This window comes from Stenotrophomonas maltophilia group sp. LNF247 (assembly GCF_054083135.1).
Genome location: NZ_JBSRQL010000020.1, coordinates 1 through 54,304, shown reverse-complemented (window position 1 = coordinate 54,304; position 54,304 = coordinate 1). Strand labels below are relative to the sequence as shown.

The 54,304-nt window shown below is 67.0% G+C and carries 57 protein-coding genes and 1 tRNA gene (1 of these 58 cut by a window edge); 32 read left to right on the top strand and 26 right to left on the bottom strand.

The annotated features are described in order from the left end of the window. From ACTXG9_RS17185 to ACTXG9_RS17165, 5 genes are all read left to right on the top strand, one after another. Positions 1–587, top strand: the 3' portion of a protein-coding gene (locus ACTXG9_RS17185) for a DUF6338 family protein (protein WP_456115772.1). 76 nt of this gene lie to the left of the window's left edge; the window shows 587 of its 663 coding nt (coding positions 77–663); the start codon falls outside the window, past its left edge; it ends in the stop codon at positions 585–587. A gap of 206 nt (positions 588–793) precedes the next feature. Further along, complete coding sequence (gene dusA / locus ACTXG9_RS17180; RefSeq protein WP_456115768.1) at positions 794–1,825, top strand: tRNA dihydrouridine(20/20a) synthase DusA; 1,032 nt, start codon at positions 794–796, stop codon at positions 1,823–1,825. A gap of 212 nt (positions 1,826–2,037) precedes the next feature. Beyond that, positions 2,038–2,412: a hypothetical protein gene (locus ACTXG9_RS17175; protein WP_021203829.1), complete on the top strand. Its 375-nt coding sequence runs from the start codon at positions 2,038–2,040 to the stop codon at positions 2,410–2,412. 73 nt (positions 2,413–2,485) lie between these two features. Beyond that, positions 2,486–3,169, top strand: coding sequence for a response regulator transcription factor (locus ACTXG9_RS17170; protein WP_053520384.1), 684 nt, complete (start codon positions 2,486–2,488; stop codon positions 3,167–3,169). 25 nt (positions 3,170–3,194) lie between these two features. Next, positions 3,195–4,619, top strand: coding sequence for an ATP-binding protein (locus tag ACTXG9_RS17165; protein ID WP_032953760.1), 1,425 nt, complete (start codon positions 3,195–3,197; stop codon positions 4,617–4,619). Between the two features lie 127 nt (positions 4,620–4,746). Here the strand turns inward: ACTXG9_RS17165 and ACTXG9_RS17160 are convergent, their stop codons facing one another. Together ACTXG9_RS17160 and ACTXG9_RS17155 are read right to left on the bottom strand one after the other, a co-directional pair. Continuing rightward, on the bottom strand, positions 4,747–5,538 hold the full coding sequence (locus ACTXG9_RS17160; RefSeq protein ID WP_181451812.1) for a M90 family metallopeptidase: 792 nt from the start codon (positions 5,536–5,538) through the stop codon (positions 4,747–4,749). After that, on the bottom strand, positions 5,505–5,783 hold the full coding sequence (locus ACTXG9_RS17155) for a hypothetical protein (protein ID WP_005411956.1): 279 nt from the start codon (positions 5,781–5,783) through the stop codon (positions 5,505–5,507). The genes ACTXG9_RS17160 and ACTXG9_RS17155 overlap by 34 nt, the downstream gene beginning before the upstream one ends. Before the next feature lie 144 nt (positions 5,784–5,927). Here ACTXG9_RS17155 and birA point away from each other — a divergent pair, with 144 nt between their 5' ends. The 6 genes from birA (at position 5,928) to ACTXG9_RS17125 (ending at position 9,459) form a co-directional block, all read left to right on the top strand. Beyond that, positions 5,928–6,896, top strand: a complete 969-nt coding sequence (gene birA / locus ACTXG9_RS17150) for a bifunctional biotin--[acetyl-CoA-carboxylase] ligase/biotin operon repressor BirA (RefSeq protein ID WP_019661841.1) — start codon at positions 5,928–5,930, stop codon at positions 6,894–6,896. Then, on the top strand, positions 6,893–7,624 hold the full coding sequence (locus tag ACTXG9_RS17145) for a type III pantothenate kinase (RefSeq protein WP_019661840.1): 732 nt from the start codon (positions 6,893–6,895) through the stop codon (positions 7,622–7,624). Before birA ends, ACTXG9_RS17145 begins: the two co-directional genes overlap by 4 nt. Before the next feature lie 9 nt (positions 7,625–7,633). Beyond that, positions 7,634–8,488, top strand: coding sequence for an SPOR domain-containing protein (locus ACTXG9_RS17140; protein WP_188250543.1), 855 nt, complete (start codon positions 7,634–7,636; stop codon positions 8,486–8,488). Between the two features lie 40 nt (positions 8,489–8,528). Further along, positions 8,529–8,604, top strand: a tRNA-Thr gene (locus tag ACTXG9_RS17135). Between the two features lie 206 nt (positions 8,605–8,810). Beyond that, positions 8,811–9,098 (top strand): type II toxin-antitoxin system RelE/ParE family toxin, encoded by a 288-nt coding sequence (locus ACTXG9_RS17130; RefSeq protein ID WP_111097688.1) that lies wholly within the window; start codon positions 8,811–8,813, stop codon positions 9,096–9,098. A gap of 58 nt (positions 9,099–9,156) precedes the next feature. Beyond that, entirely contained in the window at positions 9,157–9,459 is a 303-nt protein-coding gene (locus tag ACTXG9_RS17125) for an addiction module antidote protein (RefSeq protein ID WP_058979789.1), read from the top strand. Positions 9,460–9,919: 460 nt separating this feature from the next. On the opposite strand, the gene ACTXG9_RS17120 is transcribed toward ACTXG9_RS17125, so the two are convergent. Next, entirely contained in the window at positions 9,920–10,327 is a 408-nt protein-coding gene (locus ACTXG9_RS17120; RefSeq protein WP_111097687.1) for a hypothetical protein, read from the bottom strand. Positions 10,328–10,923: 596 nt separating this feature from the next. Between ACTXG9_RS17120 and ACTXG9_RS17115 the strand changes: the two genes are divergently transcribed. Next, positions 10,924–11,694, top strand: a complete 771-nt coding sequence (locus ACTXG9_RS17115; RefSeq protein WP_188250544.1) for a DUF3011 domain-containing protein — start codon at positions 10,924–10,926, stop codon at positions 11,692–11,694. A gap of 24 nt (positions 11,695–11,718) precedes the next feature. Here ACTXG9_RS17115 and ACTXG9_RS17110 read toward each other — a convergent pair whose 3' ends face one another. Then, complete coding sequence (locus tag ACTXG9_RS17110) at positions 11,719–12,066, bottom strand: hypothetical protein (RefSeq protein ID WP_057503835.1); 348 nt, start codon at positions 12,064–12,066, stop codon at positions 11,719–11,721. A 131-nt stretch (positions 12,067–12,197) separates the two neighbouring features. On the opposite strand from ACTXG9_RS17110, the gene rocF reads away from it, so the two are divergent. The 3 genes from rocF to ACTXG9_RS17095 all read left to right on the top strand — a co-directional run bounded on the left by rocF (position 12,198) and on the right by ACTXG9_RS17095 (position 13,841). Continuing rightward, positions 12,198–13,118 carry an arginase gene (rocF, locus tag ACTXG9_RS17105; protein WP_456115767.1) on the top strand — a complete coding sequence of 307 codons (921 nt, stop codon included), beginning with the start codon at positions 12,198–12,200 and terminating at the stop codon, positions 13,116–13,118. A 162-nt stretch (positions 13,119–13,280) separates the two neighbouring features. After that, positions 13,281–13,418: an entericidin A/B family lipoprotein gene (locus ACTXG9_RS17100; protein ID WP_019661832.1), complete on the top strand. Its 138-nt coding sequence runs from the start codon at positions 13,281–13,283 to the stop codon at positions 13,416–13,418. A gap of 201 nt (positions 13,419–13,619) precedes the next feature. Continuing rightward, positions 13,620–13,841, top strand: coding sequence for a CsbD family protein (locus ACTXG9_RS17095; RefSeq protein ID WP_019661831.1), 222 nt, complete (start codon positions 13,620–13,622; stop codon positions 13,839–13,841). A 72-nt stretch (positions 13,842–13,913) separates the two neighbouring features. Here ACTXG9_RS17095 and ACTXG9_RS17090 read toward each other — a convergent pair whose 3' ends face one another. Continuing rightward, a complete protein-coding gene (locus ACTXG9_RS17090; protein ID WP_019661830.1) occupies positions 13,914–14,714 on the bottom strand; it encodes a hypothetical protein in 801 nt (266 codons plus the stop codon). Between the two features lie 108 nt (positions 14,715–14,822). Here ACTXG9_RS17090 and ACTXG9_RS17085 point away from each other — a divergent pair, with 108 nt between their 5' ends. The 4 genes from ACTXG9_RS17085 (at position 14,823) to ACTXG9_RS17070 (ending at position 19,471) form a co-directional block, all read left to right on the top strand. Beyond that, positions 14,823–16,115, top strand: a complete 1,293-nt coding sequence (locus tag ACTXG9_RS17085; RefSeq protein WP_197575444.1) for a tryptophan--tRNA ligase — start codon at positions 14,823–14,825, stop codon at positions 16,113–16,115. 166 nt (positions 16,116–16,281) lie between these two features. Then, positions 16,282–16,578, top strand: a complete 297-nt coding sequence (locus ACTXG9_RS17080; protein WP_111097680.1) for a hypothetical protein — start codon at positions 16,282–16,284, stop codon at positions 16,576–16,578. Between the two features lie 202 nt (positions 16,579–16,780). After that, the gene (locus ACTXG9_RS17075; protein WP_019661827.1) at positions 16,781–17,713 is read left to right on the top strand and encodes an MBL fold metallo-hydrolase; all 933 of its coding nucleotides are present in this window, start codon (positions 16,781–16,783) and stop codon (positions 17,711–17,713) included. Positions 17,714–17,818: 105 nt separating this feature from the next. After that, positions 17,819–19,471 (top strand): M28 family metallopeptidase, encoded by a 1,653-nt coding sequence (locus tag ACTXG9_RS17070; protein ID WP_111097678.1) that lies wholly within the window; start codon positions 17,819–17,821, stop codon positions 19,469–19,471. A gap of 170 nt (positions 19,472–19,641) precedes the next feature. Here the strand turns inward: ACTXG9_RS17070 and ACTXG9_RS17065 are convergent, their stop codons facing one another. Together ACTXG9_RS17065 and ACTXG9_RS17060 are read right to left on the bottom strand one after the other, a co-directional pair. Next, positions 19,642–19,941, bottom strand: a complete 300-nt coding sequence (locus ACTXG9_RS17065) for a hypothetical protein (protein ID WP_031270448.1) — start codon at positions 19,939–19,941, stop codon at positions 19,642–19,644. A gap of 67 nt (positions 19,942–20,008) precedes the next feature. Next, positions 20,009–21,343 carry an MFS transporter gene (locus ACTXG9_RS17060; protein ID WP_111097677.1) on the bottom strand — a complete coding sequence of 445 codons (1,335 nt, stop codon included), beginning with the start codon at positions 21,341–21,343 and terminating at the stop codon, positions 20,009–20,011. Between the two features lie 223 nt (positions 21,344–21,566). Here ACTXG9_RS17060 and yedA point away from each other — a divergent pair, with 223 nt between their 5' ends. Next, positions 21,567–22,472, top strand: a complete 906-nt coding sequence (yedA, locus tag ACTXG9_RS17055; RefSeq protein WP_019661823.1) for a drug/metabolite exporter YedA — start codon at positions 21,567–21,569, stop codon at positions 22,470–22,472. Further along, entirely contained in the window at positions 22,469–23,365 is an 897-nt protein-coding gene (gene rarD, locus ACTXG9_RS17050) for an EamA family transporter RarD (protein WP_111097676.1), read from the top strand. Before yedA ends, rarD begins: the two co-directional genes overlap by 4 nt. A gap of 116 nt (positions 23,366–23,481) precedes the next feature. On the opposite strand, the gene ACTXG9_RS17045 is transcribed toward rarD, so the two are convergent. After that, positions 23,482–26,307, bottom strand: coding sequence for a TonB-dependent receptor plug domain-containing protein (locus ACTXG9_RS17045; RefSeq protein WP_111097675.1), 2,826 nt, complete (start codon positions 26,305–26,307; stop codon positions 23,482–23,484). 319 nt (positions 26,308–26,626) lie between these two features. On the opposite strand from ACTXG9_RS17045, the gene ACTXG9_RS17040 reads away from it, so the two are divergent. Further along, positions 26,627–26,944, top strand: a complete 318-nt coding sequence (locus tag ACTXG9_RS17040) for a YrhB family protein (protein ID WP_258391426.1) — start codon at positions 26,627–26,629, stop codon at positions 26,942–26,944. A gap of 94 nt (positions 26,945–27,038) precedes the next feature. Here the strand turns inward: ACTXG9_RS17040 and ACTXG9_RS17035 are convergent, their stop codons facing one another. From ACTXG9_RS17035 to ACTXG9_RS17020, 4 genes are all read right to left on the bottom strand, one after another. Continuing rightward, positions 27,039–28,355 carry an ABC transporter permease gene (locus ACTXG9_RS17035; RefSeq protein ID WP_111097673.1) on the bottom strand — a complete coding sequence of 439 codons (1,317 nt, stop codon included), beginning with the start codon at positions 28,353–28,355 and terminating at the stop codon, positions 27,039–27,041. Between the two features lie 12 nt (positions 28,356–28,367). Next, entirely contained in the window at positions 28,368–29,525 is a 1,158-nt protein-coding gene (locus ACTXG9_RS17030; protein ID WP_111097672.1) for an ABC transporter permease, read from the bottom strand. A 14-nt stretch (positions 29,526–29,539) separates the two neighbouring features. Then, entirely contained in the window at positions 29,540–30,229 is a 690-nt protein-coding gene (locus tag ACTXG9_RS17025; protein WP_004137569.1) for an ABC transporter ATP-binding protein, read from the bottom strand. A 103-nt stretch (positions 30,230–30,332) separates the two neighbouring features. Next, positions 30,333–31,586, bottom strand: a complete 1,254-nt coding sequence (locus tag ACTXG9_RS17020) for an efflux RND transporter periplasmic adaptor subunit (protein WP_111097671.1) — start codon at positions 31,584–31,586, stop codon at positions 30,333–30,335. A gap of 327 nt (positions 31,587–31,913) precedes the next feature. Between ACTXG9_RS17020 and ACTXG9_RS17015 the strand changes: the two genes are divergently transcribed. Next, a complete protein-coding gene (locus ACTXG9_RS17015) occupies positions 31,914–33,137 on the top strand; it encodes a sensor histidine kinase (RefSeq protein ID WP_021203849.1) in 1,224 nt (407 codons plus the stop codon). Then, a complete protein-coding gene (locus tag ACTXG9_RS17010) occupies positions 33,134–33,736 on the top strand; it encodes a response regulator transcription factor (protein WP_058979816.1) in 603 nt (200 codons plus the stop codon). The genes ACTXG9_RS17015 and ACTXG9_RS17010 overlap by 4 nt, the downstream gene beginning before the upstream one ends. Before the next feature lie 581 nt (positions 33,737–34,317). On the opposite strand, the gene ACTXG9_RS17005 is transcribed toward ACTXG9_RS17010, so the two are convergent. The 9 genes from ACTXG9_RS17005 to ACTXG9_RS16965 form a co-directional block, all read right to left on the bottom strand. After that, complete coding sequence (locus tag ACTXG9_RS17005) at positions 34,318–34,854, bottom strand: cytochrome b (protein WP_019661813.1); 537 nt, start codon at positions 34,852–34,854, stop codon at positions 34,318–34,320. Next, positions 34,851–35,954, bottom strand: a complete 1,104-nt coding sequence (locus ACTXG9_RS17000) for a catalase family peroxidase (RefSeq protein ID WP_111097670.1) — start codon at positions 35,952–35,954, stop codon at positions 34,851–34,853. Before ACTXG9_RS17000 ends, ACTXG9_RS17005 begins: the two co-directional genes overlap by 4 nt. A gap of 135 nt (positions 35,955–36,089) precedes the next feature. Then, the gene (locus tag ACTXG9_RS16995) at positions 36,090–37,457 is read right to left on the bottom strand and encodes a leucyl aminopeptidase family protein (protein WP_021204734.1); all 1,368 of its coding nucleotides are present in this window, start codon (positions 37,455–37,457) and stop codon (positions 36,090–36,092) included. 3 nt (positions 37,458–37,460) lie between these two features. Next, on the bottom strand, positions 37,461–38,180 hold the full coding sequence (locus ACTXG9_RS16990; RefSeq protein WP_021204735.1) for an HAD family hydrolase: 720 nt from the start codon (positions 38,178–38,180) through the stop codon (positions 37,461–37,463). Between the two features lie 31 nt (positions 38,181–38,211). Further along, positions 38,212–39,321, bottom strand: coding sequence for an AI-2E family transporter (locus ACTXG9_RS16985; RefSeq protein WP_019661808.1), 1,110 nt, complete (start codon positions 39,319–39,321; stop codon positions 38,212–38,214). 67 nt (positions 39,322–39,388) lie between these two features. Then, entirely contained in the window at positions 39,389–39,856 is a 468-nt protein-coding gene (locus tag ACTXG9_RS16980; protein ID WP_021204736.1) for a hypothetical protein, read from the bottom strand. Next, the gene (locus tag ACTXG9_RS16975) at positions 39,853–40,323 is read right to left on the bottom strand and encodes a phage holin family protein (RefSeq protein ID WP_111097669.1); all 471 of its coding nucleotides are present in this window, start codon (positions 40,321–40,323) and stop codon (positions 39,853–39,855) included. Before ACTXG9_RS16975 ends, ACTXG9_RS16980 begins: the two co-directional genes overlap by 4 nt. 8 nt (positions 40,324–40,331) lie before the next feature. After that, entirely contained in the window at positions 40,332–40,697 is a 366-nt protein-coding gene (locus tag ACTXG9_RS16970) for a hypothetical protein (protein WP_010486932.1), read from the bottom strand. Between the two features lie 100 nt (positions 40,698–40,797). Next, positions 40,798–42,231: a Do family serine endopeptidase gene (locus tag ACTXG9_RS16965; RefSeq protein WP_019661805.1), complete on the bottom strand. Its 1,434-nt coding sequence runs from the start codon at positions 42,229–42,231 to the stop codon at positions 40,798–40,800. Positions 42,232–42,721: 490 nt separating this feature from the next. On the opposite strand from ACTXG9_RS16965, the gene ACTXG9_RS16960 reads away from it, so the two are divergent. Together ACTXG9_RS16960 and ACTXG9_RS16955 are read left to right on the top strand one after the other, a co-directional pair. Then, complete coding sequence (locus ACTXG9_RS16960; RefSeq protein WP_111097668.1) at positions 42,722–43,615, top strand: histone; 894 nt, start codon at positions 42,722–42,724, stop codon at positions 43,613–43,615. Between the two features lie 106 nt (positions 43,616–43,721). Next, positions 43,722–44,414, top strand: coding sequence for a hypothetical protein (locus tag ACTXG9_RS16955; protein WP_021204738.1), 693 nt, complete (start codon positions 43,722–43,724; stop codon positions 44,412–44,414). 15 nt (positions 44,415–44,429) lie between these two features. Here ACTXG9_RS16955 and ACTXG9_RS16950 read toward each other — a convergent pair whose 3' ends face one another. Both ACTXG9_RS16950 and ACTXG9_RS16945 read right to left on the bottom strand, forming a co-directional pair. Next, positions 44,430–44,789, bottom strand: a complete 360-nt coding sequence (locus tag ACTXG9_RS16950) for a DUF1428 domain-containing protein (RefSeq protein WP_456115759.1) — start codon at positions 44,787–44,789, stop codon at positions 44,430–44,432. 91 nt (positions 44,790–44,880) lie between these two features. Further along, the gene (locus ACTXG9_RS16945) at positions 44,881–47,283 is read right to left on the bottom strand and encodes a S9 family peptidase (protein ID WP_111097666.1); all 2,403 of its coding nucleotides are present in this window, start codon (positions 47,281–47,283) and stop codon (positions 44,881–44,883) included. A gap of 210 nt (positions 47,284–47,493) precedes the next feature. Between ACTXG9_RS16945 and ACTXG9_RS16940 the strand changes: the two genes are divergently transcribed. Together ACTXG9_RS16940 and ACTXG9_RS16935 are read left to right on the top strand one after the other, a co-directional pair. Then, positions 47,494–48,066: an OmpO family porin gene (locus tag ACTXG9_RS16940; RefSeq protein WP_456115758.1), complete on the top strand. Its 573-nt coding sequence runs from the start codon at positions 47,494–47,496 to the stop codon at positions 48,064–48,066. 190 nt (positions 48,067–48,256) lie between these two features. Continuing rightward, positions 48,257–48,934, top strand: a complete 678-nt coding sequence (locus ACTXG9_RS16935) for a response regulator transcription factor (protein WP_021204740.1) — start codon at positions 48,257–48,259, stop codon at positions 48,932–48,934. Positions 48,935–48,940: 6 nt separating this feature from the next. Here ACTXG9_RS16935 and ACTXG9_RS16930 read toward each other — a convergent pair whose 3' ends face one another. Beyond that, entirely contained in the window at positions 48,941–49,330 is a 390-nt protein-coding gene (locus tag ACTXG9_RS16930; RefSeq protein ID WP_031270855.1) for a DUF6165 family protein, read from the bottom strand. A gap of 179 nt (positions 49,331–49,509) precedes the next feature. Here ACTXG9_RS16930 and ACTXG9_RS16925 point away from each other — a divergent pair, with 179 nt between their 5' ends. Then, on the top strand, positions 49,510–50,208 hold the full coding sequence (locus ACTXG9_RS16925) for a TorF family putative porin (protein WP_021204742.1): 699 nt from the start codon (positions 49,510–49,512) through the stop codon (positions 50,206–50,208). Here ACTXG9_RS16925 and ACTXG9_RS16920 read toward each other — a convergent pair. Next, positions 50,205–51,353 (bottom strand): MFS transporter, encoded by a 1,149-nt coding sequence (locus ACTXG9_RS16920; protein WP_329842601.1) that lies wholly within the window; start codon positions 51,351–51,353, stop codon positions 50,205–50,207. The genes ACTXG9_RS16925 and ACTXG9_RS16920 overlap by 4 nt on opposite strands. Positions 51,354–51,496: 143 nt before the next feature. Here ACTXG9_RS16920 and ACTXG9_RS16915 point away from each other — a divergent pair, with 143 nt between their 5' ends. After that, positions 51,497–52,384: a LysR substrate-binding domain-containing protein gene (locus tag ACTXG9_RS16915; RefSeq protein WP_021204744.1), complete on the top strand. Its 888-nt coding sequence runs from the start codon at positions 51,497–51,499 to the stop codon at positions 52,382–52,384. Here the strand turns inward: ACTXG9_RS16915 and ACTXG9_RS16910 are convergent. Further along, positions 52,353–52,820 carry a YehS family protein gene (locus ACTXG9_RS16910; RefSeq protein WP_019661796.1) on the bottom strand — a complete coding sequence of 156 codons (468 nt, stop codon included), beginning with the start codon at positions 52,818–52,820 and terminating at the stop codon, positions 52,353–52,355. The genes ACTXG9_RS16915 and ACTXG9_RS16910 overlap by 32 nt on opposite strands. An 84-nt stretch (positions 52,821–52,904) precedes the next feature. On the opposite strand from ACTXG9_RS16910, the gene ACTXG9_RS16905 reads away from it, so the two are divergent. Beyond that, positions 52,905–53,399 carry a hypothetical protein gene (locus ACTXG9_RS16905; protein WP_021204745.1) on the top strand — a complete coding sequence of 165 codons (495 nt, stop codon included), beginning with the start codon at positions 52,905–52,907 and terminating at the stop codon, positions 53,397–53,399. A 99-nt stretch (positions 53,400–53,498) separates the two neighbouring features. Next, the gene (locus ACTXG9_RS16900) at positions 53,499–54,251 is read left to right on the top strand and encodes an SDR family NAD(P)-dependent oxidoreductase (protein ID WP_021204746.1); all 753 of its coding nucleotides are present in this window, start codon (positions 53,499–53,501) and stop codon (positions 54,249–54,251) included. Positions 54,252–54,304: the final 53 nt, after the last annotated feature.

Genomic DNA, 54,304 nt, shown 5'->3' with positions numbered 1-54,304 from the left:
GCTTCCTGGCAGCCTGGGTGTTCTACGGGCTGACTTCACGCCCCAAGCCACCGCAGTTCGAAAGGACCGTGGAAGCGCTGGTATTTACCTTCGTAGTCCAGGCGCTGGTCAAGTTCATCGAACTGATGCTCCTGCTGGCGGGTCGCTGCTTTGTGCTGGGGATCTGGACCGAGACCAGCAGCCTGCTCTGGGGGTTTGTCCTCGCCGGACTGCTGGGGACAGGATTGGCCCTCGCTGCGAACAAGGACTTTCTCCACGCGGGTCTCCGCCGCGCAGGCTTCACCACGCGGACGTCCCACCCCAGCGAGTGGTACTGCGTGCTCGGTACGCGTCCTGCTTTCGTGGTGCTGCAACTGAAGGATGGCCGTCGACTGACCGGCTACCCCAAGGAGTGGCCGATCAGCCCGGCTGCGGGACAGTTCTACATGCAGATGCCGGCCTGGCTCGTGGATGCGGATCCGCCAGATGAAGGTGCGGATCCGCTGGCAAACCCCGCCGTGGTGGAGCTTCCGCAGCTCGATGGCATACTGATTCACGCGGTGGATGTGCAATGGGTCGAGATTCTCCAGGAGACAGACAATGGCTAAGTTGAGGAAGGGTTCCAACCCACCACTGGACCAGCTGGTCGTATCCATGGAGAACCCAAACCCCAAGCTCCCCGAGGGCAGGAAGCGTCCGCTGCCACCGCCCAGCCCACCCCGGCCGCCAGCCGGAAGCGGGCCCAACCGGCGCTTGCCGCGCGACTGACCGGGCGCATTCAGCCGGGCGGTGTAAACTATTGATCTCACTGGCAATGCCAGTCTCCACGATCAACGCCCCGATGACGCCCGCCACCGCCCGTTACGCCGATTCCCTGCGCCTGTCCGTTGCCCCCATGATGGACTGGACGGATCGCCATTGCCGCGTGTTCCATCGCGTGCTGGCGCCGGGTGCGCGCCTGTACACGGAAATGGTGCACGCCAACGCGGTCATCCACGGCGACCGCGAGCGCCTGCTCGGCTTCGACCGCAGCGAACAGCCGCTGGCGCTGCAGCTGGGTGGCAGCGATCCGGCCCTGCTGGCGCAGGCTGCGCGCATTGCCGCCGAGTGGGGATACGACGAGGTCAACCTCAACTGCGGCTGCCCGTCCGACCGCGTGCAGGCCGGGCGTTTCGGCGCTTGCCTGATGCGCGAGCCGGTGCTGGTGGCCGAGTGCGTGGCGGCGATGGTCGATGCGGTCGACATCCCGGTGACGGTGAAATGCCGCCTGGGCGTGGACGAGGACAACGATTACGACGTGTTCGCCGCCTTCGTCGACCGCCAGGTCGCCGCCGGTGCCGCAATGGTGGTGGTGCATGCGCGCAACGCGTGGCTGAAGGGCCTGTCGCCGAAGGAGAACCGCGAGGTTCCGCCGCTGAAGTACGACTGGGCCTACCGCCTCAAGCAGGAGCGCCCGGCACTGCCGGTGGTGATCAACGGCGGCCTGGCCAGCATCGAGGCGGTGCAGGCGCAGGCCGCGCACGTCGATGGTGTGATGCTGGGCCGCGCGGCCTACCACGACCCCTACCTGCTGCATCAGCTGGAGGCGCTGCACACCGGCGCCCCGCTGCAGGCCCGTGGTGACCTGTTGCGCGCGCTGCGCCCCTACGTCGAGGCGCGTCTGGGCGAAGGCCTGGCGCTGAAGCACATCACCCGCCACCTGCTCGGCCTGTTCCACGGCCAACCCGGCGGCCGCGCATTCCGTCAGGTGCTGAGCGAGGGCGCACACCGCCCGGGCGCCGACTGGAGCCTGGTCGAACAGGCCTTGGCGGTCACCGAACGCGAAGCTGATCGCGCCGCAGCGTGACGTCGGTCACAGTCCTGACTTGACAAGGGGCGGCGATTCGTCCCGAATGTTCACCTAGATGAACAACTCGCGGCATCGCCCGGAAAAGTTCAGATCGGATTCACTGCCCCAAACCAAGAATTTGCAAAGGAATTGTAAAGGCCGGGTCCCGTACCCGGCTTCCGGATTTACGACTTTTGAACGAATCGCCGTGCTCGGCTAGGATCGCATCGATGTCTCCCGCTCCCTTCCATCGCCGCATTGCCCTGGCCACCTGCGTGGCGCTGTCGGCTGTGCCGTTGTCGTCGGCGCTTGCGCAGCAGCCGCCGCGTGGCGACCAGGGGCGGGCGGAGATGATGGAGCGGGGCGAGCGCGGTGGCCGTGGCGACGAGCGCTCGCTGTCCGATGCCGTGCGCCGCGTGCAGCGCACCACCGGCGGCCACATCCTCGGCGCCGAGCGTGTGCCGTTCGATGGGCGTGACATCAACCGGGTGAAGTACATGGACGACCGGGGCCGTGTCCGCTACATGGACGACCCCGCCCCGTCGCGTTCACAGCCGCGCACGCCGCGGTCGGATATGTCATCACTACGCGGCGATAACCCCTGAACAGGGATAGTTGTCGCTATCAACCCGTACCCCACAGGCCTCCGGGCCACACCCAGGACACTAGGGAGAGTTCATGCGTATCCTTCTGGTCGAAGACGAAGCCCCGCTGCGTGAGACCCTGGCAGCCCGGCTCAAGCGCGAAGGCTTTGCCGTCGATGCTGCGCAGGACGGCGAGGAAGGCCTCTACATGGGGCGCGAAGTTCCGTTCGATGTCGGCATCATCGACCTCGGCCTGCCCAAGATGTCGGGCATGGAGCTGATCAAAGCCCTGCGTGACGAAGGCAAGAAGTTCCCGGTGCTGATCCTGACCGCGCGTTCGAGCTGGCAGGACAAGGTCGAGGGCCTGAAGCAGGGCGCCGACGATTACCTGGTCAAGCCGTTCCACGTCGAAGAGCTGCTTGCCCGCGTCAACGCGTTGCTGCGCCGCGCCGCCGGCTGGAGCAAGCCGACCCTGGAATGCGGTCCCGTTGCACTGGATCTCGCCGCCCAGACCGTCAGCGTCTCTGGCAGCAATGTGGACCTGACCAGCTACGAGTACAAGGTGCTGGAGTACCTGATGATGCACGCCGGTGAACTGGTCTCCAAGGCCGACCTCACCGAGCACATCTACCAGCAGGACTTCGACCGCGATTCGAACGTGCTGGAAGTGTTCATCGGCCGCCTGCGCAAGAAGCTGGACCCGGATGGCGAACTGAAGCCGATCGAGACCGTGCGCGGCCGCGGCTACCGTTTCGCGATTCCGCGCAACGAGGGCTGAGCCGGCTCAGCCTGGCGAAACCATGATGTCCGGCCGTCTGTGGTTCTTCCGACGCTGGCGGCCGCGCTCGCTGCAGGCGCGCCAGATGCTTGCCGCGTCCGTGGGCCTGGTCGCGTTCCTGGCCCTGGCCGGTTACGCACTCGACGCCGCCTTCGCCGATACGGCGAAGGCGAACCTGCGTGAGCGCCTGAAGAACTACGCCACCGCCTACGCGGCCGGCATCGACTTCACCCGCGACCGCTCGCTGTACATCCGCGAGCAGCCGCCGGATTCGCGCTTTGACGTGCCGGGCAGTGGCCTGTACCTGCAAGTGGTGATGCCGCACGGCAAGGGCAATTCGATGTCCGCCGAAGGCCCGATGCTGCCCACCGTCGGCGGCGGCCTGCTGGCACCGCGCCAGGAAGTGTTCGAAGGCCCGCTGCCGATGATCCAGATCGACGGCAGCCAGGGCTCGGTGTACCGCTATGGCCTGGGCCTGGTGTGGGACGCCGACGCCGACCCGGCCACCGAATTCCCCTACACCATCTACGTGATGGAAGACTCGCGCGCGCTGGGCGCGCAGCTGCGCGTGTTCCGTGGCCGGGTCTGGTTCTACCTGGGTGGCATCGGCCTGATCCTGCTGCTGCTGCAGACCGTCATCCTGCAGTGGAGCCTGCGGCCGCTGCGTCGCGTGATCACCGAGCTGACCAAGGTGCAGCGCGGCGAGACCGAGCGCATGAGCGAGCGCCATCCGCGTGAGCTGGAGCCGCTGACCGACAGCATCAACGCCTTCATTGAAAGCGAGCGCGAGAACCTCGAGCGCCAGCGCAATACCCTGGCCGACCTGGCGCACAGCCTGAAGACGCCCATCGCCGTGCTGCGCACGCAGATGGACAGCGGTGCCGGCGATGGCGCCCTGCGCGAGGAGCTGGACGTGCAGCTGCAGCGCATGAACAACCTGGTCTCCTACCAGCTGGCACGTGCTGCATCGTCGGGCCACAAGCTGTTCTCCGCGCCGCTGCCGATTGAATCCAACGCCGAGGAGATCGTGCGCGGCCTGGAAAAGGTCTATGCCTCCAAGGGCGTGCTGTGCGAATTCGACATCGACCCGGCCGCGCGCTTCCACGGCGAACCGGGCGACCTGCAGGAACTGCTCGGCAACCTGCTGGAAAATGCCTTCAAGTGGGCCAACCGCCGCGTGTTGCTGACCGCGCAGCCGCTGCCGGCACCGAACGCGCGCCGCGCCGGCCTGCTGCTGGCGGTGGACGACGATGGCCCGGGCATTGCCCCGGACGACATCGGCAAGGTGCTGCAGCGTGGCGTGCGTGGCGACGAGCGCGTGCAGGGCCACGGCATCGGCCTGTCGATCGTGCAGGACCTGATCAAGGACTACCGCGGCGAACTGGCCGTCGGCCGTTCAAGCGAACTGGGCGGCGCCCGTTTCGAAGTGCGCTTGCCGCCGGGGCCGTAAGCCGCACGTTCCTGTCCGCCGGGCATCGCCTGGCGCAACAACGCGTGGTGTTCCGGTAGTGCCGGCCGCTGGCCGGCAACCTCATGATCCTCGGTGGCATTGCCAAGGTGCCGGCCAGCGGCCGGCACTACCGTGTTTCGATCGTCGGCGGCTCGCCATAGAACCGCCGCAGCTGCGCGGCCACCTCCGGCAACGCCTGCTGCAGCAGATCCGGTGCCGAGAAGTGATACTCGCTGGTCACCGCGAAGAATTCTTCCGGCGCTTCGCCCGCATACGGATCGATCAGCGTTTCTTCGCCCGCATCCACCTGCGCGCAGAACGCATCGTAGGCGCGCTGGAAGATGGCCGCCCACTCACGCTGCCATTCGCGCGGCAGCGGCGGCGTGCCGTCCATCGCGCCATCCAGTGCATCCAGCTTGTGCACCATCTCGTGCACCGCCACGCAGTAGCCCTCGTGCGGCGCGGCCAGGTCGGCCTGCACATCGGCCCAGGACAGGATCAGCGGACCGCTGTCCCACGATTCGCCAATCAGTTCGTCATCCCACTCATGCAGTACGCCGGCCGCATCCATGTGGCTGCGATGTACGCGGAATGCATCGGGGTAGACGATCAGCTGCGACCAGCCTTCCAGACCCACCTCGCCGAACTCCAGCAGCGGCAGGCAGCACAGCGCCGCCAGCAGCACGCCATCGCCGGCCTGCAGCTGCAGCTCGCCGATCGGCGTGATGGTCTTCTCGTGCAGGAAGCGCGTGGCCAGCACGCGCAGGCGTGCGCGGCGTTCGTCGTCCAGACCGCGCAGCCAGGCCGCACGGCGGCAGGCCTCATTCCACAGTACATCGTCGATCGGCCGCGGCGCAGGTCGCAGCCACTGCAGCAACGACTTGATCAGCGGAACATTCCCGGCAGGTAGCTGTGCCACTTCGGTGCGCGGATGCGCTGCAGCACGTCGTCGTCGCTGCCACCGCCGCCCGTGCTGGTGTTGGCTGCCGGGCGGACCGGTGCCGGCTTGGTGGTGGCGGCCGAAGCGGTCGCGGTCGGTGCACGCTGCGAGGCGGCATCGCCGTTGGAGGACACGCAGGCGCCGCGGCTGTCGTCCAGCGCTGCCGTCGCAGACGCCGCGAAGGGCATCGTCAGCAGGATCAGGCAATGGGCATAGCGGCGCATTGACGACATCCACGTTAAGGGAAGGTGAGTTCCCGATTCTAGCCCGAACCCGGCGCCCCGTTGGAAGCCCCCGCAGAACCCAGCGTGGCGGGCGCCGCTGGCGGCTTTCCCGCATAATTCCTTCCTGACTTCGTGGAAGCTGCCGTGGACGACCGCCAATTGCTGGCCAAACTCGCTGCCGGTCGCCTCTCCGGCGACGCCCTGGCCCGTGAGCTGGGCCAGACCCGGGCGGCCATTTGGAAGCGTATTCAAGGACTTAGAGCCGCCGGTGTGGACATCGAAGGCCGCGCTGGCGAGGGCTATGGCCTGACCCGCCCGGTCGACCTGCTGGACCCGGATGCGATCCGTGCCGGCCTGCCCGCCGAGGTGCTGCCGCTGCTGCACGACCTGCAGGTGGCTTGGACGGTGGACTCGACCAATGCCGAATTGCTGCGTTGCAGCGCGCCCCAGCGCGGGGTGAGCGTCCTGCTGGCCGAACGCCAGACCGGCGGCCGCGGCCGTCGCGGCCGTACGTGGGCGTCGCCGCTGGCCGCGCATGTGTACCTGTCGGTGCTGCGGCTGTTCTCCGGTGGCCTCGGCCGCCTGGCCGGGCTGAGCCTGGTGGCCGGCATCGCCGTGGCCGAAGCGCTGCACGACCTGGGCTATACCCAGGCGCAGCTGAAGTGGCCGAATGACCTGATCGTCGATGGCAAGCGCAAGCTGGTCGGCCTGCTGGCCGAGGGCGGTGGCGAATATGCCGGCCCGGCGCGCGCGGTGATCGGCATCGGCATCAACACGCACATGCCGCCATCCTTCGCCGAGCAGATCACCCAGCCGTGGGTGGACCTGGACACGCTGGCCGGCAAGCCGGTGGACCGCAACGTGGTGGTTGCTGCCGTGCTGGCGCGCCTGCTGCCGGCACTGGAAGAATTCGATCGCGAAGGCCTCGCTCCCTTTCTGCCGCGCTACGCCGCGTTCGACATGCTGGCCGGTCGCGAAGTACGGGTGGAACTGGAAGGGCAGTGGCAGCATGGCACCGCGCTCGGCCTGGCCGATGACGGCGCCTTGCGCGTGCGCATCGATGGCCGTGAGCGCCTGCTGCACGCCGGCGAAGTCAGCGTGAGGGCGGCATGAGCGATTGGTTGTTCGACCTCGGCAACTCGCGCTTCAAGTTCGCGCCGTTGCAGGGCGACCGTGCCGGTGACGTGCAGGCCTGGGCGCATGGCGCCGAAGGCATGGCCGGACAGCCGCCGCACAGCCTGCCCAGCGGCACCACCGCGTTCGTGGCCAGCGTGGCCGCACCGTCGCTGACCAGCGCGATGCTGGACCAGCTGCAGCGTCGCTTCGAGCACGTGCACGTGGTGCGTACCAGCGCCGAATGCGCCGGTGTCCGCATTGCCTATGCCAAGCCCGAAAAATTCGGTGTGGACCGCTTCCTGGCCCTGCTGGCCGCGGCCAAGGCGCAGCGCCCGGTGCTGGTGGTCGGGGTGGGCACCGCACTGACGATTGATCTGCTCGACGCGGACGGCCAGCACCACGGTGGCCGCATTTCCGCATCGCCCACCACCATGCGCGAAGCACTGCATGCCCGTGCGGTGCAGCTGCCGGCTACCGGCGGTGACTACAGCGAATTCGCCAACGACACCGCCGACGCGCTCGCCTCCGGCTGCGATGGTGCGGCCGTGGCGCTGATCGAACGCAGCGCCCAGCAGGGGCACGCGCTGCTGGGCGTTGCACCGTCGCTGCTGGTGCACGGGGGCGGCGCACCGGCGCTGATGCCGTTGCTGCCCGGCGCCGACTACCACCCCTCGCTGGTGCTGGATGGTCTCGCCCGCTGGGCGGTGCACCAGCCCGCAGGCTAGTATCCGCGCATGCTGACCCGTGCCCTGATCGTCGTACTGGCCATCCTCAACCTTGGCGTCGCCTGCTGGTGGCTGCTGCGCGATGCACCACAGAAGCCTGCGCCGCCACCGCAACCCACGGGCGTGGCCGAGCTGCGCTGGGTGCCCGGTGGCGTGGATGCCGCTGCGGCCGCCGAAGCCACGGCTGCCGCGCCGACCGCGCCGTTGATGGAGCGCGAACCGGCGGAGAAGACGGCCGTGGCTGTAACGCCGGCGCCCGCCGCCCCGGCCAAGCCGGAGAGTGCCAAGCCGCAGGCGGCCGAAGCTGCGCCTGCCGCCACATCGGTTGCTGGCGCCGACAAGCCGGTCGCAGCGCCCGTGCCAGCACCGGGAAAACCCGCAACCCCGCCCGAGGCTGCCGAACCGCCGCGCTGCGTCGCGCTGGGCCCGTTCGCCGACCGCGCCGCCGCGAGCAGCGCGCAGGGCAAGGCCGGCACGCTGCTCAGCCAGGTGCGCCTGCGCGAACAGCCCGCTGCCAGCGGCAGTGCCCGTTACCGGGTGATGCTGCCGGCCGCCGCCAACCGCGACGAAGCGCAGGCCACCGTGAAGCGCATCGTCGCCGCCGGCCTGAGCGACTACTACATCATCAGCCAGGGCGAGGACGCCAACGCCGTGGCGCTGGGCCAGTACCGTAATCGCGAGGGCGCCGAGCGCCGCATGGCAGCGGTGCAGGCCGCCGGCTTCCAGCCGCGCCTGGTCGCCAGCGGCGACGCCGGCCAGTGGTGGCTGGAAGCGCAACTGGCGGCGGGCACGCAGCCGGCCCAGGCCCAGCAGCGCAGCGGGGCGGCACAGAGCCGGTCGCTGGAATGCACGCGGTTGCGCTAGAATCCCCTGACTGCGGCGCTGCCGCCGGTGATCCACCCATGCCGCTTTAGCTCAGTTGGTAGAGCAACTGTCTTGTAAACAGTAGGTCATCCGTTCGATTCGGATAAGCGGCACCACCACACTCCAGTTGTGCAGCTCGACATGGCGGCGCAGTAATCGGTCGAGCACTGCTCCCTGCTGCGTCTCTCCCGTTCTTTTCCTTCCTTGCTGTTATCTCATCTTGCACCTGACGAGGCGCGTCCCACCTGCCTGTTCGCGTGCTTCGTGGTTGATGCGCGTTTCTCGTAGTTGAAAATGTGTAGCCAGTAGGCTACATTTTTCCATGAAGATCCAGCGTACCCGTCAGTTCGCGACATGGATTGACGCTCTCAAGGACGTAACTGCACGCGCTCGCATCCTGGCCCGTATCGGTCGGCTCGCCGAAGGCCATCCGGGTGATCACCGCCGTCTGGGGGACGGTATTTCCGAACTGCGTATCGATGCAGGGCCGGGCTACCGCCTGTACTACACCCAGCGCGGCAGGCAGTTGCTGATTCTTTTGGTCGGAGGTGACAAAAGCTCACAGCATCGCGATATCGAAAAGGCCAGGGAGATTGCACGTGCCCTGTGAGCGTCGAACCGGCTGTAGTCGAAACGAATCAATACCGAAGTACTGGAGCTGTTCCATCATGGCCACCAAGAAAAAAGTCGAACTCAAAGCATTTGATGTGGCCGAACACCTTCGGACACCCGAAGAAATGGCCGCCTATCTCGACGCCTGCATCGAGGAAAGCGACGGCGATTCCGCGTTCATTGCCAAGGCGCTCGGCGACATCGCGCGCGCTCAGGGTATGAGCAAGGTTGCGCGCGCGGCGGGCCTGTCGCGCGAGAGTCTTTACCGCGCACTGTCCGGCGAACGCAGCCCCGATTTCGCCACCATCCTGAAGGTGACCCGTGCCTTGGGTGTGCGTCTGCATGCCAGTGCCGCGTGAGGCATCAAGGCACTGCGCTCCACTTCCGCCGCCTCAAGAAGTCAGGTGCGATCAGTCTCAATCAAACCGGATGATGCGGATCAACCCCCTTGTCGACGATCCATCTCCGAAGGCGGCCGACGTGCCACAAGTGAACACCTCCTTCGCACCTTCGTAATTGATGAATGAGATCGTGCAATTCGTCCGCGTTCCAGGACGGATCCGGGTGATGGCTCTGTCATTCAGCACGAAGCTGTACCACATGACTTCAGGGCTTATCGAGAGCGCCATGGGCGTGCGGTGGAGGCGATCAACTCGGCAACAGCGCCGGCGCGCGAATCCACTTCGTCCAGCCGCAGCTCAACGAGAACAGGCTTCAGGTTTGGATAGGGTGCGCTCATTCCAGCAGCGGGTCTGCCTGATTCGCTAGCCGGGGCAGTGACGTTGTGAACCTGTGCATTGGGCATCTCAATGTTCTGAATTACTGAGCCCCACCCACCTGCAACGCCACATACTCCGCCAGCCCCCGGCAGGCCAGCATCAGACCCTCGCGCGTGCCATCGCCGATGTCGTCCTTCTCTTCCCCATCCACGCGCACGCGCTCTGCGGCGTGGTACAGCTCCAGCAGCGATACCAGGCCCACTGCGGCGCGGTCCCTGCGTGCGGCAGCCACGGCGTCGCCAGGTGTGCCTGCCGGTCCCTGCCACGGCTGTCCATCGGCGGCGTCACCGGTCTGGATGCGCTGCAGGCAGCCGGGCAGGTTGATGGGCGCGGGCGCCTCGTTCGCGGCAGCGAAAGCAGCTTCCAACGGCTGCGCCAGTTCGGGCGGCAGGCGCAAGGCAGCCTCGCCCAGGGTGGCGGTCAGGTACGGGTGATGGGGCTTGGGCATGCGGGCATCCTCGTCGGCAACAGAGGTGCCACCCGAAGAGGGTGGCGGGCGATGCGTGGCTTCCAAGACCGGAAATCGATGAGCCGGCGGGCACAGGGCCCCCACGCACCGCCCGCCGTCGATCGGCGAACGGATTGCCAGCCGGCGCCGCTTTTGGGAAGACGGCGCCGGCTGGCAAGCGTATACAGCTTCGATTACACGGGCTTGGAAGTCCCGACCACCTTTGCAGGTGGCGATTCATCATGCGCACGTGAAATCACCGCCTGCCAGTCGTTTGTCTCGATGGCATCGGGTGATCTGAAGGGAAAAATGAATTATCGCGTTTGGCCCGTTTCGAGCATCGCAATGCCAGAAGCGACATATCGCGCAGCGCCGTCATCATCGGTCATCCGGGCTGCGCCACTGTTGCCGCACGGCTTACAGTAGCGTGCGACGTAAAGCTGGCTTAACAGCCTCGGCAAGGCACCAAGGCAACGATACCAGACCCAAAAGTGCCAACGCGCGCCCAGGATCTTGATATTCCTCACGGACAGCCCGCAGCGCCCCACCGCATACTTCCGCTACACGCCCGCCCTGGGCCCCTTCGGGATAAGCACATGCGTCGCCATGCCCTGTCGCTCACCGTCGCACTGTTGTCCGCTGCTTTCGTGGCCCCGGCCATGGCTGCCGTGCCTTTCTTCAACGCCAGCTGCCCGGGCGGCATCGACGTGCACGCCGACGAAGGCGGCCCGGTCTACGTGCAGGGCCGCGAGGCCACGCTGAAGCGCTTCAACGACCGCTATTTCGAAGCACGCGATGCCAACAGCGGCATCACCCTGTCGATCAGCCGCAACGACGACGGCGCGCCGCAGATCAGCTACACCGGTCGTGGCGGCGCCAATGGCATCTGCCAGGTCAGTAGCAGTGGTGCGCCTGCGCCCGCCGCAAACAGCGCCCGCCCTCGCGACGCTGCCGCCGGGGATGCCGCGCTACCGCGCGAAGTCACCTGCGAATCCACCGGCCAGCAGCAGGTCTCTTGCGATCTGAACACCCGTGGCAACGTGGAAATCGTGCGCCAGCTCAGCCGTACCCGCTGCGAGGAGGGCAAGAACTGGGGCCTGTCGCGGCACTCGGTGTGGGTCAATGGCGGCTGCCGCGCGGTGTTTCGCAATGTGTCCTCGGTGACTACCCCCGCGCCGACAGGCGATACCGCGTTGGGCGCCTGCAACATGCGCAAGGGCGCGCAGGGCGCCCTGGTCACCCAGATGCCTGTGGGCAGCGATTACCAGGAACTGATCATCGATTACCCCGATGGCCGCTTCCTGTGCATGATGCGCAACAACGGCCAGGTGCAGAGCGTGACGCCGGTGCGCCGCCGCGGACGCTGAGCGCGCAGCGGGTTGGGACAGGCTTCAGCCGCAGGACCTATACAGCAACACCCACGCCAGCATCAGGGTGAACATACCAACGAAGGTCAGGCCGAACCACAGCGCGGCCACCTTCACGTTGCCGATCAACGCCGCCAGCATACGGTGCAGTTCGCTTTTCAGAATCGGGTATTCAGCGTGCGCCTTGCGCAGACGCTGCCAGCCCAACCCGAGGAATACCAGGGTCGAGAACGGCACCAGCAGCAGTGTCGCCTGCATCAGCCAGCCATTCGGCGACGCATCGATCGAGTTGCTCAAAAAAACCGCAAAAACGGCGACCGGCAGCGCCACGGTGAAAAAGCGTGGCCACGCGGTATTGATGAAGGGCGACATCGCAATCTTCCATGAAGGACGGTCGGGTCCGCGCGGCATCATGCCATGCCAATGCCCTGCTGCACCGCCGCGAGTGGTGTCACGCAGCTCTGGCTAGACTGTGCTTCTTTTTCCCCCGCAAGGAGGCACCCATGGCCCATCCCATTTCCGTATCCCTGATCGGCGTTCCCACCGATGTCGGTGCGGGCCATCGCGGTGCACGGCTGGGGCCGGAAGCGCTGCGCGTGGCGGGCCTGCCGGAGGCGCTGGAAGCGCGCGGCGTGGACGTGCGCGACCTGGGCAACCTGGATGGCCCGCGCAACCCGTGGACCGCGCCGGTGCAGGGCTACCGCCATCTGGAGGAAGTGGTGGCGTGGAACCATGCACTGATGGAAGCCAGCTATGCCGAACTGCAGGCCGGCCGCATGCCGATCATGCTCGGCGGCGACCACTGCCTGGGCATCGGTTCGATCACTGCCGTGGCACGCTGGTGCCGCGAGCAGGGCAAGACCCTGCGCGTGCTGTGGCTGGATGCACATTCCGATTTCAATACCAGCGATGTCACCCCCTCGGGCAACATCCACGGCATGCCGGTGGCCTGCCTGTGCGGCCTCGGCCCGGAGGCGCTGACCCACCTCGGCGGCAGCGCACCGGCGATCACTCCCACCCAGGTGCACCAGATCGGCATCCGTTCGGTGGACCCGGAAGAGAAGCGCCTGATCAAGACCCACAAGGTGGATGTCTATGACATGCGCTACATCGACGAGAACGGCATGAAGCGCGCGGTGGAAGCGGCGCTGGCGGGCATCGACGAGAACACCCACCTGCATGTCAGCTTCGATGTGGATTTCCTCGACCCGAGCATCGCGCCGGGCGTGGGCACCACCGTGCCGGGTGGGGTGAACTACCGCGAGGCGCAGCTGGTGATGGAGATGATCGCTGACACCGGGTGCATGGGGTCGCTGGACATCGTCGAGCTCAACCCCTTGCTGGACAAGCAGAATGCCACCGCCGAACTGGCCGTGGACCTGGTCGAGAGCCTGTTCGGCAAGTCCACCCTGATGCGCGACTAAGGCAACCGCCTGAACGGATCGCCGATCCGTTCACACCCGCTCCACGCCCCTGCCGCCAGATTGCACTTCACGCGGCGGCGGCGGGCATTGGCCTTCTCCCGCTGAGCGAAAGAATCCCATCCGCGAATGAAGCGGTGTAGCGGCAAACCCAAGGAGAAGCCCATGAAGCGCGTAGTTGCCCTGATGCTGTTGTCGATGTTCTCGGTGGCCCTGCTGGCCGGTTGCAACACTGTGGCCGGTGCCGGCAAGGACGTGCAGAAGGCCGGTGAGAAGGTTGAGGATGCCGCCAAGGGCAACTGAGCCCGGCGCGGAACGGAAGGAAAGAGGCCGGGGATCATCCCCGGCCTTTTTCTTGCACGCTGCCACACACGGCTGTGCAAGCGGAGTGAACCATTCAAGCAGGTGAGCACGCATTTCATTGCTGGTTGACCGGTACTCAACAGCGACTGCGCGAAGCTGGAACCACGGTAAGAACGCCGTTGCAACCAAGGACTCCCAGCAATGAACAAAGACATCATTTCCGGCAAGTGGTCGCAGCTGAAGGGCAAGGCCCAGGCCAAGTGGGGCGATCTGACCAACGACGATTTCGATGTGGCCGAAGGCAATGCCGAATACCTGGCCGGTCGCCTGCAGGAGCGTTATGGCTGGGCCAAGGACCGCGCCGAGAAGGAAGTCCGGGATTTCGAAGACAGCGTGCGCAAGGATTACCCGGATTACAAGTAAGCCCCCGGGTTTCCCCCACGACACAACGCCCGCGCCGAAAGGTTGCGGGCGTTGTGTTGTCTGCGCGGAGGATCAGCGTGCCGGCGGGTCCGGCACGTAGCGGTTGGGGAACGCCTGCGGTTCGCGCGGCAGGCGTGACGGCGAATCGACCAGGATGCCGCGCGCGCGCAGGTTGCGGGCGCTGTCGTAGCGCAGCTGCAACACCTGCGCCGGGCTGCGGCTGGCGCGCTCGAACTCGGTATCGCGCACCGAGGACTGCTCGCGCGCGCCGTGGCCGGTGCCCAGCGCCGGCGCCTGCGGCTTGCTGGCGTAGCCCTCGATGCGGCTGGCGCTGGCATCGGCGGCCGCTTCGGCCTGTGCAGCCGGGGCCGGCGGTGGCAGGCCCCGGCGCAGGATCGGCTCGGGGCGCCAGCGGCGCGCTTCCTCGAACACGGCCACGCCCACCACGCCGATGTTGTCGGGGCGGCCGGTGCGGCTGGCATAGCTGCCGCTGGGGCTGCTGAAGACGAACTGCGCCACTTCGTCCTGGCTCTTGCGCCAGCCGGTGATGTCGGCGCGCTGTCCGGGGTTGAGCACGTAACCGGTCTGCGAGGGATCGGCATCTTCGCCGGAGATGGCGTTGACGCCGTCCACCGACAGCACCACCAGCACCCGGCGGGGACTGTCGTTGTACAGGCGCACGGCGTAGCGGTGACCGCGCTCACCGGCCACCCAGCGCTGGCCCTCGGCGGGGTAGCTGCGCAGTTCGGTGCCGCGGTCGCGGTCGACCAGGGCCATGCGCACGGGGCCGCCCTCGTAGACCGGCGGCGGCATCGGGGCCGGGCGGAAGCCGGCCAGAGGCAGGATAAGCAGCAGGGGCAGCAGGCGTTTCATCGGGCGTCTCCAGCGGGGTTGCGTGAATGAACGCGCCGCGGGCCCTGACGGGGTTGGTGGCGTGCAAGGTAAACTGGCCCCGTTCATCGAAGGTTACCCCACGCAGTCATGACCACCCGAGTCCTTACCGGCATCACTCCCTCCGGCACGCCCCACCTGGGCAACTACGTTGGCGCCATCCGCCCGGCCATCGCGGCCAGCCGCGCGCCGGGGATCGAGAGCTTCTTCTTCCTGGCCGACCTGCACAGCCTGATCAAGTCACAGGACCCGCAGCGCACCCAGCGCGCGACCCTGGAGATCGCGGCCAGCTGGCTGGCCTGCGGCCTGGACCCGGAACACGTGTGGTTCTACCGGCAGAGCGACATCCGCGAGACCACCGAGCTGATGTGGTTCCTCACCGCCATCGCCAGCAAGGGCATCCTCAATCGCGCGCACGCCTACAAGGCGGCGGTGGACAAGAACCGCGAGGAAGGCGTGGACGAGGACGCAGGCGTCAGCGCCGGCCTGTTCATGTATCCGGTGCTGATGGCCGCCGACATCCTGATCTTCAAGGCCAACCAGGTGCCGGTGGGCCGCGACCAGATCCAGCACATCGAGATGGCGCGCGACTTCGCCCAGCGCTTCAACCACGTGTACGGCAAGGAGTATTTCCCGCTGCCGGACGTGGTGATCGACGAGCAGGTGGCGACGCTGGCGGGCCTGGATGGCCGCAAGATGAGCAAGAGCTACCACAACACCATTCCGCTGTTCGTGCCGCGCGAGGAGCTGAAGAAGCTGGTGTTCTCGATCCTGACCGACTCGCGCGCGCCGGGTGAGCCGAAGGACACCGAAGGCTCGGCGCTGTTCCAGATGTACCAGGCGTTCGCCACCCCGGAACAGACCGCGGAATTCGCCAAGGCGTTCGCTGCGGGCATCAGCTGGGGCGATGCCAAGCAGCAGCTGTTCGAGCGCATCGACAGCGAACTGTCGCCGCTGCGCGAGCGCTACAACGCGCTGATGGCCAAGCCGGAGAAAATCGAAGCGCTGCTCAAGCGCCGTGGCCAGCAGCTGCGCGAGCAGCTGGCGGCACCGCTGCTGGAAGAACTGCGCCACGCCGTGGGCCTGCGCGACCTGTCCACGGCGGGCGACATCGCCAGCGAAGATGCCGGCGTGGCCCGCGTGGCGCCGCCGCAGTTCAAGCAGTACCGTGAGAAGGACGGCCGGTTCTACTTCAAGCTGACCGCCGGTGACGGCACGCTGCTGATCCAGAGCGAAGGCTTCGATTCGCCGCGTGATGCCGGGCAGTTGATTGCCGTGATCAAGCAGGCCGAGCAGGGCGACCAGCTGCAGAGCGAGCTGTTCAAGCTGGACGCCGAGGTGGACGCGGTACTGGCCGCGCTGGCCGTGCTGCGCGAAGAATAAAGGTCGTGCCGGCCGCTGGCCGGCAATTGCATGGGAAACGCCGGCCAGCGGCCGGCACTACCACGGTATTTGCATAGGGAATGCCGGCCAGCGACCGGCCCTACCCGCGAACGAAGGTCATGGCATGATGTCCGCGCGCCTCCGGCGCGATGACATGGAGTCTGCGATGGCCTGGTTGTCGCTGCTGCTGTTCCTGCCCTGGTTCCTGCTGCTGGGCAGCCTGTACTGGCTGTTCCCGCGCCAGCCGCGCACCCCGCGGCGGCGCCTGTTCGACGGCACCACCCTGTTGCTGGCCTTCGCCCTGAGCATCGCGTCGATGCTGTGGGGCTACCGTATCGGCGTGATGCAACCCGGTGCCGGCCCGATCTGGCCGCAGGTACTGGCGGTGCTTTACGCCTACGGCGCGTTCCTGGCGGTGCTGGTGCTGGCGCTGCTGCTGCGGCCGCGATGGTTGGACCGGTAGTCCCGCCTTTGTAGAGTCGAGCCATGCTCGACTTCGCGTGCCGCTGTAGAGCCGAGCCTATGCTCGGCTGATGCCTGACAGAATGGCAGCCGAGCATAGGCTCGGCTCTACAGAAGCGCCCCTCCGACCAAAGCCGCATCGAACCCGGGTCGCCTGCGCGCCTACCATGGTGTCTGTTCCCGATCCTGCCAGGTGCGTGCCGATGACCGCCGACCCCAGCATCCATACCATCGATACCGGTTTCCAGCGCCCGGACTTCGACGCGGCTTACCTGATCGTTGAAAGCGGCCGCGCGGCCTTTGTCGATTGCGGTACCGGCCTGTCGGTGCCGGCGATGCTGCAGGCGCTGGCGGATGCCGGCCTGGGCGTGGACGCGGTGGACTGGTTGCTGCTCACGCACGTGCATCTGGACCACGCCGGCGGCGCCGGCCTGCTCATGCAGCAGCTGCCGAACGCAAAGGCGGTGCTGCACCCGCGCGGTGCACCGCACATGATCGACCCGACCCGGCTGATCGCCGGTGCCACGGCGGTGTATGGCGCCGAGGAAATCGCTCGCAGCTATGGTCGTATCGAGGCCATTCCCGAACATCGTGTGGTGGTGGCCGAGGACGGCCACCGTATCGACCTGGCCGGCCGCGAGCTGGTATTGCTGCACACGCCGGGCCACGCACTGCACCACTACTGCGTATGGGATGCACGAAGCCGCAGCTGGTTCACCGGCGATACCTTCGGCATTTCCTACCGCGAGCTGGACAGCGCGCAGGGGGCCTTCATCTTCCCGACGTCGTCGCCGGTACAGTTCGACCCGGAAGCGATGAAGGCCTCGATCCGGCGCATGCTGGGCTACGGCCCGCAGGCGATGTACCTGACCCACTACGGTCGTGTGGAACAGGTGGAGAAACTGGCCAACGACCTGTTCGAGCAGATCGATGCGATGGCCGCCATCGGCCGCCAGTGCGACGGCCGGCCGGACCGTCACCGCTGCCTGCTGGCTGCACTGCAGGCGCTGTACCTGGAACGTGCGCAGCTGCATGGCTGTGCGCTGGACGATGCGGCGGTGACTGCGGTGCTGGCGATGGACATCGAACTCAACGCGCAGGGCCTGGCCTGCTGGCTGGATCGCATCCGTCGGTAGCTCCACGCCATGCGTGGATGACGCAAGCTCACGCTGCACCGCGATGTCACGACCACGTTACACTCTGGTGACTTCCAAGCTAGCCGTGGTACTGCCGTGAATCCGATGCGCGTGTTGCTGCTGTCGTCCTGCCTGTTCGTCGGTGGCCTGGCCCATGCGGCCAATGACCTTCCCGGTGGCGGCATCGATCCGCAGGCACTGTCGCGGCACGTGCGCGTGCTGGCGTCGGATGAGTTCGAGGGCCGCGCACCGGCCACCGAGGGCGAAGAGCGCACGGTGCAGTACCTGATCGAGCAGTTCCGCAGCTATGGCCTGCAGCCGGGCGGCGTGGACGGCAGCTGGGTGCAGCCGGTGCCGCTGGTGCGCGCGCAGCTGGAGGGCGCGGCCAAGGCCAGCCTGTCGCTGAAGCAGGGCAAGCGTGCGCTGGCCAATGGCGTGGACGTAACCCTGCAGAGCCTGCAGCCGCGCAAGCGCGTGCAGATCAAGGATGCACCGTTGGTGTTCGTCGGTTACGGCATTGATGCGCCGGAACGCCACTGGAACGACTACAAGGACGTGGACCTGCACGGCAAGATCGCCGTGGTGCTGATCAACGACGCCGATTTCGAAGCCGATGCGCCGGGCGCGTTCGACGGCAAGGCGGTGACCTACTACGGCCGCTGGACCTACAAGTTCGAGGAAGCCGCACGCCGTGGCGCCGAGGGCGTGCTGATCGTGCACGAGACCGCGCCGGCCGCCTATGGCTGGGCCACGGTGAAGAGCTCGGGTACCTCGCCGCTGTTCGACATCGAACGCAGCCAGGCCGAGGCGATGGCGCAGCACACGCCGCTGCGCGGCTGGATGCAGCGCGAGCTGGCCGAGGCGATCTTCGCCGACGCCGGCCTCGACTTCGATGCGGAGAAGCGCAAGGCAATGCGTGCCGACTTTCGCCCGGTGGCGCTGGACAACGCCAAGCTGAGCGTGGATTTCGCGCTCAAGCGCGAGCCGGTGGTGACCCGCAACGTGGTGGCCAAGCTGCCCGGTGGCGAGCATGCCGACGAGGCGGTGATCTTCTCCGCGCACTGGGATGCGTTCGGTGTCGGCCAGCCCGACGCCAAGGGTGACCGCATCCGCCGCGGTGCGATCGACAACGCCACCGGCGTGGCCACGGTGCTGGAACTGGGCCGTGTGTTCGCCGCTGGCCCGCAGCCGCAGCGCACGCTGTACTTCGTGGCACTGACCGCCGAAGAGAAGGGCCTGCTGGGCGCCAGCTACTACGCCGCGCATCCGCTGGCGCCGCTGGACAAGACCGCTGCGGTGCTGAACATCGAGATGTTCAGCCCGGATGGCCCGACCCGCGACATCGCCTCGTGGGGCAAGGGCCGGGTGTCGCTGGAAGGCGACCTGGAACGCGTGGCCAAGGCCCGCGGCCGCAGCTACAGCCCGGATCCGAACCTGGAAGCCGGCTTCTTCTACCGCGCCGACCACTTCGCCTTTGCCCGCCTGGGCGTGCCAGCGATCACCATCGGCCCGGGCCTGGACAAGCTGGAAGGTGGGGTTGAAGCCGGGCGCGCGCTGCGCGAGAAGTACTTCGCCGACTGCTACCACCAGGCCTGCGATGCCTGGACGCCGAGCTGGGACCCGAGCGGCCACGCTGCCGACACGCTGCTGGTCTACGACCTGGGCGCCGAGCTGGCCAACAGCCGCCGCTGGCCGACGTGGGAAAAGGAATCGGAGTTCCGCGGCGCGCGCGACAAGAGCGAAGCGGCCCGCCGTTGAGGATCGGGATCGGCGGGGTGTCATGTCATTCCGCCGCGGGTAGAGTCGACTGATAGTCGACTATCGCGCGCAGCGCGGGTTTTTCGGTGCCGACCGAGAGAGCAGTCGACTAACAGTCGACTCTACCGATTGCCGATTGCCGATTGCCGATTGCCGATCAGCGGCCGGCACTACCTGCGCCGGCGCAACAGCGCCCACGCGCCCCAGCCACTGGCAGCGAGCGCTGCCAGATAGCACGCCACCATCGTGCGCAGGCCGACCAGCGATCCGCCGTTGACGCCGCGATGCAGGCGCAGCTGCAGCGAGCTGTGGCCGCTGCCCAGGTCCACTGCCAGCTGCAGCGCCAGTGCGGCGCAGAACAGCAGCAGGGCGACCCCGAAACCGATGCGTGGCCATGCGGCCTGTGCGCTGGGGCGGCGCAGCAGCCAGGCCAGTGCCGTGGCTGCGGCCAGCGTCACCGCGATCCACATCAGTGGAGGAGCGGGAGACGCAGCGGCCACCGGCAGTGCACCGGTGGCCGCGATCAGGGCAACGCGCTTACTTGCGGGTGCCGTCGAGCCAGTTCGGGCCCTTGTTTGTGAGGAAGAACACATAGACCACCAACGATACCGCGATCGTTGCGGTCACGTAGAGGGCGAACCAGTCGACGTGGCCGGTCTTCAGCGCGCCCTGGTACAGCAACGGGGCGGTGCCGCCGAACAGCGAGTTGGCCAGCGCGTAACCCAGGCCTACGCCCAGCGCACGCACGTGGGTGGGGAACAGCTCGGCCTTCACCACCGCGTTGATGGACGTGTAGCCGGTGAGGATGACGAAGGCCAGTGCCAGGGTCAGGAAGGCCAGGGTGGCGTCATGCTGGTGCGGTAGCTGGGTGATCAGGTACCAGCTGTACAGCACGCCGCCGGCGCCGAAGAACACCAGCAGGGTCTTGCGGCCGATGATGTCAGACAGCCAGCCGCCGACCGGCTGCAGCACCATCAGGAAGGCCAGCACGCCCAGGTTGATCAGGGTGCCGGTCATCGGATCGTTGCCGGCGAAGGCGCTCTGGATCATCTTCGGGCCGTTCACCGAGTAGGTGTAGAAGGCCACGGTGCCACCAGCGGTGATCAGGAAGCACAGCAGCAGCGGCCGCCACTGGTGCACGAACAGTTCGTACATCGAACCGGATTTCTGTGCCTTGCCCTCGCGCGCGGCCTCGATGGACGACTCCGACAGCGATTCGTCCATGCCGCGGCGCAGCCAGAACACCACCACTGCGGCGACGCCACCGATGCCGAATGCGATGCGCCAGCCCCACTCGGAGATCTCCGGCTTGCCCCAGAAGGTCAGCATCAGCAGCAGGGTCAGCTGGGCCAGCACATGGCCGCCGACCAGGGTGACGTAGTGGAAGGAGGACAGGAAGCCGCGGCGGCCCGGGATGGCGGCCTCGGACATGTAGGTGGCGCTGGCGCCATATTCGCCGCCGGTGGCGAAGCCCTGCAGCAGGCGCGCGAACAGCAGGATCACGGCGGCCCAGATGCCGATGCTGGCGGCGGTGGGGGTGATGGCGATGAGGAACGAGCACAGTGCCATCAGCGTGACCGAGACCGTCAGCGCCAGGCGACGGCCATGGCGGTCGGCGAAGCGGCCGAAGAACCAGGCACCAATCGGGCGCATCAGGAACGTGGCGGCGAAGATCGCCCACACGTACAGGGTGGAGTTCTTGTCGTCCGGCGAGAAGAACTGCGATTCGAAGTACACGGCGAACACCGAGTACACGTAGACGTCGTACCACTCCACCAGGTTGCCGGCGGAGCCTTTGAGGGTGTTGGAGATCGAACGCCGCAGGGCGGCACGGTCGTTCGCGGGTACGGCAGGATGGGACGTGGTGCTCATCTGGGTGGGAATCCTCGATGCGGCGCGTCCGTGCGCAGGGAAAACGGCGCCCGGCCTTGGGGCGGCGCGGCCGGACAGCCCTCTTGGTACTGCATGGGCCGTCAACACGGGGTAGCAGACCAGAGCAGGGTGCATGGATGGATGACAGCGTGCCACCGTATGGGGTCCCGGACCATACTCAAAACGTCCTAGAATCCGCCTTCCCCCGGCTCCCTGGTGTGTCATGTCGGCTCCCCCCTCTTCGTCTGCGGCTGCCCCCCGGGGTGGCCTTGTTGCGCTGGCATTGCTGCTGGTCTACGTGGTCTGGGGGTCGACCTACCTGGGCATCGCCAAGGCCCTGCACGGGGGCGCGCTGCCGCTGACGATGGTGTCCGGCAGCCGGTTCATCATTGCCGGTGGCCTGATGTTCCTGGCCTTGCGCCTGTTCTGGAAGATGCCGAACCCGACCCTGCGGCAGTGGCGCAACCTGGGCATCATGGGCGTGACCATGCTGGTGCTGGGCAACGGCATGGTGGTGCTGGCCGAGCGCGAGGTGTCCTCGGGACTGGCAGCCACTGCGGTGGCCTCGGTGCCGCTGTGGATGGCGCTGTTCTCGGCGCTGCGCGGCCAGCACGCCAGCCGCGGTGAGTGGCTGGGCATCGCCATCGGCTTCCTCGGCGTGGTCTGGCTCAACGCAGGCAGCAGCCTGACCGCCTCGCCGACCGGGCTGGTGCTGCTGCTGATCGCGCCGGTCGGCTGGGCATTCGGCTCGGTGTGGGCACGCGGACTGGACCTGCCGGGCCCGTTCATGACCGCCGCCGGGCAGATGATCTGTGGCGGTGTGCTGCTGGTGCTGATCGGCCTGGCGGTCGGCGAGCGCCCGACCACGCTGCCCGATACCGGTGGCCTGCTGGCGATGGCCTACCTGTGCGTGTTCGGCTCCATCGTCGCGTTCACCGCCTACGTGTGGCTGCTGCAGAACGTGCGCCCGGCGCTGGCTGGCAGCTATGCATACGTCAATCCGGTCATTGCGGTGCTGCTGGGCGCGCTGCTCAACGGTGAGCGCTTCGGTTGGCGCGATCTGCTGGCGATGGCGGTGATTCTTCTGGGTGTGGTGGTGCTGACAATGGCAAGGACGAGAAAGAAGTGAGCATGGACGAGAAAGAACAACGCCGGGGCCTGCTGGTCACCGCATCCACCTTCGTGATCTGGGGCCTGGTGCCGGTCTATTGGCACCTGCTCAACGAGGTGCCCTCGTTTCAGATCATCGCCCACCGCATCATCTGGAGCACGGTGCTGGTGCTGGGTTGGCTGTTGATCAGTGCGCGCCTGGGCTGGTGGCAGAAGATCGCCGCGCAGCCGCGCGCGCTGCCGATCCTGCTGGTGTCGAGCCTGACCATCGCGTTCAACTGGGGCCTGTACATCTGGGCGGTCAACGCCGGCCATGTGATCGAGACCAGCCTGGGCTATTTCATCAACCCGCTGGTGAACGTGCTGCTGGGCGTGCTGGTGCTGAAGGAGCGGCTGCGCCGCCTGCAATGGGTGGCGGTGGCGATGGCGGCAGTGGGCGTGGCCTGGCTGACCATCGATGCCGGCACACCACCATGGATCGCGCTGGGCCTGGCCTGTTCGTTCGGCCTGTACGGCCTGCTGCGCAAGCTGGTTTCGGTCGACCCGGTGGCGGGCCTTGGCGTGGAGAGCATGTACCTGTTCCTGCCGGCGCTGGGCTTCGCGATCTGGGCCGAAAATGGTCATGGGGGCGCGTTCTTCCACGGCTGGGGCTGGCGCAACGACCTGCTGCTGATCTTCGGCGGTGTGGTGACGGCGGTACCGTTGATTGGCTTTGCCTACGGCGTGAAGCGCATTCCGTTGTCACTGGTCGGCATCCTGCAGTACATCGCGCCGAGCCTGCAGCTGCTGCTGGGCGTGTTCTTCTTCCACGAAGCCTTCGACGCCGGCAAGGCGATTGGCTTTGCCGCGATCTGGGCCGGCCTGATCCTGTTCGTCGGCGACAACATCCGCACGATGCGCGCCAAGCGGTAGCACCGGGCCGGATCGACTGGCACGCATGAAAAAAAGAGCGGCGCCCCGGGGGGCGCCGCCCTGCTTCCATCCACCGCCAGGAGAGAGATGGCGGTGGCGGGAACGCGGGTGCAGGCTCAGAAGCGCTGCTGGTACTTCATGTACATGAAACGACCGATGTCGAAGCCGCCGTAGTAGACGAAGCTGCTGTTGGGCTGGCTGTACATGATCGGACCCTGGTGGTCGAACACGTTGTTCAGGCCCAGCGAGACGGTGCCGTCCCACGGCAGGGCGTAACGCACCTGCAGGTCGTGGAAGGTGTTCGAACCCACCTTGTTGGTCGGCGAGGCATCGGTGTAGGCCGAGCTGAAGCCCGGCATGTTGCACTCGCCCATGTAGGAGCACTTCTCCTTCATGCTGGAGTAGTAGCGTGCAGTCCAGCCGATGCCCAGGTTGCCGTACTGCCAGTCCAGGTTGAGGGTAGAGCGCACACGGAAGTTGCCACCCCAGCTGGTCAGCTGTTCCACCGGCGTGGTCGCGGCGTTGTCGTTGCGCTGCTCCAGATAGTCGGTATAGGTGGTGTTCCAGGTAACGGCGAACTTGCCGAACGCGGTTTCCGGCAGGCGGTAGCGCGCGCTGATGTCATAGCCGGCGGTTTCGCGGTAGCCGGCGTTGACCAGCGAACGGTCCAGCGTGTTGACCTGGCCGTTGCTGCTACGGGTGAAGCGGCCGCAGGCGGCGTCCGAGCCCTGCACGTAGCACTGTTCCAGGATGTTGGTGGCCGACTCGCCAACGATGGCGTTGTCGATGCGGATCTTCCACCAGTCCAGGCTGACGTCCAGGCCCTGCACGAAGTCGGGGCTGTAGACCAGGCCCACGGTCCAGGTCTTGGCGGTTTCCGGCTTCAGGTTCGGGTTGGAACCGGAGTTGAAATCGGTGGTGGCCTGCTGGCCCGGCTTGCTGGCCACGCTGCCGTCGCTGTTGAGCTGGCGGAAGTTGGCCGGCACCTTCAGGGCCTTGCAGCGTGCGGCAACGGCGGCGCTGGTGGCGGCAGTGCCGAACGAGGTATCGCACGGGTCGGTGAACGAGTCACGGCTGCTGACAGTGCCGCCGTACAGGTCGTCCACGGTCGGCGCACGGAAGCCGGTGCCGTAGGTGGCGCGCACCAGCAGGCTGTCGATCGGCTTCCACTTCACGCCGAACTTGCTGTTGGTGGTGGAACCGAAATTGTTGTAGTCCGAGTAGCGACCGGCAACGTCCAGCGAAAGCTCGCGGGCGAAGGCCATGTCGGCCAGCAGCGGCACCTGCATTTCCAGGTAGACCTCGTTGAGCGAGTAGTCACCCTGGGTCGGCTTGCCGCTGGTGCCGGCAATCTGGCCGTTCTGCACCATCAGGTCCGGGGTGTAGCGCGCTTCTTCACTGCGGTGCTCGAAGCCCATCGCGGCCATGACGTCGCCGGCCGGCAGCGAGAACAGCGAGCCGGAGATGTTGGCGCTGGCCACCTTGGTGGTGGTCTGGCTCTTGTCCACGTAGCGGGCGAACAGGTAGTCCTGCACCTCCTGGTTGCTCAGCGAACCCGGACCGGTGTAGCCCATCGGTGCGGCCGGGTTCCACGGCACGCAGCCGGCGATCACCGCAGTGCGGGTACCGCAGTAGGCCACGCCGTTCTCGATGAAGGACGGACCGACGGCCAGGTTGACGTTCGGCTGGTACATGCTGCCGGTGCCAACGCGCTCACCTTCATTGCGGTTGTAGGTGTAGCTGACGTTCCAGTCCCAGTAGCGCGAGCCGGTTTCGAAGCTGCCTTCCAGGCCCAGGCTGCCGCGCTTGGTTTCCAGGGTGTTCTCGGTGCCGCGCAGCATCTCTTCGGTGCGATGCGAGAACAGCACGTCCTGGCCCCACAGGTTGAATGCGCTGTCCTTGGACAGGGCGGCGCGGCTGCCGTTGCGCGCCTGCGTGGCGGTGACCGAGTACGGGTAGCCAGCCAGGTGCTTGGTCGATTCGCGCTTGCTGTACATGGCATCGGCAACGATGCGCAGGTCATCGGTGATCGAGAAGCCGCCGTTGGCGAACACCGAGGTGCGCTCCAGGCCGGTCAGCAGGCTCATGTTGGTCTTGGTGTTGGCACCATCGGCCGGGTTCGGCGCGTGGAAGTTGCCGGCGCTGGTCGGGTCGCCGCCCGGACCGACGGTCAGCGGCTTGCCGCCGACGGTGACGCTGCCCCACGGCGTGGTGCCGTTGAGGCCATCGTTCGGATGGCGCGGACCGTTGACGTAGCGGCTGAACTCGCGCGCGCCGCCCATCACTTCGTCTTCCTTGGTGCGCTCGGCGCCAACGCTGAACCAACCGCGGTCGAAGGTCTTGCCGAAAGTGGCACTGTAGGAGCGTTTCTGCCCATCGCCTTCACCGTACTGGCCGACGTAGACGCTGGCTTCGCCACCATCGAAGTTCTTGCGGGTGATGATGTTGACCACACCGGCGATGGCATCGGAGCCGTACAACGCCGATGCGCCATCGGTCAGCACTTCAACGCGCTCCACGATGGCCGAGGGGATGGAGGCCAGGTCGGAGTAGCCGCCGGCGCTGACGCCCATGCGGCGGCCGTCGATCAGCACCAGGCTGCGCTCGGGGCCCAGGTTGCGCAGGCTGACATACATTCCGCCGAAATCGCGCGATGAGGTCAGCGACGACGCGCGGCTCATGCTTGGCGAGCCGGCAGCGGTCACATCCTGCAGGATGTCGGCGACGTTGACGTAGCCCTTCTTCTCGATCTCCGCGCGGTTGAGCGCGACCACCGGCTGAGCGGTTTCGACACTGGCCTGGCGGATGCGCGAGCCGGTGATTTCGATGCGGTCGAGGTTGGTGGTGTTGTCGCCCGCATCCTGTGCGAAGGCGGGGGTAGTGCAGCTGGCGGCCAGCGCGATGATGATCGCGTTGCGCAGCGGGGTGGTCTTCAGGGACATCCGTGAAATCTCGTGTTTCAGAAAAAACAAGCGTCCATTCTGTGGACGCGTGGGGTGCTGCAAACCAACGTGGGGGGCCGGATTCTAGAGTGTTTTCATTCGCAACTGTTTGTCGCGATGCTGCGGAATGTGCGTGAACATGAATCGCAACCAACAATCCACAGATGCGCTGTGCGCGGCGTCACGCGCGCTGCGTTTGCGATGGGCAGAGGCATCGATAGCGGCACGAAGCTGGCACGCTTGAGTAGTTGCGACAACGCGTCGCAGTACGCGCTTGTATGCAGGCGCGCAGTCGTTGTGATGCATCTGCCCGCATGAAATGCTCTTCGCCTCGTCATCGAAGGCAGGAGATGAAGAAATGATCCAGCTTGAAGAAGCACGCCGTCGCGTGGAGGCTGCACTTGCCAGCGACGATGAGCCGGTTGCCATCACGCATGAGCACGAAGTGGTCGAAGGCTGGCTGTTCTGCTTCCAGTCGCTGCGCTACCTGCAATCCGGCGAAATCTCGGATGCATTGGCCGGCAATGGGCCGATCTTCGTCGACCGGCACACAGGCGAGCAGCACGCGCTGGGCACGTCGTATCCGCCCGAGGAAGTCCTTCGCCAGCATCTGGCCGCGCGCGGCCCCGCCGTTTGATGCTGCGGCGGCGGATGTCTGAGTTCGGCAACCTGAAAGGGACGGAGCCTTCGCTCCGTCCCTGCAGGATGTGCGAAATGCCGCTGCGTGATGCTCAGGTTTCGCGCAGCGCCGTGGTGATCGGCAAACGTGCCGCGCGCAGCGCCGGGAACAGGCCGCCGACCAGGCCGATGCCCAGCGCCCATTTCAGTCCGGTCCACAGCAGTTCCGGCGATACATGGAACTTGAACACCACTGCGCTGAAGTTGCTGCCGATGGTGGACACGCTGTAGCCATTGAACAGCAGCCACGCCACCGCACAGCCGAGCAGGCCACCGAGCAGCGCCAGCAGCATCGTCTCCAGCATCACTGCCGTCACCACCGGCAGGCCGCGGAAACCGATCGCGCGCATGGTGGCGATCTCGCGCGCACGGGTGGCCACTGCCGCGTACATGGTGTTGAGTGCGCCGAACACTGCACCCACCGCCATGATCGTGCCGATCACCTTGCCGAGGATGTCGATCAGCTTGGTCAGCCCGCCGCCCTGCTTGCTGTAGTAGACACGGGTGGTTTCCACGTCAAGCTTCAGGCGTGGGTCGGCGGCGACTGCTGCCTTGAACTGCTCGAATCCGGCCTTGCCCTCGGTACGCACGCTGATCGACTGCCAGGCGCTGCGCTGGTAGGTGGTGGCCAGTGTATCGGCGTCGGTCCACAGCTCCGAATCGTGCGCGTCGCCGGTGGCGAATACACCCACCACGGTCCAGGTCTGGTTGCCCAGGGTCAGCGTCCTGCCCACGTCCATGTCGCGGAACTGGCCCTTGGCACCCTGGCCGACCACGATCTCGCGCAGGCCGGTGGCGAACCTGCGGCCTTCGATGATCTTGACCTTGGCATGCACGGCCCAGGCCTGCGGACCGACGCCGCGGAACTGCGCGTTGACGTCGGTGCCATCGGACTTGGACACCAGGTTGACCACCTGCGACAGTTCCGGTGACAGCAACGGCCGGCCCTGCGCATCGCGGCTGATGCCGGGCAGGGTGGACAGCATCGGTACCTGCTCGCGGGTGATCACCGAGTTGGTCTCGGCCTGCGAGCCACCGCGCAGCACGATGGCGGTGGTGTCATCGCCGGTGTTGTTGAGCGTGGCCTGGAAGCCTTCGCCCATCGCCAGCATCGCCACCAGCACGCCGACCACGCCGGCAATGCCGACCACGATCACCGACGATGCGCCCCAGCGCTGCGGCAGGCTGGCCACGCCGATGCGGGTGGCGGCCAACGCCAGCCGTCCGCCGCGGGTCAGCAGCAGCCACAGCGCCACCAGCACGGCCACGGCCAGCACGCCGATCCACGGCAGGCTGATCCACAGCACCAGGCCGATCGCAAGCAGCAGCACGGTTATGCCGTTGCCCAGCCACTTCTTGAGCTTGTTCATCTGCAATCCTCCTCAGCGGCCGGCCAGTGCATCGACGATTTTCAGGCGCTTGGCACGCAGCGCGGGCAGCAGCCCCACGATGATGCCGATCACCACGATCAGGCCCAGCCCCATCAGCCAGGTTGGTGTCGGTACGTGCGGCGGCAGCATGCCCATGCTCTTCGGGCCGATCGCCGGCAGGATCAGGGCGGCCAGGCCCATGCCGAGCAGGCCGCCCAGGCCGATCAGCAGCACCGACTCCACCATCACCAGGGTCAGCACGGTGCCGTCCTTGAAGCCGAGTGTCTTCAGCGTGGCCAGCTCCGGCACGCGCTCGCGCACCGCCTGCGCCATGGTGTTGCCGGTCAACAGCAGCAGGGTGAAAAACACCGCACCCATGATCGAGGTGACGATCATGCCGATATCCGCGAACTGCTTGACGAAGGCCTGCTGGAAGGCCGATTCGGTCTGGGTCTTGGTCTCGTGGTCGGAGTTGGCCGAGATCGCGTCGATCGCCTGCGCCACGCGCGAAGAGTGGTCCGGGTTGTCCAGCGTCACCGTGTACCAGCTCACCTGGTTCTTGATGTAGTCGTTGGATTCATCGAAGTACTTCCAGTTCATCATCAGCTGGCGTTCTTCGTTGGCGGCCAGCGCACGGTCCTTGGAACGGTAGATGCCCTTGAGCACCAGCGGCCAGTCGTTGCTGCCGCCACGCGGGAAGATCGTGGCCTGCAGCGGGATGGTGTCGCCGATCTTCCAGCCGAACTGCTTGGCCAGGGTTTCGCCGACGATGGCGCCGGTACGGGTCTGCTTCCAGTCCTCCAGCTGTGCCGGGTCGATCTGCAGCTCGCGGTAGACATCGAAGTAGTTGGGGGACACCGAGAAGTTCGGGAAGAAGTTCTTCGGGTCCTGGTAGATGCCGCCGAACCACATGCCGTAGGCCACGTCGCGCACGCCGGCCACCTGGCGGACCTGGGTTTCCAGGCGGATCGGCAGCGACTGGGTGATCGACAGCCGCGAGGCCACGATCAGCCGGTTGGCACCTTCCACGCTGCCACCCGACGAGAACGCCACCCGCACCGAATCGAGCATGCCGAACAGCAGGAACGCGGCCACCACCGAGAGCAGGGTCAGCAGGGTGCGGGTACGGCTGCGGAACAGCTGCGCCCACACCAACGAGAAGTATTTCATCGCCGTGGCCTCCGTCAGTGGGCCAGCGGCGCGTCGGCCAGCTCGCCCTTGTCCAGGTGCACCGTGTGCGTGGCGTACTCGGCGGCCTTCGGGTCATGGGTGACCATGATGATGGTCTTGCCGTGTTCGCGGTTGAGCTGCTGCAGCAGGCCGAGGATCTCCTCGGCCGACTGGCGGTCGAGGTCGCCGGTGGGTTCGTCGCAGATCAGGAAGGTCGGGTCGGAGACGATCGCCCGCGCGATCGCCACGCGCTGCTGCTGGCCGCCGGACAGTTCATTGGGGCGATGGCTGCGGCGGTCAGCCAGGCCGACCAGGGTCAGCGCGATCTCGGCATTGCGGCGGCGCTGCGCGGCATTGAGATGGGTCAGCAGCAGCGGCAGCTCCACGTTCTTCTGCGCGGTCAGCATCGGCATCAGGTTGTAGAACTGGAACACGAAGCCGACGTGGTGGCTGCGCCAGGTCGACAGCTGGCCGCCGCTCATCTGGTCGATGCGCTCGCCCTCGATGCTGATCTCGCCGCCGCTGGGGTTGTCCAGGCCGCCGATCAGGTTGAGCAGGGTGGTCTTGCCCGAGCCGGACGGACCCATCAGCGCGACGAAGTCGCCGCTGGCGATGTCCAGGTCGATGCCGTGCAGCACCTGCACTTTCTCGGGGCCACGCTGGTAGGTCTTGGTGATGTTGCGCAGTGAAACCAGGGTCGACATGGGTGGTTCTCCACGGAAGGCGGGAAACGGGGAAGCGCCACGGCAAGGGGCCGCAGGCGTGCGTCGAGCGGTGCTGCCGGCGGCGCCCGTGGGCGCCAGGCCGCTACTGCGCTTGTTTCTGTTGCACCTTGGCGCCATCGCGCAGGGTGTCCGGCGGGTTCAGCACCACCGATTCACCGGCGCTCACGCCCTTGAGGATCTGGCGGTCCTTGCCCATTGCCTGGCCAGCCTCGACCGTGCGCTGCTGCACGCGGTTCTCGTCACCCAGTACGAAGGCCACCGGGGCGCCCTCGCGCTGGACCACCGCGCCAGCCGGCACGCGCACGCCCTGCGGTTTGGTTGTGGCCTGCGGCTGTGCCTGTTCCAGGAAGCTGACCCGCACGCCCATTTCCGGCACGATGCGCGGGTCCTTCACCTTCAGCGCCACGCGCACCTTCACCGTGGCCTTGCCGCGGTCGGCGGTGGGAATGATGGCGACCACCTCGCCGGGAATCTTCCATTCGGGGTAGGCGTTGAGCGTGGCTTCCACCGGCATCTTCGGCTGCACGCGGCCGATGAAGGCCTCGCCGACCTCGACTTCTATCTCCAGCGAGTCCATGTCGACGATGGTGCCGATGCCGGTACGGGTGAAGCCACCGCCGGCCGACAGCGGCGAGACGATCTCACCGGGCTGCGCGGCCTTGGCGGTGACCACGCCGGAGAAGGGCGCGCGCACGATGTTGTTGTCCACACCCAGGTCGGCGATGGCCAGCTGGTCGTGGGCGACCTTGACGTTGCGCTGGGCCGTTTCCAGCTGCGCACGCAGGCTGTCGCGCTGGGCCACGGCCTGGTCGTACTGCGAACGTGACACCAGCTGCTGGCCGACCAGTGCCTGCAGGCGGCTGGCTTCGGCGGCGGCCTGCTTCTGCTGCGCCTCCAGCCCGGCCACCTGGCTGCGTGCGGCCTGCAGCTGCGAGGCATACAGGCTGCGCTGCGCATCGGCATCGATCGGGTCCAGCGTGGCCATCACCTGGCCGGCCTCGACCCGCATGCCTTCTTCGATCATCACCTCGCGCACCTTGCCGGTGATCTTGGCCGAGACCGTGGCCATGCGCCGGGCGACCACGTAGCCACTGGCGTCGAGCACCGAACTGCTGGCGCTACCCTGCTGGATGGCCACGGCCGGCGCGGTTTCCACCTCCACGGCCGGCGCACGGCCGAACAGGAACGCCACGGCAGCGGCGATCAGCAGCACGACCACGATGGTCGCGATCCACAACCAACGGCGACCACCGCCGTTGCTGCCACGACCGGAGGCGGGCGGCGGCGACTTGCGGTCGATACGGAGTTCCTTCAACAGCTCGGCAGAAGCGTTCATTCGTTCCATCACAGGCGTTCGGGCGGGTGTGGCCGGAAGCGCGGACGGCGGCGGTTCCGGCGGTGGAGCGTGCGGCACAGCATGAAGGCCGGCACAGCGATGACGGCAGTGACAGCTGTCACCCGATGACACTGACGGCGGCAACTGCGAAATGTGACCGCGGCGGCACAGGATGGCAACGTCCCCGCTGCCGGTACCGCTCATGGATCCGACCACCCCATCGCTGGCCCGCTGCAGCGGTACCGCCAAGCGTACCGTGATCTGCGGCGGGTTGCGCCGGTGCCATCTTGCCGGCGGTGGCGCCTGCGCGCAGCCAGCCGAACTGGCATGATCGGCGGCGATCATCCCCGCCTGGAACCGCCTGTGCCGTCCACCTGGCTTGCCTCCCTGCTGCGCCCCGCGCCGGACTCGGCGGTGGCCGAGACGCTGCGCCGGGGAAAATCACCCTGGAGCGAGGCGATCCACCTGCTGTGGTCGGTGTGGATCTTCCTGACGCCCTTGCTCGGCCATGGCTTCACCCTGCGCTGGCTGCTGCTTACAGTGGCCAGCTATCCGGTGTTCCTGCTGCTGTACGCCAAGGTGATGGTGGCGCCACGCCATCACGCGCCGCGCTATGCCCTGGGCCTGATCGGGATGTCGCTGGTGCTGCTGCCGTGGTACCCGTCCGGGTTGACCTACTTCGTGTTCGGCTGCGTGCTGCTGCGGGTGAGCGGACGCGGTGGCTGGTGGCAGTACCTGCTGCAGCTCACTGGCCTGAACCTCCTGTTCTGCGGCCTCGCACTGCTGTTCCAGTACCCGTGGCAGAGCCTGGTCTGGATCCCCGCCGTGTCCTATATCGTCGGGTTGGTCGTGAACGTGGAGGCACTCAACCAGCAGAAGGATGCGGCACTGCAGCTGTCGCAGGACGAGGTGCGGCGGCTCGCAGCCACCGCCGAGCGCGAACGCATCGGCCGCGACCTGCACGACCTGCTCGGCCATACCCTGTCGTTGATCACGTTGAAGCTGGAACTGGCCCGCAAGCTGCACGATCGTGGCGACGCGCGGGCGCGGCAGGAAATCGGCGAAGCCGAGGACATTGCCCGCGAAGCGCTGGCGCAGGTGCGCAGCGCGGTCACCGGTATCCGCGCCAGTGACCTGGCCGGTGAGTTGGCGTCGGCGCGGCTGCTGCTGGAGTGCCAGCAGGTCCACCTTCAATACGCACCACCACCGGCGATGCCGGTGGATGTCGAACGCGGTCTGGCGCTGGTGCTGCGCGAGGCCGCGACCAACATCGTGCGCCATGCACAGGCGACACAGGCACGGGTGGAATTCATGCTGGAAGGACGCATGCTGGCGATGCAGATCCGCGATGATGGTCGTGGCGGCGTGCAGGCCGAGGGCAACGGGTTGTGCGGCATGCGCGAACGCGTGGCCGCCCTGGGGGGCAACCTTCAGGTTCAGTCCGCAAAGGGCGAGGGCACGCTGCTGACCGTGCGCGTGCCACTGGCTGCCGCGACCACACCGTTGCCGCCAGGCACGCCGTCGTCGCTGGTGCAGGACGGTGCCGCATGATCCGCATCCTGCTGGCCGAGGACCAGGCGATGGTGCGCGGCGCACTGTCGGCGCTGCTGGGGTTGGAGCCTGATATCGAGGTGCTGGGCAGCGCCGCCGACGGCGAAACCGCGTGGCGCATGCTGCAGCAGCTGAAGCCGGACATCCTGGTCACCGACATCGAGATGCCGGGCCTGTCCGGGCTGGAGCTGGCGCAGCGCATCGCCCGCCATGAGCTGCCGATCAAGGTGGTGATCGTGACCACCTTCGCCCGCGCCGGTTTCCTGCGCCGCGCGCTGGAGGCGGGCGTGCTGGGCTACCTGCTGAAGGACGCACCGGCCGAGAACCTGGCCGATGCACTGCGCAAGGTGAAACAGGGCATCCGTGCGATCGACCCGCAGCTGGCGCTGGATGCGTGGTCGCAGGCCGATCCGCTGACCGACCGCGAGCGCCGTGTGCTGCGTCTGGCAGGGGAGGGCCGAACCGCCAGCGAGATTGCCGAGCAGCTGGGGTTGTCGCACGGTACGGTGCGCAATTACCTGTCCGAGTGCATCGGCAAGCTGGGTGTGGCCAACCGGATTGAGGCCTATCGGCTGGCGCGACAGAAGGGGTGGTTGTAGCGGCGGCCTGCTTTTCCCGGTGATGTCATTTCCGCGACCGCGGAGGGGTGTCACTTTCTTTGCGCGCAAAGAAAGTAACCAAAGAAACGCTCCGCCGGCCGCGAGCCGACGTGCTGCGCACGCCGGTGCCCTGCGCTCCTCGGCCCGCCGAGGGACGGCGCGGAACTCGCTGCGCTCAGACACCCGCGCCTCTTCGCCCTCGCCGGACCTGCGGTGCTCGGCTCGCTCAAGGCGGACTGGAAGGTCAAGATCAACGGCAACAGCATCCACGCATGGCGTGGATCTCTGGGTGCAGCTGTCGCTCTTGATGTTGGGTCCGCCTTGAGCGAGCCGAGCATCGCAGGGGAATCAGGGGCGAAGAGGCGCCGGTGTTTGAGCGTAGCGAGTTCGGCGCCGTCCCCTGATTCACCGAGAAGCACAGGGCACCGGTGCGCAGCACCGGCTCGCGCTCTGGCGGCGCGTTTCTTTTGGTTACTTTTCTTTTCGCGCGAAAAGAAAAGTGACACCCCACCGCAGGCGCGGAAACGATCCGCCGGGCATGGCCCGGCGCTACTCATGCGTGGGCGCAGAGGAGCTCGCTCTCAATCCTTCCCGCGCGCCATCGCCTGGAACACCCCATCGCGCCGCACCCACAGGTGGAACAGCGCCGCACCCACGTGCATCAGCACCGTTGCGAACAGCACGTAGGCCAGCAGACTGTGCGCATTACGCAACGCGGCGTACAGCGCCGGTGTGTGTGGCACGATCGGCGGCAGGTGCAGGCCGCCCCACAGCACGATCGGGTAACCGCCTGCCGACAGCATCGCCCAGCCGATCAACGGCATCGCCAGCATCAGCGCATACAACATCCAGTGCGAGGCCTTGGCCGCCAGCACCTGCCAGGCGGGCAGGTCGGAAGGCAGCGGCGGCGGGCGATGGCGCAGCCGGTTGTACAGGCGCAGCAGCACCAGCACGAGGATGGCGATGCCCAGCGGGCGGTGCAGGTCGATCAGCATTGGCCGCAGGTGCAGTGAGGCGACCATGGTCACGCCGATGAACAGCATGGCGATGATCATCAGTGCCATGGACCAGTGCAGCACCCGCGCCAGCAGGTTGAAGTGGCCGTTGCCGATGCTCATCGTGCGGCCTCCTTCGGTTGTTCGACGTTGCCGGTGGCGCGCTCGCGTTCGCGGCGGTTGAAGGACTGCGAATACACCGCCGAGCGGGCGGCCAGGATCGGATCGTCACTGCCGCGCACGCCGCTGGGCAGGATCAGCGGATCGAAGTTGATCTGACCGCAGGCACCCTGTTCCTGCGACTGCATGCGGTCCACGCTGAGTACGCCGGCCACTACCTGGTCACGCGACTCGGGCCATGGCACCGACGGATCATCGATGGCATCGCCGGGCTCGGCGGTGGTCACGACCAGGTTCCAGCGCACCGGGCCGTTGGCCAGGCGCTGCTGCAGTTCCTGGCTGAGGAAATCGACGCTGGCCTGCTTGCGCGTTTCCGCATCCATCTCCACCACCGGCGCCTGCGGCTGCCAGCGCCAGCGCACCGCGCGCTTCTGGCCCTGCGCATTGGTGAACCAGAAGCTGTTGACGCTGTTGAAGGTGGTGTCGGCCCAGCTGCTGGTCCACGGCGCCGTCCTGGCCCACTGCTGGAAGGCCTGCGCACTGGGGTACTTCGCCAGCACCGCAGCCATCTTCTGCGGGTCGGGCTTGCCGGTGGCCGGGTCGGGAATGGAAGCGCGGGTCTGCTCGTAGAACGCCTCGGCGCTGGGCACCGCGAAGAACGGGAAGCTGTTCATCGCCATGCGCCATTCCTGCCCATCATCGCTGACCATCTGCACCGCGAGGCTGCGCACGCGTGCAGTGTTGTCGGCGCCGTACGGGTCGCCGCCGCCGATCGACAGGCGGCCCATCACCGGCACGCGGCGCTGCGAGAACACCCGTGCACTGGACAGGGTGCGGGCCTGCGCACTGGGTTCGAACCAGCCGCTCACGCAGATGCCCTTGCTGTGCGCACGGCGGAAGCCCGGATGGGCCGGGCCGGTGGCCTCGATGGTATCGGTGAAGCGCTGCGCGGTGAGGCGGTCGCCCATCCAGCCGGCCAGCCAGGCAAAGGCCAGCGCCACGGTACCCAGGATGAGCGCGATCAGCGCGATCCAGAGCAGGGGGGAATGCCTGCGCGGTGTGCCCGGCGTCTGGCCGGCACGGGTGTAGCCGAAGAGCGACATGGTCGGAGTCCTGCCTTCACGGAGCGTGTGGGTGGTCGACCCACACATCCTCGCAGAACCCTTCCAGGCCCGGTATTCAAATTTTCGTCAAGTTTGCCGGGGACGGCGTGCCGACCAAGGTCGGCACCCACCCGATCAGCTGTAGCGCGCCTTCAGCATCGCCCACGCCGAGCGCAACGCCAGCGCTTCGCCACCGGCCGGACGGCCCGGGCGTTCGCCGTCGTTCCAGGCGTACACGTCCAGGTGCGCCCAGCGCTGGCCGTCTTCCAGGAAGCGTTCCAGGTACAGCGCGGCGGTCACCGAGCCGGCCATGCGCGAACCGGCGTTGGCCAGGTCGGCGATGCCGCTGCTCAGGTAGCGCAGGTAGGGGCGCCACAGCGGCATCCGCCAGACCGGGTCGCGGGTCGCGTCACCGGCCTGCAGCCACTGCTGGGCCACCGTGTCATCGTTGCTGAAGAGCGCTGGCAGATCCGGGCCCAGTGCGATGCGCGCGGCACCGGTGAGGGTGGCGAAGTCCAGCACCAGGTCCGGCTTCTGCTCACCGGCGAAGGTCAATGCGTCGCACAGGATCACGCGGCCTTCGGCGTCGGTGTTGTCGATCTCCACGCTCAGGCCCTTGCGGGTGGCGATCACTTCACCCGGGCGGAACGCCTCCGGACCGATCGCGTTTTCCACCGCCGGCACCAGCAGGGTCAAACGTACCGGCAGCCCGCGTGCCATCACCAGGCCGGCCAGGGCCAGCGCATGCGCGGCGCCGCCCATGTCCTTCTTCATGTTGCGCATGCCGTCGGCCGGCTTGATGTCCAGGCCGCCGGTGTCGAAGCAGACGCCCTTGCCGACCAGCACCAGCGACGGATCGGTGTCCTTGCCCCAGCGCAGCACCACCAGACGCGGCGCGCGGTGCGATGCGCGGCCCACGGCGTGGATGGCCGGGAAGTTGTGCTTCAGCAGTTCGTCACCGGTGATCGCCTCGACCTGCGCGCCGTGCGCAGCGGCCAGGGCGCGGGCAGCGTCTTCCAGCTGCTGCGGGCCCATATCTTCGGTGGGAGTGTTGACCCAGTCGCGCACGCGCAGGCTGGCGGTGATCAGGTCGGCCACCTCGCCGGTCGGCGCGGCTACCAGTTGCGCCGGTGCGCGGTGGCGCTTGCGGTAGCGGTCGAAGCGGTAGCTGCCCAAGCCCCAGCCCAGCTGCAGCAGCGCCTGTTCGGCGGCCGGCAGTTCGTTGGCCAGCTGCCACACGCTGCCTTCCGGCAGGGCGTGCGGGGCATGCGAATAGCTGTAGGCATCGGCGCGATCACCCACACCGATCACCGCTCCGGACAGGCCATCGGCGCCGGGCAGCAACGCCGTGGTGAAGGCACCGGCGGTGAAGCCCTGCGATGCCAGCCAGGCCTGGGTGGCGGCCGGTTGGCCGTCCTTCCAGGCGGCGAACTGCTCGCGGTCCAGCACGTACAGCGGCAGCGCTGCGGCGGTGTCGGCAGTGAAACCAGTGATCTCGCTCATGCGTCAGGTACTCCGGAGTGCGGCGGCGTCGAGGTTGGCATCCAACCAGTCGGCCAGGCCGGTGAGGGTGTCGAACTGCAGGTCCGGCTGCAGCTGCGGATGGGTCCAGGTGGCTGCCTCGCGGTTGATCCAGCACCCGCGCAGGCCGGCGGCAATCGCCCCGGCCACGTCCATGTCGGCATGATCGCCGACGTGCAGTACCTGTGCCGGCGCGACACCCAGTCGGGTGCAGGCAGCGTGGAAGATGCTGGCTTCGGGCTTGGCCGCGCCGTGTTCGCGCGCACCCAGCTGGAAGGCGAAATGATGGGCCAGGCCGACCCGTTCCAGGTCGGCATTGCCATTGCTCAGCGCCGCCACCGGAACCCGCGCGGCAATCCGTGCCAGTGCATCGATCGCATCGGGATAGCACTCCACCTGGTTGCGTGCGGCGTAGAACACTTCATACGCAGGCTCCAGCAGATCGAGGCTGGCACCGCTGGTGTGCAGTGCTTCGTGCAGGGTCAGCCGGCGCAGCGCACTCAGGTCGTGGTGGAGGTGCGGATGGGCGTGGTACAGCCGCTCGCGCAGTTCGCGCATCGCCTCCACCGGATACATCGCGGCGGTAGCGGGGCTGTGTTCGCACATCCAGGCGTGCAGGACCTGTTCGATGCGGGCGCCGATCGGAGCGAACGGCCACAGCGTGTCGTCAAGGTCGAGGGTGATGGCTTGGACGGGGAAATTCACCCCGCCATTCTACCCCTGCCCGCGCGGGCTTTCATTCCAGCAGGCGTGCCCAGCCCTGCATGCCGTCCAGGCGTGCCAGCACCAGCTTGATGCACACCAGCAGCGGCACCGCCAGCAGCAGCCCGATCATGCCCCAGGCCCAGCCGAACACCATCAGCGCCAGGATCAGCACCAGCGGCGACAGCTTCATCCGACGGCCCAGCACGATCGGGGTCACCATCTGCCCTTCCAGTGTGTGCAGGCCCAGGTAGGCGGCTGCGGGCAGCAGGGCCTGCAGCGGGTCGCGGAACTCGACGAAGCCCATCAACAGCATCAGCGCCACGCCGATCAGCGGACCCACATACGGCGCAAAATTCAGCAGCGCGGCCACCGTGCCCCACAGCAGCGCTTCCTGCAGGCCGATACCGAGCAGCATCAGCACGCCGGCGAACACCAGCCCGACCAAGGTGTTGATCACGCTGATGGTCAGCACGTAACGCGAGACCTCGCGTTCGATCGAACGCAGGATGTCGGTAGTGAAGCGCTGCTGCTGGCGGTTGGGGAACAGGGCGATCGCCGCGCGCTGCAGGCTCTGCCCGTAGATCATGAAGAACAGCGTCAGCAGCACCACGGCCAACACCGAGGCAGCCAGCCGCGGTGCACGGGTCAGCATGCGGTAGGGGTCGTCGAGCTGGGTGCGGATCACCTGCACCTTGTGGTTGCTGTCACCGCCGGCCACACGGGCGAAGTTTTCCGCCGCCTGGTTGGCCTGCTGCACCGGCTTGGTCAGGTTCTGCACCTGGCGGGCGACCTTGCGCAGCTGCTGCGGTGCTTCCTGCGCCCATTCCATCGCCGGTCCGATCAGCTGCACGGCCAGCGAACCGGTCACGCCCAGGCCCGCACCGAGGATCAACAGCGCGCCCAGCGCGCGCGGAATCCACAGCTTCTGCAGCAGGCGCAGGATGGGATTGCCGACCAGCGCGAAGAACATCGCAAGCAGCACCGGCAGGATGATGTCCTGCGCCGCCCATAGCGTATAGCCCACGGCCAGGGTCGCCAGCACAACCAGCGACATCGGTCCGCGTGGGCGCGACGGGGGCGGCAGCGGTGCCTCGGATGCGTCGTGGCCGGCCGGTGACGGGGACAGGGAGGACTCGCTCATCGACGCATCAGCCGGAAAGGGGAGCGCATTATCCGCCGGCCGCGACCGGCGCGGCGGATTCCAGGGATCAACGTTCGGACAGCTCGGTGGCCGCCTCGGCCGGGCGCGGTTCGCGCAGGTCCGGTTCCGGCTCCGGCTCCGGCACAGCTCGCGCTGCCGCTGCGGGACGTGCTTCAGCGGCGGAGGCCGCTGCGTGTGCCTGTTCGCTGGCATCGCCGGCTTCTTCGGCCGCATCGTCGGCGGTGGCCGCCGCCTGCGCCGCCATCGCCGTGGCGAACGCCGCCTGCGCACTGGCGAACAGGTTCGAGACCGAACCCACCATCTGCAGCCAGCGCGCACCGTTGACCTTGCCCGGCATTTCCAGCTTGCCGGCAATGAAGCCACCGGCCAGGCCCACTACCACGATGCGTAGTGGCGACCAGCCCTGGCGCCAGACCTGGCCGAGCGTGGACCAGTGGTCCTGGGTCTCGACCAGACGCACGGTTACCACCTGTTCGCAGCGCTTCACCCGACGCTGCAGCGCACCGAACTTCATGGCTTGCCCTCTGGCAGCTCCACATCGGCATCGGGGTCGTCTTCGCTGGGCTCGTCGAACAGGCCCAGGCGGGACAGCTGGCGCCGGGTGGCGTGCATGCCGGTGTGGTGGAAGAAGTAGGACACCCGCCAGATCGCATAACCGGTGACGGCCAGGCTCAGCAGCGAGGTGATCAGCAGTGCCTGCAGCCAGCTCAGGCCCCAGCTTTGCAGCAGCGCGATAAGGGTGGCGGCCATCAGCAGCCAGGCCGACGCACCAAATACGATCGCTACGCCGGCCCAGGCCAGCGCGCGGCCGAAGGCACTGCGTGCCAGCGCGAAGTCGGCCGAGGCCAACCGGCGCAGCGAACGCAGCGAGTGCTTGGCCGAGTCGGCAGCGGCACGACCGGCCGCGCCGACCTGGCGGATGCTCTCCTCCAGCGGCGGGGTAGCCGCCGGATCAGGGGCTTGCGCGTTGTCTTCGCTCACGCCGCGGCTTACTTGTCGCTGCTGCCGCGGGCCAGCTTGGCGATGATCCAGCCGGCCGCGAAGGCAACACCGAACGAGGCCAGCGGACGCTCACGGATCAATTCGGCGGCGCTGTCGATCAGGTCCTTGCCCTTGTCCATCAGCGCATCGACCTGCTCCTTGGCGGCGGCACCACCAAACTCGGCAGCGGCCAGGCCGGACAGTGCACTGTCGGACAGTTCAGCCTTGACGTTGGCCTTGCCGATGCGCAGTTCGTCGGTCGCGGCACCGGTGGCGCCCTTGATCGCACCGCCGGCGGCGCTGGCGGCCTGCTTCAGGTGGGAACCGGCTTCACCCAGGTGTTCCTTCAGGTTCTCGGTATTGGTGGGGCTCATCGAATCACTCCTGTTGCGATGGGGGAACGGCGTCGGCGCTGCCGACCTGGACTGACAGCAATAGCATTGCCGGGGTATAGGGGGTGTTACGGCAGGGCGATCAGCGCATCACGAGCTGGCCCTGCTGCTGGCCGTTGTTGCGCAGCACGCGCACCACCAGGGTCGGCGGGCGTTGCTGGAAGTTGGCGCGCCAACTGGCCAGGTCGGCGAATTCGCCCACGGTGGCGTCGGTGATGATGTCGCCCTGCTGCAGGCCGTTGCTGGCAGCGCGGCTGCCGCGCTTGACCTCGCTGACCAGCACGCCGCCGACACCGGATTGGCGCAGTGACTCGGGCAGGTCGACGAAGGTCGCGCCGGTCAGGCGCGGGTCCAGGCTCTCACCGGTGACCGCGCGCGCCTGTTCCTTCAGTGTCGCCTTGATCTGCAGTGGCTTGCCTTCGCGGCGTACGTCCAGCGTCATCGCGCTGCCGACGGCCGCCAGGCCTTCCACGTTGTGCAGGGCCTCGGCGCTGTCCACGCGCTGGCCGTTGGCCGACACCACCACGTCGCCCGGCTTCAGCCCGGCTGCGGCGGCGGCCGAGCCGGCCAGCACGCGGGTGATCAGCGCACCGCGGGTTTCGCCCAGGCCCAGGCCCTGCGCGATCTGCGCGGTCAGGTTCTGGCTTTCCACGCCCAGCGTGCCGCGCACCACCACGCCGTGCTTGACCAGCTGGTCGACCACGCTGCGCGCCAGGTTGGAAGGAATCGCCAGGCCCAGGCCGATGTTGCCGGCCATGCTGCCCTGCGGGTTGAAGCTGGCGGTATTGATGCCGACCAGCTGGCCCTGCAGGTCGACCAGCGCGCCACCGGAGTTGCCCGGATTGATCGACGCATCGGTCTGGATGAAGTTCTGGTAGCCCAGCCCGCGGATGCCGCTGCGGCCCACCGCCGAAACGATACCCGAGGTAACGGTCTGGCTGAAGCCGAACGGGTTGCCGATGGCCACCACGAAGTCGCCTACGCGCAGCTGGTCGCTGTTGCCGAGCTTGATGTCGGTCAGGTTCTGCGCCGGGATGCGGATCAGCGCGATGTCGGTATCGCGGTCCGAGCCGAGGAACTCGGCCTTGACCGTGCGCCCGTCCGCCAGTGTCACCTGTACGTCATCGGCGTTGTCGATGACATGGTGGTTGGTCAGCACCAGCCCCTCCTTGGCGTCGATGATCACGCCCGAGCCCAGCGATTCGTTGATGCGTTCCTGTGGGATATCCGGGAACAGGCGGCGGAAGAACGGGTCGTTGAAGAAGGGGTTGCGCACGCGCACCACCTGCTTGGTGTTGACACTGACCACCGCCGGCATTGCCTTTTCCAGCATCGGTGCCAGCGACGGCACCGCCTGACCGGCCACCGAAGCCGGCAAGGCCGCCGTGGTCGGCAACACCGCCGGCAGCGGCGCGGCGTCGGCACGGTTGTCCATGTGGGCATTGATGCCGGTGGCAACGAAGCCACCGAAGGCGGCGGCGATTGCGAGCGTGAGCAGGGTAGGAAGCGGTCGCATGGGAGTCGGTTCGCTGGCGTGGGTGGGGGCGGTACGGCCCTACGGTAGAACAAGCTGAATGAGTGTGTCGCGATCTGGATAAATGCGCCATGAAAACGCCATGCCCGGAACCCGGGCCAACATCGCTACCGTGGGCCGCAGGCGGCAACGGCGGAGGTTCCTCGCACTGTGCCGACGTCTGCCCAAGCGCGTGGGTATGCAGGCCGATGCTTGCGCAGTTCTGCGCATCCCGATGCCGCGATGCGCCATATCGCATGCCTTTCGCTACGTCCGGGCGGGTGTGCGCACGCAGCCCCTGCCGCTGCCCGTATCGTGCGGCGCAGCACTGAAAAAAAGGGGTTTCCCGTCAACACATCGTACTCGCGAGGGTACCCGACTACACCATTGCCGTCGCATCAGATGCGATTGCTCGTGCGTGCCCCGTTCCACGATCGTCAATGTCGGTATAGCATCGCCCCGTTTTGATACTTAAGGCCCCCAGGAGGGCAACATGAGCAACGGTAATGGTGTGTCGGTCGTGACCGACGCCGTCGAGAACGTCAAAGAAACCGCCACCAACGTTGGCGAGACCATCGCCCACGCTGCCGAAGACGCAGTGCAGTCGGTCAAGAAGACCGTCAAGCGCGCCACCAAGGCTGCCGGTACCCGCGTTGCCAAGGCCAAGAAGGCCGTGGCCAAGGTCGAGAAGACCGTTGCCAAGAAGGCCGAGAAGGCTGCCAAGTCGGTCGGCAAGACTGTTGCCAACGCCAAGAAGAAGCTGGAAGCCGCCAAGAAGAACGCCAAGGCCGAAGCCGCTGCGCTGAAGAATGAAGTGGCCAAGAAGAAGGCGGCTGCAGGCAAGGCTGTGACCAAGAAGGCCGCCGCTGCCAAGAAGACCACCAAGGCCGCCACCAAGGCTGCCGGCAAGAAGGTCGCCACCGCGAAGAAGGCCGCCACCAAGAAGGCTGCCGTCGCCAAGAAGGCCGTCGGCAAGAAGACCGCTGTTGCCAAGAAGGCAGTTGGCAAGAAGGTCGCTACCGCCAAGAAGGCCGTGGCCAAGAAGACCGTCGCCGCCAAGAAGGTTGCTGGCAAGAAGGCCGTGGCTGCGAAGAAGGTCGTCGGCAAGAAGGTTGCCGCCACCAGGAAGGTCGCCACCAGGAAGACCACGGCCGCCAAGAAGGCTGTCGGCAAGAAGGCTGCCGTCGCCAAGAAGGCCGTCGGCAAGAAGACCGCCGCTGCCAAGAAGGCTGTCGGCAAGAAGACCGCCGTTGCCAAGAAGGCAGTGGGCAAGAAGGTTGCCGCCACCCGCAAGACGGTTGCCAAGAAGGCTGCGCCGCTGAAGAAGGTCGCCGCCAAGAAGGCTCCGGCCAAGAAGGCCGTGCGCAAGGTCGCCAAGCGCAAGTAATCGCGCCGTGACCGAAGGCCCTGCCACCCCCGGGTGGTGGGGCCTTTCGCGTTTCAGGGACGCGGTATGGAGCAAGATGCAGGTTCTTCCTGCTGGAGCCCGGGGCATGCGCGGTATTGACTTCAGTTCCTGGCAGGGCGTGCTGTCCACCTTGGCCGGCCTGGTCCTGATCACCCTGCTGGGCGTGGGCATCCGCCTGCTGGTGATGCAGACCCTGCAGCAGCGCCGCGAGCGCGAGAACCGGCAGATCAACGAACGGCTGCGCACGCTGATGGCGGCCTACAAGACCCTGGGCGGTTCGTTCACCGGCGAACTGGGTGTGGACCCCAGCCATCGCCGTGACCTTCGCCAGCGCGAGGATGCAGAGGGCATTGCCGAGCCCCGCTCGGATCGCGCGCGCCGCATCCGTGATGCCGTGGAAGCGGCGTTGTCGGACATCCTGCTGCTGGGCACCGACGAACAGGTGCGGCTGGCCGCGCGTGCCGCCAATGAACTGGCACAGGGGCGGCCGGTACATACCCATGAACTGGTGGTCTCGCTGCGCGACTTCGTGCGCGAAGCGCTGGATCTGGCGCCGATTCCGACCGACCTGCAGATACCGCCGCAGGGGCCGACCCGGCCGGGGGGCGCCAGTGTCGGCGGCAAGGGCCGCAACGACGGCGACGCCAAGGGCGGTCGTGCGGGTGGAGGAGGTGGCGGTGGCGGAATGGGCGCTGGGATGGGCGGTGTGGGCCTCGGCGCTGGCGCCGCACTGGGCGCCGGCCATGCCGCTGCCAGCGATGAAACGGACGCGCGCTGAGCACGTCCGCCCGGTTCAGCGCGTCAGTTCGTAGATCGGCACGAAGCCGCCGTAGATCATCCGCGCGCCGTCGAACGGCATCGGATTCGTCGCCGGATCAAACCTTGGGTCTTCCATCATCTTCTTCATGCCGGCGTCGCGGATCGGCTTGTCCGGCCATTCGATCCAGGAAAACACCACCGTCTCATCCGGCGTGGCTTTCACCGCGCCGAAGAAGTCGGTGGTCTTGCCGTGCGGCACGTCATCGCCCCAGCACTCGACCACGCGCAGCGCGCCGTATTCGATGAAAACGGGATCTCCTGTGCGTGCGGGGGCGAGGAACTTCTCCTTGTTGGCGGTGGGCACCGCCAGGACGAAACCATCGATGTAGCTCATTGCCTGCCTCCGGATGGACCGTGCCGCATGCACGGCCTTCAAGTACCCGACGAACCAGGGCGTCGTGGATCGACATCCTGTGTGCGCCTGTTCAGCCCGGGCCACCGGGCAGCGGCGCCAGCACCGTATCCGGTGGCTGCTGGCCGGCCAGGTGGCGCACGAAGTAGTCCCACATGCGGTGCGTGTAGGTGGCGTCGTTGCGGAACAGTTCGTGGTCCTGCCGGGCCAGGTACAGCAGGTCGTAGCTGCGCTGGGCCTTGTTCAGGGCGGCGGCCAGCTGCAGGGTCAGCGCCGGTGGCGCGTTCTCGTCCAGTTCGCCATAGACCAGCAGCAGATGCCCGCGCAGGTTGCCGGCCAGTGCCGCATTGTCGAGCCCGGCAAAGGGCGCCGGCACGCCTTCGGCAGTGGGCGTGGCCGGCAGCACCCCACCGAACAGCCGGTCCATGCCGTGCAGGGCGCCGCCGTACATACCCTGGAAATTGTGGCTGCCAGCCGAGGCCACGCCCACCTTGTAGAACGTGGGATAGCGCAGCAGGGCGCGCGCTGCACTATAGCCGCCGAACGAATGCCCGTAGATGCCGACCCGCTCCAGGTCGATGCCCGGGTAGCGTTCGCCCAGCTGGCGCAGCGCAGCCACATGGTCATCCAGCTGCACATCGGCGGCGCGCAGGAAGCTGCTGTCATGGAACGCCTTGTTGCGGCCACCGGTGCCGCGCGCATCGATGCTGACCACCATGAAGCCGAGTTCGGCCAGGCTGGCGCGGGATACCGGATTCAGGGCAGACACCGCCTCGGCGTAGGTCACCGGCGCATTGCTGATGAAGGAACCACCGTACATCGCGTCGATCACCGGGAAGCTGCCATCATCGCGATAGTCGCGGGGCAGGTAGACGGTGGCGAAGATCGGCGTGCGTCCATCGGCGGCCAGCAGCCGTTCGCGCCGTGGTGCGCGCCAGCCGGCAGCAACGATCGCGCTGTCATCGGCTGTTTCCAGCACCATCACTTCACGTCCGTCATCGCTGGCCCGCAGCACGGTGCGTGGTGGCTGGTCGAGACGGGAAACGGTATCCACCAGATACCCACCGCCAGGCGACAGCGCCTGGGGAGCGCGCGCCCCGAACAGCGCGCCGGTACCGGCATCGGCCATGTGGTCGTTGCCATCGGCGGCAAGGCGCTGGATCGGACCGCCCTGCAGCGATACCCGGTACAGGCCGCGCACGTAGGGGTCGCCACCGTCGACGCCACCGGCGCTGAAGTACGCCCAGCCACCCGCAGCGTCCACACCCAGCAGGTCACGCACCACCCATTTGCCGCGGGTGAGCTGGCGCAGCACCTTGCCATCGGACAGGCGCACCCGGTACAGATGGCCCCAGCCATCGCGCTGCGAGAACCACACGGCGGTGTCCTGCCCGGGCAGGATGGCCACCGCGGGCCGGTTGTAGGAATACACGTTGAGCTGGAGGCGAGTGTCGCTGGCTTCTTCCACAACCGTGCGCAATGCACCGCTGTTGGCATCGATCTCCACCAGGCGCAGCCTGCGCGGCGTGCCGAAGTGCGCGATCACGGCATACAACCGATCGCCGTCCCAACCCAGGATGCCGGCCTCACTGAGCGTGTTCCAGCCCTCGGGCAGCGCGATGTCATGCTGCCTGCCGCTGGGGATATCGATGACATACAGGCTGTCGCATACCTGCTGTGCATCGCCCAGTACCCCCAGCTTCACGGTATGCACGCGCGGCCGCGCGCTGTGGGTCGGGCTGCTTTCCAGATAGGGATAGTCCTGCAGCGCGCGTTCGTCGTAGCGGATGCCGGCTGCGTAACGGCCATCGGGTGACCAGCTCACCGCAAACGGTCGTGCCGGCATCCGGCCCAGACGGCGTGGAATGCCGCGCAGGGTGAAGTCCGGCAGTACGCCATAGCCATGCCCAGCTTCACCGCCCTGGGTCAGTCGCTGCGGCGCCGCTCCAGAGCGCTGCAGCCACAGGTTGTGGTCGCGTACCTGCAGCCAGGCATCACCGCCGGGCGACGGCAGTGCATCAGCCGGCGGCAACGCCTGTTGTGCGGCCGTGCACTGCAGGCGTGGCCATTGGCAGTTGATCTCCGCCTCGCCGTTGAACTGCAGGCGCAGGCCATCATCCAGTACCTGCACGTTGTTCAAGCGCAGGCGTGGCCCGCTGGCACCCAGAGGTGCAACTGCGGCGTCCAGCGCATCGGGTTCGAACAGGATCTGGCGCGTAGCCTGGATTGGATTGACCAGTATCGCCTGGCGCCGGCCCTGTGTGTCTTCGCGTTCGTACCAGAAGCGCCCATCGGCCAGCCAGTGGGGCAGGACCGATGCATTGCGCAGCGCACCGCGCAGATGACTGTCATGCACGCGTTCGGCGCGCTGGTAGTCAGCCGCCTGCAGCGCGTGCGCAGCATGGATCGGAAACAGGGAAGCGCAGGCCAGGAGGGCGGCGCGAACAGGCATCAGCAGCGGATCAGAAACGTGCAAGGCAACCTCCTGTTGCAGTCGGTGACGAATCACAAATGCACGCGCGCCGCGCGCGTATGCCAGAAACAGCCTGAATCAAGCCAGAAAATTCAGCAATGCGAAGACCGCTGTTTTCAGGGAGCGTTGTGGCGAATAACGGAGAATTTACATTCCCGATGCGATGGCGCCTTGGCGCTGCTGCACACCATAAGAAAGTAAAGGTGTACCCCCATGAAGAATTCGCTGATTGCTCTGGCCCTGGCCGCTGCCCTGCCGTTCACCGCCTCGGCTGCTGAGAACCTGTCGTACAACTATGCCGAAGCCGACTACGCCAAGACCGACATCGATGCGTTCAAGGCCGACGGCTGGGGCGTGAAGGGCTCGTACGGCTTCCTGCCGAACTTCCACGCTTTCGGTGATTACAGCCGCCAGGAAATCGACCACACCAACATCAAGCTGGACCAGTGGAAGATCGGCGCCGGCTACAACGTTGAAATCGCCCCGACCACCGACTTCGTTGCTCGCGTTGCCTACCAGAAGCGCGACCAGAAGCACGGCCTGGACTTCAACGGCTACAGCGCTGAAGCCGGTATCCGCACCGCCTTCGGTGCCCACGCCGAAGTCTACGGCATGGTCGGCTACGAAGATTTCTCGAAGAAGCACGGCATCAATCCGGAAGGCCAGTGGTACGGTCGCCTGGGTGGCCAGGTCAAGCTGAACCAGAACTGGGGCATCAATGGCGAGCTGAAGATGAACCGCGACGGCGACAAGGAATACACCGTCGGCCCGCGTTTCAGCTGGTAATAGCTTCCTCGGCGCGCCTGCGCGCTGAAGATGCCTCGACAGGCCCGGCGCATGCCGGGCCTGTTGCGTTGTGACGACCCGAAACCGCAGCTGAGCATGTTCCGGGGCCGCTGCTGCGTTGCAATAAATTGGATTCCGCTGCTCCCGGCGCGGCCCTACGGTGGGCACTTCGTATCGTCGGATCCATGTGATGCCGCCTGCCGTTCCCGCTCTGCCCCTCGATCGGCCCCGCCGCCTGGCAATGCTGGCGCCGCATCCCGTGCTGCGTCTGGGGGTGGAGGTGGTGCTTTGCCAGCACGGTGGCGTGCAGGTCTGTGGCAGCTTCACCCGCGAAGCTGATCTGCTCGATCTGCTGCAGCGCCAGCCGGATGGCATCGACCTGCTGCTGATCGACCTGCTGGCGCCCTATGGTCCCGAACAGGGCCTGTCCCTGTTGCGGCTGTTGTCGCGGCGCTGGCCGCTGCTGCCGGTGCTGGTGCTGTCTGCGCACTGCAATGCCAGCATGGTGACCATGGCGATGCAGGCCGGCGCGCGCGGCTTCCTGTCAAAGGGAACCACGCCGGCGATGCTGCGGCGCGCGGTGGAGGTACTGGCCCGTGGCGGCCGCTTCGTGCCCCCGGAGCTGCGCACGCAGCTGAACCGATCACGCATGCGGCGCACACCGGCGCCGGTGCTGACGCCCTTGAGCCGACGTGAGCGCGAGGTGCTCCGGCTGGTCCTGCAGGGCTGCACCACCGGGGAGGTGGCGCGGCGCTTCGGGCGCACGGCCAGTACGGTCAGCACGCAGAAGCGGACGGCGTACGAGAAGCTGGGCATTCACAGCGATGGTGAGCTGTTCCGCATCCGGCACCTGCTCGAATGCGGATGAGCGGGCTTACTCGCCCTGGTACTGCTTCTCTTCCACCAGCGCCGAACCGGCCACGCGGTTGATCTCGTTCTTCACCTGCACGCGCTCGCCATTGGTGCCATAGACACCGCGTGCCAGCTGGATGAAGCCATCGTCGAACACCTGGGCCGCTTCCTTGTCGCGCAGCTGGTCCTGGATGTCCCACATGCGCTCGTTGATTGCCTTCAACTGCTGCTTCAGCACGGCCAGCGCCGGCTGAGCCTGCAGCTGCTGCTGCAGCAACGGCAGCAGGCCGTCCAGCTCGGTGCGCACGTTGCTCAGCTTGGCCGCATCGTCGATGCGTTCGGCCTTGATCTCGAGAATGGTGATCTTGTCGATCAGCTCGCCGATCGATACCGGGGTCAGGATGGCGTCCACGCGGTTGGTTCTCTGGAAACAGGGCACCATGATACCGCGCTGCCGGCATGTGGCCCCGATTCACGGGATTTACGCCGAATTTGCGCCGCGGCCCCGGCAGCACCCTCGATCCGTTACGGCCACCGCCTCGACACTGCGTTCCCGGCGGCATAACCGCCTTCGACGAGGAACACAGTGCAGTGAACAGCAAGGGGATGATGGCGGCGGTGGTGGCCGCCCTGGCAGGGCTGCTCGGGATCGGCAGCGCGCAGGCACAGGTACAGGTCAGTGGCAGTGCGGCGTTGACCAGTGACTACGTGTGGCGTGGCAGCTCGCAGAGCGACGGCGACCCGGCGGTGCAGGCGGGTGCGAAGGTTTCGATCCCATCGGGTTGGTACGCCAGCGTGTGGGGCTCCAACGTTTCGTTCAAGCCGGACAATGGCGCGCGCAGCGAGTTCGACCTGGTGGCCGGCTGGTCCGGTGCGCTGGCCCCGGACTGGACACTGGATGCCAACCTGACCCGCTACATGTACCCGGGCACCGGCCGCGCGCTGGACTGGACCGAACTCAGCACCACGGTGAGCTGGAAGCAGCGCGCCTGGTTGCAGGTCGCCCATTCCAACGATGCGTTGGCCGGTGGCCATCGCGGTACCTATGCCCAGCTGGGCGTGCGCGTGCCGCTGCACGAGCGCGTCCGCCTGGAAGCAGCGGTGGGCCAGTACTGGCTGGCCACCGCGCAGGGCCCGGACTACCTGCATGGGCAGCTCAGTGCCATTGCCACGCTGGCCCCGGCATGGGAGCTGCGTGCCACCGTGCATGACACCGACAGTGCGGCCAAGCGCCTGTTCCCGGGCAATGCCGGTGGACGATGGGAGCTGGCGCTGCAGGGCAGTTTCTAGTCGGCCACCGAGGCCTGGCGCGCATGCAGCGCGCCGGGCAGCCACAGCAGCAGGGCCAGCACCGCCACCGCAGCACCGGCTACGCAGACGCCGGTCCAGCCGAAGCGCTGGTAGACCTGCGCCGACAGCAGCGAACCCAGCGAACCGCCGATGAAGTAGCCGGTCATGTAGCCGGCATTGAGGCGGTTGCGCGCTGCCGGTTGCAGTGCATAGATCAGGTTCTGGTTACTGACGTGCAGCAGCTGCGCGGCCAGGTCCAGCACCACCACGCCGACCAGCAGCGCCAGCAACGAGTGGGCCGACAGCCCTAGTGGCAGCCACGAGAGCAGCAGCAGCGCCAGCGCGATGGCGGTAGCACGCCCGGTCTGACCACGGTCTGACATGCGGCCGGCCAGGCCGGCCGCCAGCGTGCCGGCCGCGCCGACCAGCCCGAACAGGCCGATGGTGGCGTCGCTGTAGGCATACGGCGGCTGTGCCAGCAGGAACGCCAGTGGCGTCCAGAAGATCGCGAACATGGCGAAGCTGCAGGCGCCCAGCAGCGTGCGCTGGCGCAGCACCGGTTCCTGCACGAACAGCACGCCGATCGAGCGCAGCAATGCGAAGTAGCCAAGGCCGGCGCTGTGGTGGAAGCGCGGCAGGCCGCGCTGCAATGCCAGTGCGGTCAGCACCAGGGTGGCAGCGGCGATCGCGTACACCAGGCGCCAGTCGCCCAGGCTGGAAAGCAGGCCGGCCACGGTACGTGCCAGCAGGATGCCCAGCAGCAGGCCGCTCATCAACGTGCCGACCACGCGACCGCGATGTTCCGGCGCGGCCAGCGTGGCCGCGAACGGCACCAGCACCTGGGCGACCACGGAGAACAGGCCGGTGATCGCGGTGCCCGCCAGCAGCCAGGCCAGCGACGGCGCACAGGCACTGATCACCAGCCCGCCGGCGGACAACAGGCTCATCACCACGATCAGGCGCCGGCGTTCGAACAGGTCTCCCAGCGGCACCAGCAGGATCAGTCCGGCGGCATAGCTCAGCTGCGCGGCGGTGACCACCATGCCGACCTGGCCGAACGGCACACCGAAGGCATCGGCAATGGTATGCAGCAGTGGCTGCGCATAGTAGTTGCTGGCCACGGCCACGCCGGTGGCGACCGACATCAGCAGCACCTGCCAGCGGTGCAGGGGGGGGAGGGACGGACTCACGCGGTATTCCACAAAGCGGGGTGCACAGTGTCCGCCTGCTGCGACCATGATGGAAATGAATCATCATCATCCATGCCATCTGGAAACGAGATAGCTGGATGAATCTCAAGCAGCTCGAATTTGCCGTCGCCCTGGCCGAAGAGGGCAATTTCACCCGTGCCGCCGAACGCTGCCACGTGGTGCAGTCCGCGTTGAGCCACCAGATTGCCTACCTGGAGCAGGAACTGGGCACGCCGCTGTTTGAACGCCTGCCGCGCCAGGTACGGGCGACGGCGGCCGGTGAGGCGCTGCTGGTGCACGCACGCCAGGTGCTGGCCAGCCTGCGCCACCTGCGCGCTGACGTGGCCGCGGTGAGTGGCGAGGTGCGTGGCCTGCTGGCGATCGGGCAGATTTCCTCGCTGACCGGCATCGACGTGGTGGCGATGCTGGCAGCCTTCCAGCAGGCGCACCCGCAGGTGGAGTTCCAGCTGCGGGTGGACAAGAGCGAGGATCTGATCGCGCAGGTGCAGTCGCGTGAATTGGACGTGGCACTGGTGGGGTTGGCGCCCTCGGCCGGCCTGGACGGGGTCTGCCACCAGATGCTGCAGGAAGAAGACCTGGTGGCGGTGCTGGCGCCGTCGCACCGCTTGGCCCGGCGCAAGCGGCTGCCCTTGACCGAACTGCAGGATGAAGCGCTGGTCGACTTCCCGCGCGGCACCGGTGCGCGGCGGCAGACCGACGATGCCTTCGCCGCCGCCGGCCTGCCGCACGCGGTCCGCTTCGAGGTCAACCTGATGGAACTGGTCGAGCGCTTCGTCCGCCATGGGCTGGCGGTCGGCATCGTGCCGGCGTTGATCGCCGAAGGCTTTGAAGGCGTGGTGCGGATTCCGCTGCAGCCGACCCCGACCCGCCGCGTGCACCTGGTCTGGCAGCGGCTGCCGACACCGGCGGCGCGGGCGTTCGTCGAGGCCGTGCTCAGCCGCGCAGGCGCAGGCTCAGGCCCTTGAGGAAGTTGCGCAGCATCTGGTCCAGGCAACGCCGGTAGTTGGCGTGCCCGGGTTGGCGGAACAGTGCGCCCACTTCCGACTTGGAGACATTGAAACCGGCGCTGGCGAAGATCTCCATCAGATCGACGTCGCGCAGCTGGAACGCCACGCGCAGCTTCTTCAGCACCAGGTTGTTGTCGATGCGGGTCTCCACCGCGCGCTGCGGCTGGTTCTCGTCACGACCGCGCAGGTGCACGATCAGGCCGTCGAGGAAGTGCGCCAGCGCGCTGTCGCTCATCGCCTCGAAACCGGCTTCGTCCTCGCGGCGCAACCAGGCCTTCACCTGCTCGGTCTCCACGGCGAAGGCCGGGTCGGCCATCTGGCACAGGGCCACCACGTGGTGGTCGCCCAGGTCCAGGGAGTAGCGCACGCTGCGCAGGACATCATTGTTGATCATGGTCCAATTGTAGCGGCCCCTGGCGTGTCACCGGAGTGTCATCGAACTGCAGCATCGTGGGCACTCGTTCGCTGAGACCCTTGCATGCGCCGGTATCTGTTTTCCGCACTGCTGCTCGCCAGCAGCTTCGCTGCCTTCGCCCAGGACCGCTTCGTACCCGTCGAGCGGCGCCTCAGTGCATCCCAACTGGCCGAGGTCGGGCTCAGTCCAGCGCAGTTGCAGGCACTGAACCGGGTACTGCGCGAGGCAGAGCGCGCGGCCACCGGGCCGACGGCAGCGGTGGCCCCGGCCCCCGCCGCTGCGCCGCTGCCTGCCAATGTGCCGGCACCGGCAGCAATGCATCTGGGCCTGGAAGAAGGACCGGTCAATGCACGCGTGGTCGGAGAGGTCGCAGGCTGGCAGCCCGGCACGCTGTTCACCCTTGATAACGGCCAGCAATGGCAGGTGATGAAGGGGCAGATGAAGCTGCGCAAGGTGCTGCAGTCGCCGCAGATCGCCGTTGTTCCAGGAATTGCCGGGCGCTGGTTCCTGCAGGTCGACGAAGACCTGCCCAAGGCCCGGGTATTCCGCGTGCGCTGAGCCGCGCACGCCTCGGGCGTGGTCAGCCGGCATCGGCAACGCAGGGGCGGGCCGACGGTGCCAGAATGGGCGTCCGGTTTTTCCCCCTGGAGTTGCCTGATGACCCGAACTGTCCTGATTACCGGCGCCACGTCCGGCTTCGGCGCCGCCGCCGTCCACCGCTTCGCCCAGGCCGGGTGGAAGGTGATCGCCACCGGCCGCCGCGGCGAACGCCTGCAGCCGCTGGTCGAGCGCTACGGCAAGGACGTGGTTCACGCCGCCGCCTTCGACATCCGCGATCCGGTGGCGATGGAGGCGGCCCTGCTGGCACTGCCGCCTGCGTTCGGCCAGATCGATCTGCTGGTCAACAACGCGGGCCTGGCACAGGGTACCGCGCCGGCACAGAGCGCCAAGCTGTCGGACTGGACCACGATGATCGACACCAACATCACCGCGCTGGTGACCTTGACCCATCGCCTGCTGCCGCAGCTGGTGGAGCGCAAGGGCGCGATCATCAACATCTCGTCGGTGGCCGGCGTCTACCCGTACCCGGGTGGCAACGCCTACGGTGGCACCAAGGCGTTCGTCAGCCAGTTCTCGCTGGGCCTGCGTTCGGACCTGCACGGCACCGGCGTGCGCGTGACCACGATCGAGCCGGGTATGGCTGAAACCGAGTTCACCGTGGTGCGTACCCATGGCGACCAGGCGGCATCGGACAAGCTCTATACCGGCGCCAACCCGATGACCGCTGAAGACATCGCCGAACAGATCTTCTGGGTGGCCAGCCTGCCGCCGCACCTGAACATCAATCGCCTGGAGCTGATGCCGGTCAGCCAGTCCTTCGCCGGTTTCCAGGTCGCCCGCGAAGGCTGACCTGCGTCGCGGGTCCCGTAGAGCCGAGCCTATGCTCGGCTTCGTCTGGATTC

Excerpts from the sequence above, each read along its gene's own strand:
- dusA (WP_456115768.1), top strand. The coding sequence starts at position 794 with ATGCCAGTCTCCACGATCAACGCCCCGATGACGCCCGCCACCGCCCGT.
- ACTXG9_RS17175 (WP_021203829.1), top strand. The coding sequence starts at position 2,038 with ATGTCTCCCGCTCCCTTCCATCGCCGCATTGCCCTGGCCACCTGCGTG.
- ACTXG9_RS17170 (WP_053520384.1), top strand. The coding sequence starts at position 2,486 with ATGCGTATCCTTCTGGTCGAAGACGAAGCCCCGCTGCGTGAGACCCTG.
- ACTXG9_RS17165 (WP_032953760.1), top strand. The coding sequence starts at position 3,195 with ATGTCCGGCCGTCTGTGGTTCTTCCGACGCTGGCGGCCGCGCTCGCTG.
- ACTXG9_RS17155 (WP_005411956.1), bottom strand. The coding sequence starts at position 5,783 with ATGCGCCGCTATGCCCATTGCCTGATCCTGCTGACGATGCCCTTCGCG.
- ACTXG9_RS17145 (WP_019661840.1), top strand. The coding sequence starts at position 6,893 with ATGAGCGATTGGTTGTTCGACCTCGGCAACTCGCGCTTCAAGTTCGCG.
- ACTXG9_RS17140 (WP_188250543.1), top strand. The coding sequence starts at position 7,634 with ATGCTGACCCGTGCCCTGATCGTCGTACTGGCCATCCTCAACCTTGGC.
- ACTXG9_RS17130 (WP_111097688.1), top strand. The coding sequence starts at position 8,811 with ATGAAGATCCAGCGTACCCGTCAGTTCGCGACATGGATTGACGCTCTC.
- ACTXG9_RS17125 (WP_058979789.1), top strand. The coding sequence starts at position 9,157 with ATGGCCACCAAGAAAAAAGTCGAACTCAAAGCATTTGATGTGGCCGAA.
- ACTXG9_RS17120 (WP_111097687.1), bottom strand. The coding sequence starts at position 10,327 with ATGCCCAAGCCCCATCACCCGTACCTGACCGCCACCCTGGGCGAGGCT.
- ACTXG9_RS17115 (WP_188250544.1), top strand. The coding sequence starts at position 10,924 with ATGCGTCGCCATGCCCTGTCGCTCACCGTCGCACTGTTGTCCGCTGCT.
- ACTXG9_RS17110 (WP_057503835.1), bottom strand. The coding sequence starts at position 12,066 with ATGTCGCCCTTCATCAATACCGCGTGGCCACGCTTTTTCACCGTGGCG.
- rocF (WP_456115767.1), top strand. The coding sequence starts at position 12,198 with ATGGCCCATCCCATTTCCGTATCCCTGATCGGCGTTCCCACCGATGTC.
- ACTXG9_RS17100 (WP_019661832.1), top strand. The coding sequence starts at position 13,281 with ATGAAGCGCGTAGTTGCCCTGATGCTGTTGTCGATGTTCTCGGTGGCC.
- ACTXG9_RS17095 (WP_019661831.1), top strand. The coding sequence starts at position 13,620 with ATGAACAAAGACATCATTTCCGGCAAGTGGTCGCAGCTGAAGGGCAAG.
- ACTXG9_RS17090 (WP_019661830.1), bottom strand. The coding sequence starts at position 14,714 with ATGAAACGCCTGCTGCCCCTGCTGCTTATCCTGCCTCTGGCCGGCTTC.
- ACTXG9_RS17085 (WP_197575444.1), top strand. The coding sequence starts at position 14,823 with ATGACCACCCGAGTCCTTACCGGCATCACTCCCTCCGGCACGCCCCAC.
- ACTXG9_RS17080 (WP_111097680.1), top strand. The coding sequence starts at position 16,282 with ATGGCCTGGTTGTCGCTGCTGCTGTTCCTGCCCTGGTTCCTGCTGCTG.
- ACTXG9_RS17075 (WP_019661827.1), top strand. The coding sequence starts at position 16,781 with ATGACCGCCGACCCCAGCATCCATACCATCGATACCGGTTTCCAGCGC.
- ACTXG9_RS17070 (WP_111097678.1), top strand. The coding sequence starts at position 17,819 with ATGCGCGTGTTGCTGCTGTCGTCCTGCCTGTTCGTCGGTGGCCTGGCC.
- ACTXG9_RS17065 (WP_031270448.1), bottom strand. The coding sequence starts at position 19,941 with ATGTGGATCGCGGTGACGCTGGCCGCAGCCACGGCACTGGCCTGGCTG.
- ACTXG9_RS17060 (WP_111097677.1), bottom strand. The coding sequence starts at position 21,343 with ATGAGCACCACGTCCCATCCTGCCGTACCCGCGAACGACCGTGCCGCC.
- yedA (WP_019661823.1), top strand. The coding sequence starts at position 21,567 with ATGTCGGCTCCCCCCTCTTCGTCTGCGGCTGCCCCCCGGGGTGGCCTT.
- ACTXG9_RS17045 (WP_111097675.1), bottom strand. The coding sequence starts at position 26,307 with ATGTCCCTGAAGACCACCCCGCTGCGCAACGCGATCATCATCGCGCTG.
- ACTXG9_RS17040 (WP_258391426.1), top strand. The coding sequence starts at position 26,627 with ATGCTCTTCGCCTCGTCATCGAAGGCAGGAGATGAAGAAATGATCCAG.
- ACTXG9_RS17035 (WP_111097673.1), bottom strand. The coding sequence starts at position 28,355 with ATGAACAAGCTCAAGAAGTGGCTGGGCAACGGCATAACCGTGCTGCTG.
- ACTXG9_RS17030 (WP_111097672.1), bottom strand. The coding sequence starts at position 29,525 with ATGAAATACTTCTCGTTGGTGTGGGCGCAGCTGTTCCGCAGCCGTACC.
- ACTXG9_RS17025 (WP_004137569.1), bottom strand. The coding sequence starts at position 30,229 with ATGTCGACCCTGGTTTCACTGCGCAACATCACCAAGACCTACCAGCGT.
- ACTXG9_RS17020 (WP_111097671.1), bottom strand. The coding sequence starts at position 31,586 with ATGAACGCTTCTGCCGAGCTGTTGAAGGAACTCCGTATCGACCGCAAG.
- ACTXG9_RS17015 (WP_021203849.1), top strand. The coding sequence starts at position 31,914 with ATGATCGGCGGCGATCATCCCCGCCTGGAACCGCCTGTGCCGTCCACC.
- ACTXG9_RS17010 (WP_058979816.1), top strand. The coding sequence starts at position 33,134 with ATGATCCGCATCCTGCTGGCCGAGGACCAGGCGATGGTGCGCGGCGCA.
- ACTXG9_RS17005 (WP_019661813.1), bottom strand. The coding sequence starts at position 34,854 with ATGAGCATCGGCAACGGCCACTTCAACCTGCTGGCGCGGGTGCTGCAC.
- ACTXG9_RS17000 (WP_111097670.1), bottom strand. The coding sequence starts at position 35,954 with ATGTCGCTCTTCGGCTACACCCGTGCCGGCCAGACGCCGGGCACACCG.
- ACTXG9_RS16995 (WP_021204734.1), bottom strand. The coding sequence starts at position 37,457 with ATGAGCGAGATCACTGGTTTCACTGCCGACACCGCCGCAGCGCTGCCG.
- ACTXG9_RS16985 (WP_019661808.1), bottom strand. The coding sequence starts at position 39,321 with ATGAGCGAGTCCTCCCTGTCCCCGTCACCGGCCGGCCACGACGCATCC.
- ACTXG9_RS16980 (WP_021204736.1), bottom strand. The coding sequence starts at position 39,856 with ATGAAGTTCGGTGCGCTGCAGCGTCGGGTGAAGCGCTGCGAACAGGTG.
- ACTXG9_RS16970 (WP_010486932.1), bottom strand. The coding sequence starts at position 40,697 with ATGAGCCCCACCAATACCGAGAACCTGAAGGAACACCTGGGTGAAGCC.
- ACTXG9_RS16965 (WP_019661805.1), bottom strand. The coding sequence starts at position 42,231 with ATGCGACCGCTTCCTACCCTGCTCACGCTCGCAATCGCCGCCGCCTTC.
- ACTXG9_RS16960 (WP_111097668.1), top strand. The coding sequence starts at position 42,722 with ATGAGCAACGGTAATGGTGTGTCGGTCGTGACCGACGCCGTCGAGAAC.
- ACTXG9_RS16955 (WP_021204738.1), top strand. The coding sequence starts at position 43,722 with ATGCGCGGTATTGACTTCAGTTCCTGGCAGGGCGTGCTGTCCACCTTG.
- ACTXG9_RS16950 (WP_456115759.1), bottom strand. The coding sequence starts at position 44,789 with ATGAGCTACATCGATGGTTTCGTCCTGGCGGTGCCCACCGCCAACAAG.
- ACTXG9_RS16940 (WP_456115758.1), top strand. The coding sequence starts at position 47,494 with ATGAAGAATTCGCTGATTGCTCTGGCCCTGGCCGCTGCCCTGCCGTTC.
- ACTXG9_RS16935 (WP_021204740.1), top strand. The coding sequence starts at position 48,257 with ATGCCGCCTGCCGTTCCCGCTCTGCCCCTCGATCGGCCCCGCCGCCTG.
- ACTXG9_RS16920 (WP_329842601.1), bottom strand. The coding sequence starts at position 51,353 with ATGTCGGTCGCCACCGGCGTGGCCGTGGCCAGCAACTACTATGCGCAG.
- ACTXG9_RS16915 (WP_021204744.1), top strand. The coding sequence starts at position 51,497 with ATGAATCTCAAGCAGCTCGAATTTGCCGTCGCCCTGGCCGAAGAGGGC.
- ACTXG9_RS16910 (WP_019661796.1), bottom strand. The coding sequence starts at position 52,820 with ATGATCAACAATGATGTCCTGCGCAGCGTGCGCTACTCCCTGGACCTG.
- ACTXG9_RS16905 (WP_021204745.1), top strand. The coding sequence starts at position 52,905 with ATGCGCCGGTATCTGTTTTCCGCACTGCTGCTCGCCAGCAGCTTCGCT.
- ACTXG9_RS16900 (WP_021204746.1), top strand. The coding sequence starts at position 53,499 with ATGACCCGAACTGTCCTGATTACCGGCGCCACGTCCGGCTTCGGCGCC.